The sequence below is a fragment of the Kaistella soli genome (assembly GCF_019038595.1).
Classification (GTDB): domain Bacteria; phylum Bacteroidota; class Bacteroidia; order Flavobacteriales; family Weeksellaceae; genus Kaistella; species Kaistella soli.
The window spans coordinates 288,357-346,027 of sequence record NZ_JAHOPF010000002.1 but is presented as its reverse complement, the minus strand read 5'-3'; the positions used below and the strand labels follow the sequence as shown (position 1 = coordinate 346,027).

53 protein-coding genes (1 of these 53 only partly in view) are annotated in these 57,671 nt (G+C 41.9%); 37 read left to right on the top strand and 16 right to left on the bottom strand.

Annotated elements, in window-relative coordinates; genetic code table 11:
- The 4 genes from KSK37_RS04680 to KSK37_RS04665 all read right to left on the bottom strand — a co-directional run.
- Window positions 1-308, bottom strand: partial view of a DUF1015 domain-containing protein gene (locus KSK37_RS04680; protein WP_217199724.1) — the start only. It extends 937 nt beyond the left edge of the window; only the first 308 of its 1,245 coding nucleotides appear in the window; its start codon is at window positions 306-308; the stop codon falls past the left edge of the window.
- 6 nt (window positions 309-314) lie between these two features.
- On the bottom strand, window positions 315-1,274 hold the full coding sequence (locus KSK37_RS04675) for a D-2-hydroxyacid dehydrogenase (RefSeq protein ID WP_088359992.1): 960 nt from the start codon (window positions 1,272-1,274) through the stop codon (window positions 315-317).
- A 39-nt stretch (window positions 1,275-1,313) separates the two neighbouring features.
- Window positions 1,314-2,378, bottom strand: a complete 1,065-nt coding sequence (gene serC / locus KSK37_RS04670; RefSeq protein ID WP_217199723.1) for a 3-phosphoserine/phosphohydroxythreonine transaminase — start codon at window positions 2,376-2,378, stop codon at window positions 1,314-1,316.
- Window positions 2,379-2,477: 99 nt separating this feature from the next.
- Window positions 2,478-2,828, bottom strand: a complete 351-nt coding sequence (locus KSK37_RS04665; RefSeq protein WP_088359990.1) for a 4Fe-4S dicluster domain-containing protein — start codon at window positions 2,826-2,828, stop codon at window positions 2,478-2,480.
- A 267-nt stretch (window positions 2,829-3,095) separates the two neighbouring features.
- On the opposite strand from KSK37_RS04665, the gene KSK37_RS04660 reads away from it, so the two are divergent.
- From KSK37_RS04660 to KSK37_RS04560, 21 genes are all read left to right on the top strand, one after another.
- A complete protein-coding gene (locus KSK37_RS04660; protein WP_088359989.1) occupies window positions 3,096-4,313 on the top strand; it encodes a site-specific integrase in 1,218 nt (405 codons plus the stop codon).
- A gap of 238 nt (window positions 4,314-4,551) precedes the next feature.
- Window positions 4,552-5,460 (top strand): hypothetical protein, encoded by a 909-nt coding sequence (locus KSK37_RS04655; RefSeq protein ID WP_088359988.1) that lies wholly within the window; start codon window positions 4,552-4,554, stop codon window positions 5,458-5,460.
- Between the two features lie 89 nt (window positions 5,461-5,549).
- Window positions 5,550-5,828 carry a helix-turn-helix domain-containing protein gene (locus KSK37_RS04650; RefSeq protein ID WP_088359987.1) on the top strand — a complete coding sequence of 93 codons (279 nt, stop codon included), beginning with the start codon at window positions 5,550-5,552 and terminating at the stop codon, window positions 5,826-5,828.
- A gap of 97 nt (window positions 5,829-5,925) precedes the next feature.
- Window positions 5,926-8,106, top strand: coding sequence for a VapE domain-containing protein (locus tag KSK37_RS04645; RefSeq protein ID WP_217199722.1), 2,181 nt, complete (start codon window positions 5,926-5,928; stop codon window positions 8,104-8,106).
- Between the two features lie 292 nt (window positions 8,107-8,398).
- A complete protein-coding gene (locus tag KSK37_RS04640; RefSeq protein ID WP_088359985.1) occupies window positions 8,399-8,629 on the top strand; it encodes a M48 metallopeptidase family protein in 231 nt (76 codons plus the stop codon).
- Window positions 8,630-8,895: 266 nt separating this feature from the next.
- Window positions 8,896-9,063 carry a hypothetical protein gene (locus tag KSK37_RS04635; RefSeq protein ID WP_179209397.1) on the top strand — a complete coding sequence of 56 codons (168 nt, stop codon included), beginning with the start codon at window positions 8,896-8,898 and terminating at the stop codon, window positions 9,061-9,063.
- 350 nt (window positions 9,064-9,413) lie between these two features.
- Window positions 9,414-9,797: a hypothetical protein gene (locus KSK37_RS04630; protein WP_088359984.1), complete on the top strand. Its 384-nt coding sequence runs from the start codon at window positions 9,414-9,416 to the stop codon at window positions 9,795-9,797.
- A 24-nt stretch (window positions 9,798-9,821) separates the two neighbouring features.
- Window positions 9,822-10,445, top strand: a complete 624-nt coding sequence (locus tag KSK37_RS04625) for a DUF3347 domain-containing protein (RefSeq protein WP_088359983.1) — start codon at window positions 9,822-9,824, stop codon at window positions 10,443-10,445.
- A gap of 14 nt (window positions 10,446-10,459) precedes the next feature.
- Complete coding sequence (locus KSK37_RS04620) at window positions 10,460-11,743, top strand: efflux RND transporter permease subunit (protein WP_031504500.1); 1,284 nt, start codon at window positions 10,460-10,462, stop codon at window positions 11,741-11,743.
- Between the two features lie 2 nt (window positions 11,744-11,745).
- Window positions 11,746-13,704, top strand: coding sequence for an efflux RND transporter permease subunit (locus tag KSK37_RS04615; RefSeq protein WP_088359982.1), 1,959 nt, complete (start codon window positions 11,746-11,748; stop codon window positions 13,702-13,704).
- Window positions 13,705-13,722: 18 nt separating this feature from the next.
- Entirely contained in the window at window positions 13,723-14,970 is a 1,248-nt protein-coding gene (locus KSK37_RS04610) for a TolC family protein (protein WP_088359981.1), read from the top strand.
- Window positions 14,967-16,217, top strand: a complete 1,251-nt coding sequence (locus KSK37_RS04605; protein WP_246566227.1) for a heavy metal-binding domain-containing protein — start codon at window positions 14,967-14,969, stop codon at window positions 16,215-16,217. The genes KSK37_RS04610 and KSK37_RS04605 overlap by 4 nt, the downstream gene beginning before the upstream one ends.
- Before the next feature lie 11 nt (window positions 16,218-16,228).
- Entirely contained in the window at window positions 16,229-17,434 is a 1,206-nt protein-coding gene (locus KSK37_RS04600) for an efflux RND transporter periplasmic adaptor subunit (protein WP_217199721.1), read from the top strand.
- Between the two features lies 1 nt (window position 17,435).
- Complete coding sequence (locus tag KSK37_RS04595; RefSeq protein ID WP_217199720.1) at window positions 17,436-17,894, top strand: heme-binding domain-containing protein; 459 nt, start codon at window positions 17,436-17,438, stop codon at window positions 17,892-17,894.
- 12 nt (window positions 17,895-17,906) lie between these two features.
- A complete protein-coding gene (locus tag KSK37_RS04590) occupies window positions 17,907-18,479 on the top strand; it encodes a DUF305 domain-containing protein (protein ID WP_246566226.1) in 573 nt (190 codons plus the stop codon).
- Window positions 18,480-18,516: 37 nt separating this feature from the next.
- Window positions 18,517-20,643 carry a heavy metal translocating P-type ATPase gene (locus KSK37_RS04585; protein ID WP_246566225.1) on the top strand — a complete coding sequence of 709 codons (2,127 nt, stop codon included), beginning with the start codon at window positions 18,517-18,519 and terminating at the stop codon, window positions 20,641-20,643.
- Between the two features lie 7 nt (window positions 20,644-20,650).
- Window positions 20,651-23,398: a multicopper oxidase domain-containing protein gene (locus KSK37_RS04580; protein WP_246566223.1), complete on the top strand. Its 2,748-nt coding sequence runs from the start codon at window positions 20,651-20,653 to the stop codon at window positions 23,396-23,398.
- Between the two features lie 200 nt (window positions 23,399-23,598).
- Complete coding sequence (locus tag KSK37_RS04575; RefSeq protein ID WP_144264872.1) at window positions 23,599-23,919, top strand: DUF6660 family protein; 321 nt, start codon at window positions 23,599-23,601, stop codon at window positions 23,917-23,919.
- 112 nt (window positions 23,920-24,031) lie between these two features.
- A complete protein-coding gene (locus tag KSK37_RS04570) occupies window positions 24,032-28,360 on the top strand; it encodes a CusA/CzcA family heavy metal efflux RND transporter (RefSeq protein WP_088359976.1) in 4,329 nt (1,442 codons plus the stop codon).
- Between the two features lie 21 nt (window positions 28,361-28,381).
- Complete coding sequence (locus KSK37_RS04565) at window positions 28,382-29,617, top strand: efflux RND transporter periplasmic adaptor subunit (protein WP_088359975.1); 1,236 nt, start codon at window positions 28,382-28,384, stop codon at window positions 29,615-29,617.
- A gap of 48 nt (window positions 29,618-29,665) precedes the next feature.
- Window positions 29,666-31,774: a heavy metal translocating P-type ATPase gene (locus tag KSK37_RS04560; RefSeq protein ID WP_088359974.1), complete on the top strand. Its 2,109-nt coding sequence runs from the start codon at window positions 29,666-29,668 to the stop codon at window positions 31,772-31,774.
- Between the two features lie 191 nt (window positions 31,775-31,965).
- On the opposite strand, the gene KSK37_RS04555 is transcribed toward KSK37_RS04560, so the two are convergent.
- Both KSK37_RS04555 and KSK37_RS04550 read right to left on the bottom strand, forming a co-directional pair.
- Window positions 31,966-32,118, bottom strand: coding sequence for a hypothetical protein (locus KSK37_RS04555; protein WP_179209396.1), 153 nt, complete (start codon window positions 32,116-32,118; stop codon window positions 31,966-31,968).
- A gap of 496 nt (window positions 32,119-32,614) precedes the next feature.
- Window positions 32,615-32,965 (bottom strand): hypothetical protein, encoded by a 351-nt coding sequence (locus KSK37_RS04550; RefSeq protein ID WP_088359973.1) that lies wholly within the window; start codon window positions 32,963-32,965, stop codon window positions 32,615-32,617.
- 94 nt (window positions 32,966-33,059) lie between these two features.
- On the opposite strand from KSK37_RS04550, the gene KSK37_RS04545 reads away from it, so the two are divergent.
- Window positions 33,060-33,485, top strand: a complete 426-nt coding sequence (locus tag KSK37_RS04545; protein WP_088359972.1) for a DUF6943 family protein — start codon at window positions 33,060-33,062, stop codon at window positions 33,483-33,485.
- Between the two features lie 704 nt (window positions 33,486-34,189).
- On the opposite strand, the gene KSK37_RS04540 is transcribed toward KSK37_RS04545, so the two are convergent.
- From KSK37_RS04540 to KSK37_RS04525, 4 genes are all read right to left on the bottom strand, one after another.
- The gene (locus KSK37_RS04540) at window positions 34,190-34,480 is read right to left on the bottom strand and encodes a hypothetical protein (RefSeq protein WP_088359970.1); all 291 of its coding nucleotides are present in this window, start codon (window positions 34,478-34,480) and stop codon (window positions 34,190-34,192) included.
- Window positions 34,470-34,733 (bottom strand): hypothetical protein, encoded by a 264-nt coding sequence (locus KSK37_RS04535; protein ID WP_088359969.1) that lies wholly within the window; start codon window positions 34,731-34,733, stop codon window positions 34,470-34,472. Before KSK37_RS04535 ends, KSK37_RS04540 begins: the two co-directional genes overlap by 11 nt.
- A gap of 12 nt (window positions 34,734-34,745) precedes the next feature.
- Complete coding sequence (locus KSK37_RS04530) at window positions 34,746-35,198, bottom strand: DUF5675 family protein (protein WP_217199719.1); 453 nt, start codon at window positions 35,196-35,198, stop codon at window positions 34,746-34,748.
- A gap of 79 nt (window positions 35,199-35,277) precedes the next feature.
- Window positions 35,278-36,081: a hypothetical protein gene (locus KSK37_RS04525; RefSeq protein WP_088359968.1), complete on the bottom strand. Its 804-nt coding sequence runs from the start codon at window positions 36,079-36,081 to the stop codon at window positions 35,278-35,280.
- Window positions 36,082-36,189: 108 nt separating this feature from the next.
- Here KSK37_RS04525 and KSK37_RS04520 point away from each other — a divergent pair, with 108 nt between their 5' ends.
- The 3 genes from KSK37_RS04520 to KSK37_RS04510 all read left to right on the top strand — a co-directional run bounded on the left by KSK37_RS04520 (window position 36,190) and on the right by KSK37_RS04510 (window position 38,766).
- A complete protein-coding gene (locus KSK37_RS04520) occupies window positions 36,190-36,747 on the top strand; it encodes a thermonuclease family protein (protein ID WP_088359967.1) in 558 nt (185 codons plus the stop codon).
- Window positions 36,748-36,870: 123 nt separating this feature from the next.
- On the top strand, window positions 36,871-37,905 hold the full coding sequence (locus KSK37_RS04515; RefSeq protein ID WP_217199718.1) for an acyl-CoA reductase: 1,035 nt from the start codon (window positions 36,871-36,873) through the stop codon (window positions 37,903-37,905).
- A gap of 12 nt (window positions 37,906-37,917) precedes the next feature.
- Window positions 37,918-38,766: an aldose 1-epimerase family protein gene (locus KSK37_RS04510; protein ID WP_217199716.1), complete on the top strand. Its 849-nt coding sequence runs from the start codon at window positions 37,918-37,920 to the stop codon at window positions 38,764-38,766.
- On the opposite strand, the gene KSK37_RS04505 is transcribed toward KSK37_RS04510, so the two are convergent.
- Window positions 38,763-39,080, bottom strand: a complete 318-nt coding sequence (locus KSK37_RS04505; protein ID WP_217199713.1) for a DUF4286 family protein — start codon at window positions 39,078-39,080, stop codon at window positions 38,763-38,765. The two genes, KSK37_RS04510 and KSK37_RS04505, sit on opposite strands and share 4 nt — an antisense overlap.
- 151 nt (window positions 39,081-39,231) lie before the next feature.
- Here KSK37_RS04505 and gyrA point away from each other — a divergent pair, with 151 nt between their 5' ends.
- The 3 genes from gyrA to KSK37_RS04490 all read left to right on the top strand — a co-directional run bounded on the left by gyrA (window position 39,232) and on the right by KSK37_RS04490 (window position 45,278).
- Window positions 39,232-41,913: a DNA gyrase subunit A gene (gyrA, locus tag KSK37_RS04500; protein ID WP_217199711.1), complete on the top strand. Its 2,682-nt coding sequence runs from the start codon at window positions 39,232-39,234 to the stop codon at window positions 41,911-41,913.
- Between the two features lie 33 nt (window positions 41,914-41,946).
- Window positions 41,947-43,335, top strand: coding sequence for a tetratricopeptide repeat protein (locus tag KSK37_RS04495; RefSeq protein WP_217199709.1), 1,389 nt, complete (start codon window positions 41,947-41,949; stop codon window positions 43,333-43,335).
- A 170-nt stretch (window positions 43,336-43,505) separates the two neighbouring features.
- Window positions 43,506-45,278 carry an aminopeptidase P family protein gene (locus KSK37_RS04490; RefSeq protein ID WP_217199707.1) on the top strand — a complete coding sequence of 591 codons (1,773 nt, stop codon included), beginning with the start codon at window positions 43,506-43,508 and terminating at the stop codon, window positions 45,276-45,278.
- Window positions 45,279-45,339: 61 nt separating this feature from the next.
- Here the strand turns inward: KSK37_RS04490 and KSK37_RS04485 are convergent, their stop codons facing one another.
- Complete coding sequence (locus KSK37_RS04485) at window positions 45,340-45,633, bottom strand: hypothetical protein (RefSeq protein ID WP_217199705.1); 294 nt, start codon at window positions 45,631-45,633, stop codon at window positions 45,340-45,342.
- Window positions 45,634-45,866: 233 nt separating this feature from the next.
- Here KSK37_RS04485 and mnmE point away from each other — a divergent pair, with 233 nt between their 5' ends.
- The 4 genes from mnmE to KSK37_RS04465 all read left to right on the top strand — a co-directional run bounded on the left by mnmE (window position 45,867) and on the right by KSK37_RS04465 (window position 49,759).
- Window positions 45,867-47,252, top strand: a complete 1,386-nt coding sequence (gene mnmE, locus KSK37_RS04480) for a tRNA uridine-5-carboxymethylaminomethyl(34) synthesis GTPase MnmE (RefSeq protein ID WP_217199703.1) — start codon at window positions 45,867-45,869, stop codon at window positions 47,250-47,252.
- A 285-nt stretch (window positions 47,253-47,537) separates the two neighbouring features.
- Window positions 47,538-47,804, top strand: coding sequence for a helix-turn-helix transcriptional regulator (locus KSK37_RS04475; protein WP_217199701.1), 267 nt, complete (start codon window positions 47,538-47,540; stop codon window positions 47,802-47,804).
- Window positions 47,805-47,806: 2 nt separating this feature from the next.
- Complete coding sequence (locus KSK37_RS04470) at window positions 47,807-49,069, top strand: type II toxin-antitoxin system HipA family toxin (RefSeq protein WP_217199699.1); 1,263 nt, start codon at window positions 47,807-47,809, stop codon at window positions 49,067-49,069.
- Window positions 49,070-49,477: 408 nt separating this feature from the next.
- Window positions 49,478-49,759 (top strand): DNA-3-methyladenine glycosylase, encoded by a 282-nt coding sequence (locus tag KSK37_RS04465; protein WP_343216974.1) that lies wholly within the window; start codon window positions 49,478-49,480, stop codon window positions 49,757-49,759.
- Here the strand turns inward: KSK37_RS04465 and KSK37_RS04460 are convergent, their stop codons facing one another.
- From KSK37_RS04460 to KSK37_RS04450, 3 genes are all read right to left on the bottom strand, one after another.
- Complete coding sequence (locus tag KSK37_RS04460) at window positions 49,760-50,614, bottom strand: helix-turn-helix domain-containing protein (RefSeq protein ID WP_217199697.1); 855 nt, start codon at window positions 50,612-50,614, stop codon at window positions 49,760-49,762. It abuts the gene before it with no gap.
- Window positions 50,615-50,683: 69 nt separating this feature from the next.
- Window positions 50,684-51,358 carry an ankyrin repeat domain-containing protein gene (locus KSK37_RS04455; protein WP_343216973.1) on the bottom strand — a complete coding sequence of 225 codons (675 nt, stop codon included), beginning with the start codon at window positions 51,356-51,358 and terminating at the stop codon, window positions 50,684-50,686.
- An 11-nt stretch (window positions 51,359-51,369) separates the two neighbouring features.
- Window positions 51,370-52,617 carry an amidohydrolase gene (locus tag KSK37_RS04450; RefSeq protein WP_425514005.1) on the bottom strand — a complete coding sequence of 416 codons (1,248 nt, stop codon included), beginning with the start codon at window positions 52,615-52,617 and terminating at the stop codon, window positions 51,370-51,372.
- 727 nt (window positions 52,618-53,344) lie between these two features.
- Here KSK37_RS04450 and KSK37_RS04445 point away from each other — a divergent pair.
- Genes KSK37_RS04445 through arsB form a run of 5 tightly spaced genes read left to right on the top strand, consistent with a single transcriptional unit; the run spans window position 53,345 to window position 56,356 of the window.
- Window positions 53,345-53,674, top strand: coding sequence for an ArsR/SmtB family transcription factor (locus KSK37_RS04445; RefSeq protein WP_217199692.1), 330 nt, complete (start codon window positions 53,345-53,347; stop codon window positions 53,672-53,674).
- Window positions 53,675-53,723: 49 nt separating this feature from the next.
- Window positions 53,724-54,188: a DUF6428 family protein gene (locus tag KSK37_RS04440; protein WP_217199690.1), complete on the top strand. Its 465-nt coding sequence runs from the start codon at window positions 53,724-53,726 to the stop codon at window positions 54,186-54,188.
- Window positions 54,189-54,199: 11 nt separating this feature from the next.
- The gene (locus tag KSK37_RS04435) at window positions 54,200-54,691 is read left to right on the top strand and encodes a GNAT family N-acetyltransferase (protein WP_217199689.1); all 492 of its coding nucleotides are present in this window, start codon (window positions 54,200-54,202) and stop codon (window positions 54,689-54,691) included.
- A 25-nt stretch (window positions 54,692-54,716) separates the two neighbouring features.
- Entirely contained in the window at window positions 54,717-55,340 is a 624-nt protein-coding gene (locus KSK37_RS04430; RefSeq protein WP_217199688.1) for a low molecular weight phosphatase family protein, read from the top strand.
- Window positions 55,325-56,356 carry an ACR3 family arsenite efflux transporter gene (arsB, locus tag KSK37_RS04425; protein WP_217199687.1) on the top strand — a complete coding sequence of 344 codons (1,032 nt, stop codon included), beginning with the start codon at window positions 55,325-55,327 and terminating at the stop codon, window positions 56,354-56,356. Before KSK37_RS04430 ends, arsB begins: the two co-directional genes overlap by 16 nt.
- A gap of 283 nt (window positions 56,357-56,639) precedes the next feature.
- Here arsB and KSK37_RS14035 read toward each other — a convergent pair whose 3' ends face one another.
- Window positions 56,640-57,089, bottom strand: a complete 450-nt coding sequence (locus KSK37_RS14035) for a hypothetical protein (protein ID WP_246566221.1) — start codon at window positions 57,087-57,089, stop codon at window positions 56,640-56,642.
- Window positions 57,090-57,671 lie beyond the last annotated feature (582 nt).

Here is a 57,671-nt window from a genome sequence, read left to right as displayed (position 1 = left end):
CCCAGTAATCCACGGAATACTGATTTATTGGGTAAAATCTGCTCGTACAGGTAATAGGAAGAACTGTCCTGAGTGAGTTTCTTATCATCAAGCAATTCTTCAAAATTAGTCCGTATTTTCCGCAGATTCCGGTCGATATCTTTAGATTTACTTACGACGTAAGGTTTTATCATCTGAATATATGATGACTCTAACTGAGCTTTCCTGTTGATTTCTTCCTGTGAGAAGTTATCTAAAGGATGCGTAGGGAATATATCAACATAATCTTCACTCGGTCTTATTCCCCGGAATGGTCTGAATATAGGCATAATATATTATAGTTTCTTTTTAATATCAATGATTTGCAATGCAAGTTCAGTTCCGATTTTTTCCTGTGCGTCAAGAGTATTTCCTCCGAGATGCGGTGAAAGGGAAAGGTTGGGATTCATCAGAAGCGGAAGTTCGGGATTGGGCTCGTTTTCGAAAACATCCAGCGCCGCGCCGGCAACTTTTCCGGATTCGATATAATGGAGCAGGGTGACTTCATTGATGACGCCGCCTCTTGCGGTATTTACGATGAAAACACCGTCTTTCATTTTTTCGAACTGTGGCGTATCGATAATATATTCGTTGGTTTTCGGAGTGTTGATGCTGATAAAATCAGTGTTTTTCAGGAATTCATCAAAATCGTTGCCAGAGCTGATTTCAAAATTCACGCTCTGTCCGTCGAAGAAATCTAAAAACAGGGTTTCTGTTCTTGGTTTTCGGGTAAGAACCTTGATCTTCATTCCTAAAGAAATTCCCATTTTTACCACTTCCTGACCAATTCCGCCAAAACCGATTACTCCCAGGGTTTTTCCTTCGAGTTCCACCGCTTTGGAGAATGATTTTTTCATGGCTTTAAAATGCGTGTCTCCTTCCAGAGGCATAAGCCTGTTTGATTCGTGTAGAAATCTCGCCAAGGAGAAAAAGTGGGCAAAAACCATTTCTGCAACCGATCTTGAGGATGCGTTAGGCGTATTGATGACGTAAATTCCCTTATCAATAGCGTATTCAACATCGATATTATCCATTCCAACGCCTCCTCTGCCTATGATCTTAATGCCGGGACATGCATCAATTACATCCTGTCCAACCTTTGTTGCACTTCTTACCAGCAGTACATCCACCTGATTTTCATTAATGAAATTCACCAAATGTTCCTGAGAAACTTTTGCTTCCAGAAATTCTATTCCTGCTTCCAATAAAGCATTTTTACCCGATTCTGAAATTCCGTCGTTTGCTAAAACCTTCATAATTTATTCAATCAATTCAATAATAATATCCTGAAAACTTTAGTTTAAATTTTTCATCACCTCCACTAATACCTGCACGCTTTCGATAGGCAGTGCGTTGTAGAGGCTTGCGCGGTAACCGCCCAAACTTCTGTGACCGTTCAAACCGCTTATTCCTGCTGCTTTCCATGCATTGTCGAATTCTTCTTTCTTGGATTCGTCGAGTAATCTGAAAGAGACATTCATCAGTGAACGGTCTTCGTCCACACAATAAGTTTCAAACAGCGGATTGCGGTCGATTTCTCCGTAAAGTAACCGAGCTTTGGCTTCGTTGCGTAGTTCAGCACCGGCAATTCCACCGTTGTTTTCCAGATGCTGCAAGGTTAAAAGCGAGGCATATACGGGGAAAACAGGAGGGGTGTTGTACATGGATTCTTTGTCGATATGGCTCTGATAATTCAGGATGGAAGGGATATCTCTTCCTGTTTTGCCTAAAATATCTTTTTTTACCACTACCAGAGTTACTCCGGCAGGACCCATATTTTTCTGTGCCCCTGCATAAATCAAATCAAACTGGGAAAAATCCAGCTGTCTTGAAAAAATATCTGAACTCATGTCACACACCATCAGCGTGTCCACTTTCGGGAAAGATTTCATCTGAGTTCCGTAAATCGTGTTATTGGAAGTGCAGTGGAAATAATCGTATTGATTTCCGACGGTATAATCTTTTGGAACAAAAGAGTAGTTTTCCTCTTTCGACGAGCCTACAACATCTACAGTTCCGAACTTTTTTGCTTCTTTAATCGCTCCTGCTGCCCAAACTCCGGTGTCAAGATACGCTGCTTTTCCGGTCTCAGCTTTCATCAGATTAAAGGGAACCATCACAAACTGCAGACTTGCGCCGCCGCCCAAATACAGCACTTCGTAATCGTCACCCAAATTCATCAGACGTTTTACGATTGCCCTTGCTTCGTCCATTACGGCAACAAAATCTTTACTGCGGTGCGAAATTTCGAGGAGTGAAAGACCTATACCGTTGAAATCTAAAATGGCTTCAGCCGATTTCTGGAAAACTTCCTGAGGTAAGATGCACGGTCCTGCGCTGAAATTGTGTTTTTTGCTCATCTTTTTTCATTTTTACGGTGGCCGCAAGCCGCGGATTCACCGTATTTGACATTGGATTAATAATATATAAAAAACGCCCACAAAGAGTGAGCGGAATTCTTATTCTCCGTGTAAAAAAGCTTTTTTCTGAAGTAAGCTCTCCTCCGATTCTACATGATCGTCATCCGGAATACAGCAGTCTACCGGGCAAACGGCAGCACATTGCGGTTCCTCATGGAAGCCTTTACATTCAGTACATTTGTCGGCGACAATGAAATAAACATCATCACTTACAGGTTCCTGCGGATCATCTGCATCAACGGATAATCCCGACTTCATGACAACCCGTCCTTTGAGGGCAGTTCCATCCGATGCTTTCCAGTCTACAGCGCCTTCATATATGGCAGTATTAGGACATTCGGGTTCACAAGCACCACAATTTATACATTCATCTGTTATTCTGATAGCCATTGCTACTTTATTTTTTAAATTTGCACAAAGATAAAGAATTTTCTCTGTATTGTCCAGCTTTTCGCTCAATTAGTGATGGATAGGACATTTATTTTTTTCAATCATTCAATTAAAAGTAATTGAAAGCATCCAAATTAAGAGTTTGTTGTACCACTTGTTGTACTTTTGAAGGGTACAGAGTATGACAAAAATCATCCCATTTTTCCTAAATGTGGCGAAAAATTAAAACCAATTTTTCCGGAACACTAACTTTTAATTTTTAATACGATGGCAACTTTAAAATTCATCTTAAAAACGCAGCGCGAAGACAAAGCAGGACATTCACCACTTTACATCAGAGTAATCCAGAATAGAAAAACAAAATTTATTTCAACGGGAATCAAACTGAAAGCAAGTCAATGGGATCAGGACGCTCAGAAAGTAAGGAAGAATTATCCAAACTCTACCAGAATGAACGTTATTCTTGCTCAGAAAATAGCAGATGCTGGGATGATGGTGCTGGAGGAGGAGAAAAAGACTAAGAATCTTACTGCAAATGAAATAAAAAAAGCTTTAAAGGGAGAGGACGGCTTAAAATTCTTTCCATATAAGGACAAAGTCTTTGGCAGGTTGGAGAATACACTTTCTGTAAATACGATGTATAATTATAAGCAGTTGCTGAAGAAGTTTTCAGAATTTGCAGATAACCAGGAACTGCTCATGAAAGAAGTTGACGTGGCATTAATCAAAGATTACATGAATTATCTGGTATCAGAACGGAAGAACTCAGGAATTTCAGTCAAAACCTGTATGATACCATTGGCGATGATCTATAATTCTGCGATAGCAGATGGCCTTGTAGACAAAAATCTATATCCCTTTGACAAAATAAAAATTAAGATAAAAGAACACAAACGAAAGTTTTTAAACGTAGAACAGTTTGAAAAATTCAAAAATTACGATGGGCAGCACGGAAGGAGAGGACGGGTATTTAAGGATATGTTTGTGTTTGCTGTTTCGGCGGGAGGATTACGCTTTTCTGATATAGCCTGTCTTCGATGGGAAGAAATCAACTTAACAGAAGGTATCATTGAACGGAAAATCAATAAAACAGGGAGAACGCACAGGTTGAAAATTGGCACCACTGCTATTGAGATTCTTAAAAAATATTGGAACGAAAGCAATAATAAATTATCATTTGTTTTTCCGGCGGTTTCCGTTGCGAAATTTGATAGAGCTTCACCTGAAGACAGGAGGAAGTTAATCGCCAACGCTAATGTTCTGTGTAATATTCATCTGCGTACAATCGGGAAGAATTTAGAGTTTCCTTTCAATCTTCATTTCCATCTGAGCCGACATACATTCGCAACTTTCGCTTTAAATAATGGGATGCGGATAGAATATGTAAGTAAGCTAATGGATCACACAAAAATTTCTACGACACAGATTTACGCAAAAGTAATGAATGATGAACTGGATAAGGCTGTAGATGAATTCGTCATTTAAAAATTTCCTTCTGAAATTTATTTTATATGATTATCAGGGGTTTAGGTAAAGAGATCGCTTCGTAATTTGAAGTGATTTTTTTTATATGCAACCAATTTATTATTTTAGCTAATTGATGAAATTCTGGTTTAAATGTAGTGTGTTAGCAATTATATAACGTAAAGCGTGTATAATATTTACTTAATCAATTCTTTTGTTGCATATATTATATTTTAAACACCATAAAAACACAGTTAAAATGACAGAAAAGAATCTCATTAAAGAAACAGCACCATTCCTGCAGTTTTCTTCCGTAAAAATTACTGATGATTTCAATCCGGTATTTGACATCCTGAAAATACCAAACGAAAGCCTACAGGAGTATTGCCAAAAATTAATAAATATTGCATTCTCTATTACCCATTCACAGATTCCAGCGTTCATTTCTCATCATTGCCGCTTGGTAAAAGATCCGGTTCAGTGGCTTAATAAATTTGAAAAACTAATTTCTGTAAATGAAGAACTGTTTTCAGGGTACCGGAACCCTAGTAGGCTTATGAAGCTGTATACCAGTATAGAAACAAAAAGAAATAAAATATTTGATGAAAATTCAGCAAAGAGCAAATCAAAACCTCCCAAAAAATATATCAATGCTGAAAGTGAAGAGCGTTATTTTTCATTCTATGAAATCAAAAATAAACTTCAGAATGTCACATCAGATTCTGAAAAGATTCTGCTGTTAACTAAAGAGAAGTTTGAATATCAGCAGGCCAATATCGAATTTGTAAATATTCATACGCTTGCTTTTGATAAACAGTGCGATAAAGAAATAAAGCAGATCTATGCTCTGAAAAAATTAAAGGATGACCTGGTAAAAGAGGGGACTTTTGATAAGTCCCCGGGGACCGTTTTTAACAAGATCAAAATCAATGTCAATATTAACCAGATCACCGATGTATTCTACCAATTGAGTAGAGAAAAGTCATCAGATGGTAAACCTTATATTGAAGCAAATACTAATGAAATGGCTGCTTTAATTGTAAATAATTTCCTGGATAAGGATGGGAATCCAATAAGTCCCCAAACAGTGAAGACCATTCTGAAACCTTCCAAAGAAGAAAAACGTCCTAATACAGGCAAAAGAATTGATTTGGATAAACTTATATAAAAAACGTGGTCCCCGGGGGACCAACTGGGGACCTGGGGACTTCATTCTTTTTTTCAACTTCGCTCCATAATCTTAAAACATTTTTAATTATGGAAGCAATCGTATTATCTGCAGATCAGTTCAGTGAGTTAGTTACTAAGATCAACGAACTCATAGAAAAATTCGAAAGGGGTACTGCTGCACACAGGGAAACTTTCGTGGACAACAAAAAATTTCTGGAAATTATGGGCGTTTCTCAGCGCACTGGGCAGGCCTGGCGTGACGAAGGTAAAATAGCTTTTTCACAAGTAGGAAAGAAAATTTACTATAAGATGTCAGACGTTGAAAAATTCCTGAATGAACACCACAACCAATCTTTCGCAAAGTAGTATTGTACGCCGCTAAAGCCTCATACTGTAAAAAGCCCATGCTTCCGCTTTGGGCTTTTTTCTAACCTTTTATTTTGTAATTCAAAAATCTAAAAAAATGAAATCCACCATATTCAAAAACTTCAATGAAGTCATCGAACAGAAAGACATCGTTAAAATTCTGGATGATATCAAAACCGGGACTTACCGAAACGCAATCATCTACCTTCGCAAATCTTTAGCTGAGGATAAAAAAGAAGCTGCAGAAAGAGCAAAGAAATCACTTCCTGCATTCACACCCTCCGCAACCTTCAAAGGAGGTAGGAAAATGGAACTCCTTACCAACTATAACAGTTTAATGGTATTGGATATTGATAAGCTGACAATAGAAAAAGTAAACATTTGCAAGTCAATAATAAAAAATAACGAATTTGCATTTGCAGCATTTCTAAGCCCCTCAGGCAATGGTCTTAAAATTTTAGTCCGTGTAGATTCAAAAAAGGAAGAACATAAAGAAACTTTTCTCAAGCTGCAGAAATATTTCGAAGATATCCTGTCTGTAGAAATTGATAAATCAGGTAAAGACATTACCAGGCTTTGCTTTGTTTCGTTTGATCCGGAATTATATTTTAATGAAAATGCTGCAGTTTTTTCAAGTGGAGATCAACAGTCTGTCATAGCGCAAAAAGTTCAGCAGGAACAGCTCCAGTTTGCCAAACCTTCTACGCTTAATTATGATGTTCTTTACCACCACTGCGTCCAGTTCACCGAAAAAAAAGATTCATTCGTGGAGGGCAACCGCAATAATTTCGTATTCCAGCTGGCAAACAACCTAAACAGGAAAGGTGTTCCTGAAACGCTGGCTTTGGGATATATTTTGGCTGATTACGATTACAACGGTCAGGAAGTAATGAATGCAGTAAAAAGCGCTTATGCAAATACCTCTGAACATGGCACCGATCAATACCAACCCCAAAAAAAATCCGCAAAATCCGTGCAATCTTCGAGCGTAAAGAAAAATTCAGGTGAATCATCCGCGACAATAAACCCGGATGGAACTATTATTATTGACGAGGAAGACGAACCTGCCCAAATCGACAAACTGGAAAACTTTCTGAATAATCGCTATAAATTCCGCTACAACGAAGTCCTGGGAAAATTAGAATACAGAAGAGTAAACGGTAAAGTTTGGAAATACATCACCGACTTTAAAGAAAATTCCATCCTTCGCGAAATCCAGAAAGCAAAAGTCCGCTGCAGCATCAATTCCCTCCGGAATTTACTTCGCTCAGACTTCTGCGAAATGTACGATCCTTTCAAAGATTACTTCGAAAATTTGGCGGAATATACGGGCGATAAAGATTACATCGAAGAATTGGCCTTAACGATTACCACTACAAAGCCTGACCTCTGGAAAGAATGTTTCAAAAAGTGGTTTGTCGCCATGGTCGCCTGTGTTCTGGATGAAAAGCAAATCAATCAAACTGTAATTGTCTTTTCCGGCAAACAGGGACTCGGAAAAACAACCTGGATAGAAAAACTAATGCCTAGGGAACTCAAACAGTACATCTTTTCAGGAACCGTAAACCCAAACAACAAGGACACCTTAATTCACCTGGCAGAATGCATGCTCATCAACCTGGACGAGCTCGAAAATTTGAACCGTACAGAAATCGGTTCCCTGAAAGAACTCATCACAAAAACGCACATCAGAATGCGAAAAGCCTATGGCCACAACAACGAAAATATGCCACGCCGTGCCAGCTTCGCCGGCAGCGTAAACACCGCCCAATTTCTAAACGACACAACAGGCTCGCGTCGCTTCCTTTGTTTTGAATTGGAGAACATCGAATACCAACACCAAGTAGATATTAACCTGTGCTACGCCCAGGCATTAAAACTTTACAAAGATGGCTTCCGCCATTGGTTCAACCAGGAAGAAATTAAGGATATCAACGCGAACAACGAACAGTACCAGTTAATGAGCCCTGAAGAAGAGCTGTTGCTGACATGGTTTGAACCAGCGACTAGAGAAACAGCAAATGCTTTTCTTAATGCTTCTCAAATCGCAGTCCGACTGGCTACAGTGGCGAATATAAATGTAACAGACGGCACAGTCAATAAATTAGGTAAAGCCTTAAAGAAACATGGCTTCATCCGCATCGTAAGAAATAAAAGCTACGTCTATGTTGTGAATGTTCTCGATGTTGATGAAGTAGACAGAAGAGCACGCAAGAAAGAACATAATGAAACCGATAATTCCGAGGTCGGAAAGTTACCGTACAGGTTTCCAAATTAGTAATCATTTTCTTTGAAATCAGCCATAAAATTTACCTTTCAAAAAAGCGGTGTCAAAAGCATCGCTTTTCCTTATTTTGTGGCAGTAAGGGCAGTAACCACTTTTGGGCAAAAAACTTTTTTTTATTTTTTCTTGAAAAAAAACATATTACTTTGACCACTTCCGACGCAAACTAAAATAGCCGTTTCTTTATTCTGCATTCTACTTTATAAAATTAATAGGTAAATTTTTCATTTAAAAAATAAAATTTTTCTTTTGCTAAAGTTTGCTTACGTCCTTACTCCTACCAGACATGGTAATAAAATGGATGGAAAAAAGATGGGGCAGCTGTACATGCAATGGAAAAATCACACTCAACACCGAATTGGTAAAAGCACCAAAAGCCTGTATTGAATATGTAATGGTTCATGAACTTTGTCATTTGGTCATACGCAACCACACGAAAGATTTTTATGACCTTCAGGCAAAATTGTTACCCGACTGGCAAAAATGGAAAGAAAAACTGGAAAAAACACTGGCGTGAATGCGGCCTAAGACAAATCTGGATGATACGCCCTTGCCAATTTCTAAGCTGTTAATCTCTGTTAGTTGTCGAGTCACTTACTATGTTAATTATCCCTAAACAAATTTAACTTCTAAAATAATTTCCTACATTTGTACTGTTTTACTTCATAATGCACGGAAATTTTAAAATACTGTTTCTATCCCTCACACTCGCGTTATTTCTGGCGCCGGGGATTTCCTTAGCTTGCAGCAAAAAGGAAAAGCAGGTTTTTAAAGCAGAGGCGCATGCTGAGATTTTCATCAAACAGTCATTCGCGAAATTTCACCCGTCTTGCGACAGCGGCGATTGCAAAGATGAGTGCTGTCACCCCAAATCACACAATTGCCAAACGGAAGGATGCTCAGGAAACTGTAGCGGAAACCTTTGCAGTTCTGCTCAATACACTGTTTTAGCGGATAGTAAATTTTTAGAGGATTCTAAAAATGAAGACTCAGGTTATTATAGCAACAATTCCAATTTCTATTATCAGAATCCCCATTACTCTGGTGGATTCCATACCATTTGGCAACCGCCAAAAATAGGTTAATACCTTCTTTTACAGCCCGAATTGTGTCTGGTCGTGAAGTGTTTATGACACTTTCCGCAGATTATTTAGCGGTGCTGAATGTCCCTTCGAACTTCCACTTCTCGTTTAAGTAATCTTTTAGAAAAGAATGTTCTTTAAAGAACAACTTGAAGATCAGGATTTTCGTACACAGTCTCTCAAGACGGAGGCTCAAAATTAACCTTTAACGATATTTTAATGAAGAATATTCTTTTAGGAATACTGGCTTTTGTAGCAGTGTTCCTCGTTTCCTGCACCAATTCAAAAGCAGAAACTACCCAAATTACCAATGCACAGTTCAAGACCGGCGACATTGTTCCCCACGACCAGGTCTGTATGGTAAACAACGCCTACATGGGCAAAAAGCAGCTCGAAGTAAAGCATGACGGCAAAACCTACTACGGTTGCTGCGAAAACTGCAAACTCAGAATCCCGCAGGAAGAAAATGCTCGCATGGCGTATGATCCGATATCTCATCAACTCATCGATAAAGCAACCGCAATTATTGCAATCTCTGATAAAAATGATAATGTCGTGTACTTCGAAAATAAAGCAAACTACGAAACCTTTTTTAATAAATAAAATAATCTTTAAACTTATAAAATAATGAAAACAGTACTATTCAGCCTTTTGGCAATCGGCACATTTGCACTTACTTCCTGCAAAGAAAACAAAGAACATAAAAACACCACTGATACAACCATGCAACACGATATGAGCACAATGTCTGACAGTCCAGCGATGGACAATATGGAAATGAATAAAGAGGTAACCGTAAGCGAAGCAAAAAAAACTTCCGCTGACCTCACGGAGCTTTATTCTCATTACACCCACCTTACATTCGCGTTGTCCGGTGATGATGATAAGGAAGCGGTAAGTGCAGCAAAAGGAATCTTGGCGTCCTTTCCCAAAATAGACAAAATCGGTTTTTCCGCTGAACAGAAGAAAGAATTTGCGGATTTGGAATCAAGCATCAGTGAACATGCGGAGCACATTGCAGATAACGCTGGGAATATTGATCATCAGCGGGAACATCTGGATTTAATGAGTGTCGATTTTTACGATCTGCTGAAAGATTTCGGAACTCCAAAACCGGTGTACAAAGTATTCTGCCCGATGTATAATGATAACAAAGGCGCTTTTTGGCTTAGCGATTCACGTGAGGTGAAGAATCCTTATTACGGCAAAGAAATGCTTTCATGTGGCGAGGTTCAGGAAGAAATTAAGTAAAACCGTACACAACCATGATTCAAAATTTAATCAAACTGTCCCTCCGCAACAGGTATTTCGTTTTGCTGATAGCAATCGGCCTTTTTATCTGGGGTATTTTTGCGGTAAGGGACAATCCCATCGATGCAATTCCGGATCTGAGTGAGAACCAGGTCATCGTTTTTACGGAGTGGATGGGCAGAAGTCCCCAGATTATTGAAGATCAGGTGACTTTCCCGCTGGTCAGCAACCTTCAGGGCATTCCGAAAATCAAAAATATCCGGGCTTCCTCTATGTTTGGGATGAGTTTCGTGTATGTCATTTTCGAAGATAATGTGGACATATATTGGGCCAGAACCAGGGTAATGGAACGGCTCAATTATGCGCAGCGCTTACTCCCGCAGGATGTTACCCCTACTCTCGGACCGGATGGCACCGGTGTAGGTCACGTCTTCTGGTATCATTTCGATGCACCCAAAATGGATTTGGGAGACCAGCGTGCCCTTCAGGACTGGTATGTAAAGTTTGCGCTTCAGACGGTTCCCGGTGTGGCGGAAGTAGCCTCCTTTGGCGGCTTCGAAAAACAGTACCAACTCATTGTAGATCCTGTAAAACTCCAGTACTATAACGTATCCCTCATGGATGTTATGAACAAAGTGAAAGCCAACAATAATGATGTGGGCGGACGTAAATTTGAGATGGCTGATATGGCATACATCATTCGCGGACTGGGGTACATAAAGAACGTAGCCGATATCGAGGAAATTGCTTTGGGAAATTACAACGGAATTCCTGTGCGGGTTAAAGACATTGGCTCTGTACAGATGGGTGGTGATCTCCGCCTGGGTATTTTTGATGCGGACGGTGAAGGTGAAGTCGTGGGCGGTATCGTGGTGGCACGGTATGGCGAAAATGCGGATAAGGTCATCAACGATGTGAAAGAGAAAATGAAGGACGTTGAAAAAGGACTCCCTGAAGGCGTCACCTTCAAGACATCGTACGACCGCAGTACCCTTATTGAAGGGGCAATAGACAATATCAAAACCAAGCTGATCGAAGAGATCATCGTGGTCGCTATCATTGTTATTCTGTTCCTGTTCCACTGGCGAAGTGCATTAAGTATCATTATTCAGATTCCGGTCACCATTGCCATCAGTTTTATTCTGCTCAATGCGTTTGGACTTTCCTCCAATATTATGTCGCTTACCGGAATTGCACTGGCAATTGGGGTGATCGTGGATAACGGAATTATCATGTCCGAAAATGCCTATAAAAATCTCTCCGATTGGCAGAACCATCAACAAAATAAAAACCCATAACAATGAAAACCAACTGGTTTAAAAATATATTCAGAAAAAAAGAGAAGGAGAAAGACAGTTACGTTAAAATTCCCGAAGACATTCGGTTGAAGATTATCGAAAAATCATCCTTACAGGTATCCAGAGGCGTATTTTTTTCTACGGTAATCATCGTGGTTTCTTTTCTCCCGGTATTTATGTTGACCGGTCAGGAAGGTAAACTTTTTCATCCGCTGGCGTACACCAAAACCTTCATCCTGATTGTTGATGCAATCTTGGTGCTTACCCTTGCCCCGGTGCTCATCTCCTTTTTCATGAAGGGAAAATTTAAGGACGATAATAAAAACCCAATAAACAGAGGCTTGGAACGGATTTACGAACCGCTGATAAGATGGTGCATAAAATGGAAAAAAACCACGCTGGGAATTAATATTTTGGCACTGCTCATCAGTATTCCAATGATAATGAACCTTGGACGTGAGTTTATGCCGCCTTTGGATGAAGGATCCTTGCTCTTTATGCCGGTTACCCTTCCCGATATTTCAAACTCTGAAGCCAAAAGATTACTGCAGGTACAGGATAAAATCATTAAGGGAATTCCGGAAGTGGATCATGTCCTCGGAAAAGCCGGAAGAGCCAACACGGCGACAGATAATTCACCCATCTCCATGATTGAAACCATTATTTTGTTGAAACCGCAAAGCGAATGGCGCGAGGGCAAAACAAAAGATGATCTCATCAATGAGCTGAATGCCAAACTGCAGATTCCAGGCGTTACCAATGGCTGGACCATGCCGATTTCCAACCGAATCAATATGCTTTCAACCGGGATCAGAACGGATGTGGGCGTAAAAGTATACGGACAGAACCTGGACAGTATTGCCGTCCTTTCAGAAAAGATTAAAAAGGAACTCACAGGAATTGAAGGGATCAAGGACATGTATGTCGAACCGATTACCGGCGGAAAATATGTGGACATTCAAGTGAAACGCGAAGAAGTAGGAAGATACGGGCTAAGCGTGGATGATGTAAATGCAGTCGTAGAAAGTGCCCTTGGCGGAATGAAACTAACCACCACCGTCGAAGGCCGACAGCGATTCTCGGTAAACGCCAGGTACGGCCAGGATTTCAGAAATAATCTGGAGTCACTGAGAAGACTGCCTATGCAGACCATGGAATTTGGATCCATCCCACTGAGTGCAGTGGCGGACATCCGCCTTACAGAAGGTCCACCAATGATTAATTCTGAAAATGCCATGTTACGCGGAACTGTTCTGTTCAACGTCCGTGATCGGGATTTAGGCAGTACCGTAGCAGAAGCACAGAAAAAACTCAACAGCATGGTCACCAAAATGCCTAAAGGCTATTTCGTGGAATGGAGCGGCCAGTATGAAAACCTGATTCGGGGTGAGCAGACCTTAAAAATGATTATGCCACTGGTATTGGTCGTGATTTTCCTCTCCATGTATTTTGCATTCAATTCTTACCGCGAAGCTTTTTTTAATCTCATCAGTATTCCTTTTGCATTAATCGGGGGCGTTTTTATGATTTCGATTTGGGGGGTGAACCTTTCCGTAGCAGTAGCAGTGGGATTTATTGCCCTATTCGGACTTGCGGTGGAAACCGGAATCGTGATGGTCATCTACCTGAACGACGCCATGGTTCAGCTTATTGCAAAAAATGGCAACTCAAGGGAGACCATCACCAATGAAGAACTTCGTGAATATGTCATTCATGGTGCAGCCAAAAGATTAAGACCAAAGATTATGACGGTTTGCGTGACCCTCTTCGGGCTTGTACCCATCCTGTGGAGCCACGGCGTGGGAAGTGATATGATGAAACCAATCGTATTGCCGATGGTTGGTGGTGTTTTCACTTCGGCCATTCACATCCTTTTGGTAACACCAATTATCTTTTATATGCAGAAGGAATGGGAACTGAACAAACTAGGGAAAATTGACGTCCTCGACGCTGCCCATTAATCCTTAAATGATTACAAAATGAAAAAATTAATAATAACAGCAGTACTGGCCTTCCTTTACACTACCATTGATGCTCAGCAAATGTCCCTGCCCGCAGTAATGGACAGTATCGCAGCCAACCATCCGGTGGTAAAAATGTACAATGCCGAAATCCGGTCAATGGATGCTGCCGCAAAAGGAGCAAGAAGCTGGATGCCTCCAACCGTAGGAGCAGGTTTCTTCATGACGCCCTATAATGCAAAACTCTGGCAGCGCGACGGCGATATGCTCGGCATGGGCTCAGTAGCAGTTTCGGTGGAACAGATGTTGCCCAACAGAAAGAAACTCAACGCCAACGAAAATCTGATGAAGGCAATGTCTGCTGTAGAAAAGGAAAAACTTTATGCCGCCCTCAATGAAAACTTTCAGGATGCAAAAAAACTGTATTACAGTTCCATTGTCCTGGATAAAAAGCTGAAGGTCGTTAAGGAAAACGAAAAGATGCTGGATTTCATGATCAGAAACGCCGAGATCCGGTACAAAAACGGACTTTCCAAAATATCCGCCTATTACAAAGCCAAAGCGGCCCTCGGAAGTTCAAAAAACATGCAGCTCATGTATGAGAATGACCTGCGCGTCAACCGCATCCGGTTGAATGCCCTCATGGGAAGAGACGCCCTGTCACCGCTGGAAATCCTGCCTGAGTACAACTTGAACGATTATTCCCTGGAGACCTTTGGTCAGGATCTTTTTGAGCAGAACAGAAGTGACTTGCGTGGCATCGACCGGGAAATTAATATTGCCAAACTCAAACAGGATCTGGAAAAGCAGAATCTAAAGCCGGAATTTGGCGTAAAGTTCGAAAACATGTTTGGTTTTGGTGGCCAGCCCATGCAGTTTTCTCTGATGCTGATGGCAAAACTGCCTTTCGTATCCTGGGCTTCAGGCATGAATAAAGCCAATATTGAAAGCCTGAAACTGAAAGAAGAAGCCTTGCAGGCACAGAAAGAAATGATGGTGAACGAATACAGCGGAATGGCCTACGGAATGCGCAATGAACTGGACCTGAATAAAAATCAGCTGAAACTCTACGAAGACACCATTATTCCGGCCTTAAAAAACAACTACAAATCCATGCAGTTGGGCTATGAGCAGAATACGGAAGAACTCTTCATGTTATATGACGCATGGGAACAGCTGAATATGGCCCAACTGGAATATTTCGAGATCCTTACCAAAGCACTGCAGACGCAAACTGAAATTGACCGCTTAATAGAAAGAAGATGAGAAAAATTATAATATTCACTATGCTTTTATTTGGTTTGACGGCGTGTGACAAAGTTAAGTTCTGGGAAGATAAGCACTCGGCAGAAGCTGCAATGCATACTTATACCTGTCCGATGCACCCGGAAGTGATTTCAGACAAACCCGGCAAATGTCCCAAATGTGGGATGGATTTGGTCCTGAAAGATGCACCTGAAAAAAAGGAAGAGGGGATTAAACTCGACGATCTGCTGAAACCAACCAATGAATTTGTAGTGTCGGAACAGCCCGTAATAAAAGTAAAAAGAGAAAACATACCCACCACGGTTGATGCTTTAGGGACGGTAGAATACGATACTCGACAGATTGGCAGTATTTCCTCACGCGTTGCGGGCCGTATCGAGAAACTCTATGTGCGGTATAAATACCAGAAAGTGTCGAAAGGGCAGCGTATTTTAGATATATACAGCCCGGAACTTTTAACCGCACAGCAAAACCTGCTCTTCGTTATTAAAAATGACCGCTCAAACAAAACAATGATCGATGCTTCACGCCAGAAACTCCTTCTTTTGGGAATGCCGGCTTCACAGATACAGAAAGTCATCCAGCGAGGGAAACCTGATCTCACAGTTCCGGTTTTCAGCAATTACAGCGGACACATTCAGCAGGCAGGATCGGCCGGAAGCATGGGTTCATCACCACAATCTGCACCCGCAATGGCTTCAAATAACGAGGTCACCGCAGAACTACCGCTGAAGGAAGGAATGTATCTTCAAAAAGGACAGAATATTTTCAGTGTCTACAATCCCAACAGAACCTGGGCTCTGATCAATATTTTCTCTGAAGACATCGCACTGGTCAGCAAAGGACAGTCAGTCATGATCATCCCAGAAGCTAATCCGGAGAGCCGCTTCAAAGGAACCATCGGTTTTATTGAACCGTTCTTCAGGCAGGGCAGCAAAACCGTAACGGCGCGGGTCTATTTTGATAATTCCACCGCAAAAATTCCTGTCGGAAGTCAGGTTAAAACGGAGATTATGAGCCACAACAGAATGGCAGACTGGCTGCCGAAATCAGCGGTGGTTTCTTTGGGGATTGATAAAATTGCGTTCAAAAAAGTTGAAGGCGGTTTTATTGCCCACAAGGTTGTTACCGGCGCGGTGGTAGGCGATAAAATTCAGATCGTCAGTGGTTTGCTTCCTGAAGATGGAGTTGCCGAAAATGCACAGTACCTGATGGACAGCGAAAGTTTCATAAAAATTAACAGATAAAAATTGATAAGATGAAATTTAATATTTTAATGCTGGCCTTGCTGGTTTTTCTTTACTCCTGTAAAAAGGAGGAAGATCCTCATGCCGGCCACGATATATACTACACCTGTTCCATGCACCCACAGGTAGTCTCCGATAAACCCGGAAAATGCCCCATTTGTCACATGGATTTGGTGCCTGTCGAGAAGAAAAAGAATGCTGATCCTAACGAAATTATTTTGAATGACGAGCAGGTTAAACTTGGGAATATCAAAACAGTCGCGCTATCAGATGGGTCTATGGCTGATAAACTTACGCTGACCGGAACACTCAATTTTAATCAGTACCAAATGCAGGCAGTAAGTTCAAGAGTAATGGGTAGAGTTGAACGGTTGTATTATAAAAACATTGGCGATTTTGTTCCGAAGGGGGCGCCGTTGGTCGATATTTACAGTGAAGAACTCAATAATGCAAAGCAGGAATATTTGCTGGCATTAGAAAGACGCAAGCTGTTCGTCGGTAATACTTCCATTGATTTTGACCAGCTGCTCCAAAGTTCCCGAAACAAGCTTTATTTATGGGGAATGTCGGAAAGCCAGATCAAACAGCTGGAAAGATCAGGAAAAGCCACACCTACCACCACTGTGTTCAGCAATGCAGCCGGTTACATCACCGATCTGAGCATTGCCGAAGGCGATTATCTTGCAGAAGGTGGCACCATCGTGAATCTGGCAGATCTTTCATCGCTGTGGGCGGAAGCGCAGGTCTATTCCTCTCAAATGGCTCTCCTTCAGAAAGACAGCAAAGTTACCGTGTATATTCCCGATCTGGATAATTTGAAGATTAATGGGAAGATTGATTTTACAAACCCTGAAATAAGCGCCTCCAGCAGGATAAATCTGGTTCGCATTTCCGTGCCCAACAAAGGAAATCTGCTGAAACCCGGCATGCCGGTATATGTTCTGGTGGAAAACAAATCCCGTGATGGTCTTTCAATGCCTGTGGATGCGGTAATCAGGGATGGCAAATCTTCCACGGTGTGGATGAAAACCGCGAAGAACACCTTCGTCAACAGAATGGTGGAAACGGGTCTCGAATATGAAGACAGAATAGAAATCACATCAGGAATTAAGGCGGGAGACGAAGTAGTGGTGTCCGGAGCATACTTACTGAACAGTGAATACATTTTCAAGAAAGGGGTTGATCCCATGGCGGGTCACGATATGAGCACCATGTAATATGAGAAAATTGAATATCATAGGTTGGCTGTCGGTGATAGTAGTGGCGGTTGTTTTAGCCATTCAATTCATACCGGTGGAGCGTAATGTCTCCACCGTTCCGGCAGGTCAAAGTTTTGAAAGAACCGAAAAGGTGCCCGCCAACGTGGCTGCAATCCTTAAAGTTTCCTGCTATGACTGTCATTCAAATAATACCCGTTATCCCTGGTATTCGGTATTACAGCCGGGCGCGTGGTTCATGGCCCGGCATATTAAAAAAGGCAAAGAAGAACTCAATTTTGATGAGTTCAATAACTATTCAAAAAGACGTAAAAAAGCAAAAATAAAAAGCATCATCAGCCAGATTGAGAAAGACGAAATGCCTTTAAAATCATACCGCATGATGCACGGAAACGCCAGATTATCGGCGGATGAAAAAAAAGAACTGTTAGATTTTTTTAATACCATTAACCCTCACTAAAAAATTACTAGGATGAAAAATTTAGAACATGATCACAACATGCTTAAGGATACTGATTCAACAACAGGCAATCATTCCAAACATGAAATGGAATCGGGCAAGGAGTCTGTCCAGCACGCGCAAGAAAGCCATGCCTCTGCATACAAAAAGTTATTTTGGATGCTTCTGATTTCCTTTATTTCAATGTTTATACTAATGTATGCGATGGTGGACAAGCTGGCTAACGTAATTCCAAACATAAACCAGTTATACATGGCAGGCCTGATGGCTTCTCCTATGTTAATCATCGAACTGCTGTTAATGGGGAAGATGTATCCCAACAAAAAACTCAATAAAATTCTTATGGGCCTCGGAGTGGTGATGATGGTGCTGTTTTGGTCCGGGATTCGGCAGCAGACAGCCGTGGGAGATGTCCAGTTTCTAAAGTCCATGATTCCACACCATGCAGGGGCTATTCTTATGGTCGAAGAAAGTAATCTGGTCGATCCGGAAGTGAGAAAGTTGGGCGAGGAAATTATCAAAGCACAGGAGGAAGAAATTGCCGTCATGAGGGCGAAAATTAAGGAACTTCAAACCCGGAAGTAATCTCAAATAGCAGAATTTAACGCAAAAAATTTGAATTATGAAAAAATACACCTGTCCCATGCATCCCCAGATATTGAAGGACGAACCGGGGAAATGTCCACTTTGCGGAATGAACTTAATTCCCTTGGGAGGAACCGCCCGACCTGAAAAAGACGAACACAGCCATCATCATCAGAATCATGATCATCACTCAGAATCTGATAGTTCAACGGCGGGATTTGACAAACATGCAGGTCATCATACTCCGGATTTTCTAAAAAGATTCTGGATTACACTGGTACTTTCTGTCCCGGTGCTGCTGCTTTCCCACATGATTCAGCAGTGGCTCGGTTTCACCATAGCTTTTCAAGGCGATAAATACGTGCTGTTGGTTTTGGGAAGTATTATTTATTTCTACGGTGGAATGCCTTTTTTCAAAGGGTTTTTGGGCGAAGTGAAAGCCGGAGCTATTGGGATGATGACGCTCGTTGCTTTGGCGATTACCGTAGCTTATGTCTATTCCGTTGCCGTCGTATTCGGGCTGCCGGGCATGGATTTCTTTTGGGAGCTCGCCACCCTAATTGTCATCATGCTTCTGGGTCATTGGCTCGAAATGCGTTCACAGATGGCAGCTTCAAAAGCGTTGCAATCTCTAGTTGCCTTACTACCAAATGACGTAACCGTCGAGCATAACGGAAGTCCGGTTAAAATAAAACTGGAACAGCTGAAAAACGGAGATACCGTAATCATAAGACCGGGCGAAAAAGTCGCCGCTGACGGTCTGATTGTCGAGGGCAGTTCCTATTTAAATGAAAGCATGCTGACCGGAGAAAGTGTTCCTGTAAGAAAAGAGTCCGGTGGAAAGGTTATCGCAGGGTCTATCAATGGAGACGGTGCTTTAAAGATAAAAGCAACAGGGGTTGGAAAGGATTCGTACCTCAATAAGGTCATTAATTTGGTTCAGGATGCGCAGGCAGCAAAGTCGAACACTCAGAATCTGGCGGATAAAGTAGCCAAATGGCTTACTATAGTAGCAATTGTGGTGGGAGTAGGAACTTTCGCTTACTGGTACATCACCATGGGAGATTTGGCTTTTGCTCTGGAACGGATGGTAACGGTAATGGTAACGGCCTGCCCTCATGCTTTAGGAGTGGCAATCCCTCTGGTGGTGGCCATTTCCACTACACTTTCAGCGACAAATGGTTTACTCATCAGAAACCGCACGGCTTTTGAAACCACCAGAAAATTATCGACCATTATTTTCGATAAAACCGGCACCCTTACGAAAGGTTCCCACACTGTGCAGAAAATCATTCCTCTAACGGAACACTATTCGGAAAACGATTTACTCCAGTATGCAGCAGCAGTGCAGCAGAACTCCGAACATCACATTGCAAAAGGAATCATGCAGACCCTTTCCGAGAAAAAACTGGAGCTATGGAAGTCAGACAATTTCCGCTACATGCAGGGAATTGGAGTGACAGGAATCGTAAACGGTAAATCGGTTGTCGCGGCTGGTCCTAATTATTTTGTTCAAAACAATAAACAGGTACCTGCCATTCCGGAAGAAATCAACCAGGATGCAGAAACAGTGAACTTTATTTTGATTGATGACGTGCCCGTGGGTATTGTTTCTTTAGCAGATACCATTCGCGAAGGCGCAAAAGAAGCTATTGACCAACTTCGAAGCATGAACATTAAATCATTCCTGCTTACAGGTGATAACGAAAAGGTAGCGGCGGCGGTGTCAAAGCAGTTAGGAATGGACGGATATTTGGCAAATGTACTTCCGCACCACAAACAGGAAAAAGTAAAAGAATTTCAGGATAAAGGGGAAATCGTTGCGATGACAGGTGACGGCGTAAATGATGCACCGGCTTTGGCAGCAGCAGATGTAGGCATTGCAGTTGGCAGCGGAACTGATGTTGCTGCCGAAACCGCAGATATTATTCTGGTCAACAGTGACCCTCGAGACGTGGTGAAAATGATAGATTTTGGAAAGAAAACCTACAACAAGATGATCCAGAATCTCGTATGGGCAGTGGGCTACAACGTCGTGGCTATTCCACTTGCTGCAGGTGTTCTGTATCCCACATTTGTCCTGAGTCCCGCCATGGGCGCAGTGCTGATGAGTGTAAGCACCATCGTGGTCGCACTTAATGCAAGTTTGTTAAAAATTAAATAATCACAAGATGAAATATATATTTTCGCTCTTTCTATTTATGGCAATGTCCATAAACAGTTATTCACAAAGCACCAAAACCGTGTACACCTGCCCGATGCATCCGCAGGTCGTGAAATCAGCACCCGGTAACTGCCCCATTTGCGGTATGACCTTGGTGAAGAAAACCGTTACTGAGAAAAAAACGGCGGCCAAATCCGCGCCCGCTCCTAAAAAGGCCACCGTAGTTAAAAAAACTACGGGTAAGAAACCTGAAATTACCGCTGCAAAAACAAAGACGGTAACGGAAGTTAAAAAACCGGTGATGCCAAAGACTAAAGCAGTACCGAAAGACCCAGCGAGCATCAAAACGCCGGAACATTCAACACCTGCTCCGCATCAGAATGAAGCAGCGCAAAAGATGTACACTTGTCCGATGCACCCCGAGGTGGTTTCGGACAAACCCGGAAAGTGTCCCAAGTGCGGTATGAATCTGGTGCCTCAAAAAGGAAAGAAGGAAGATCATTCTGCACACGGAAACATGCAGATACATGGTGAACACAAAATGGTCATGCCCATGCCCGAAAAGCACCTAAAAGGCGGACGCAAAGTGACCTACCATCTTTATGTGAAAGACACCCTGGTAAATTTCGCGGGCAAACAGAAACGCGCCATTGCCGTAAACGGGCAGATTCCGATGCCAAAGCTGGAGTTTTATGAGGGCGATACGGCGGAAGTGATTGTCCATAATTTAATGGACGAAGAAACTTCTCTGCACTGGCACGGTCTTCATCTTCCAAATAAAGAAGATGGGGTTCCCTGGCTTACCCAGAAACCCATTCCACCACATTCAACCTACACGTATTCGTTTCCGATCATCCAAAACGGAACCCACTGGTATCACTCACATACTGGCCTGCAGGAGCAGATTGGAATGTATGGGATGATGATTCTGAAAAAACGTCCCGAAGATCCTACTTTCCGGCCGGGGATTGATGATTTGCCCACAGAGCACCTTATCCTGAGCGAGTGGACAAACCTGAACCCCAATAATGTTCAGCGGATGCTTCACAACGCCAATGACTGGTTCGCAATAAAAAAAGGCAGTACTCAAAGTTATGCAGAAGCCATTAAAGAAGGCCACTTTAAAACAAAACTCACCAACGAGTGGAAGCGGATGCTGGCCATGGACGTGAGCGATGTATATTATGATGCATTCCTGATTAACGGTAAAATCGAAAGTCAACTCTCCCGATATAAAGCCGGGGATAAAGTTCGGCTTCAAATCGCCAACGGCGGTGCTTCCTCCTATTTCTGGCTCAATTATGCCGGAGGAAAAATAAAAGTAGTGGCCAGTGATGGATTGGATATTGAACCGGTCGAAGTGGATCGCCTGATCCTGGCGGTTTCCGAAACAGTGGATATCGTAGTGGAAATTCCTGAAAAAAACACTTCATACGAACTCCTTGTTACACCCGAAGACCGCACAAAATCTGCGTCAGTGTTTATTGGAGAAGGAGCTACGAAATCCCATGATCCATTACCCAAACTCAAATACTTTGAAGGGATGAAGATGATGAACGACATGATGAAGATGAACGGTGACATGAAAGATATGGGCATGAAGATGAGTTATCAGACGATGGATATGAATCAGGTGATGTATCCTGAAATTAGTGCTGAAAATAATGCAGCAATGCCGATGGACAAGATGGACAACAACGATGCGCAAATGGATCACTCACAGCATCAGATGCCTGCTTCCGGGATTACCACATTGAATTACGGAATGATGAAGTCGCCTTATGACACTTCGCTTCCGAAAGACAGTCCCGTGCGCGAGCTCAAGTTTACCCTTACGGGAAACATGAACCGCTACGTTTGGAGCATGGACGATAGAGTCCTGGCAGAATCGGACAAAATATTGGTAAAAAAAGGCGAAATTCTCCGCATTACCCTTTTCAATAACTCAATGATGCGTCACCCGATGCACCTGCACGGTTTTGATTTTCGGGTACTCAACAAAAATGGCCTTCAGGCACCCCTCAAAAATGTGTTGGATATTATGCCGATGGAAACTAATGTCATCGAATTTGAAGCTAAAACGGATGGGGACTGGTTTTTCCACTGTCACATCCTCTATCACATGATGGCGGGGATGAACCGTGTTTTTGCTGTTGGTGATTATCAGAATCCTTTGCTGCCCGATAAAGCTTCAGCTTACAAAAAGCTCCAGCGCGAAAGTAACATGTGGCACCTTATGGCCGAAAACGATTTCGCCACCAATGGTAACGACGGGATGGCGAGGATCTCAAATGCCCGCTGGGAATTGGGAACAGAATGGCGTTTAGGTTACAATCCCCATCACGGCTACGAGGTGGAAACCCAACTCGGCAGGTATGTGGACCGTATGCAGTGGCTGAAACCATTTATCGGATTTAACTATCATTATAGAAAGATTGACAGGAATAATATTGAAAAAAACCTTTTTGGACAGGCATCTACTAAAGATGAAAGAAAAACTTTCAGCGCTGGTATCATGTATAAACTCCCGATGTTGGTGGACCTGCAGGCAGAAATATTTACAGACGGAATTGTAAGGTTCCAGCTGAAACGTGAAGACATTCCGTTGACTGCGCGTTTGCGCGGGGCATTCATGGTCAATACCGACAAAGAATATATGGCAGGTCTTAAATATATCGTCACAAAAAATATCGGAATCTCAACCCACTACGACAGCGATATGAGCTGGGGTGCAGGGATTACACTGAACTATTAAAGGAGTTTTTAGTGTGTCAATTTTAAAGAGTGCAGCTGCCAAATAAAGACCGGTTGCACTCTTTTTTACAGCGTATAACGACCGCCGGAACCACAGATTCTCATGAGGCAAACAATACCAGCCTACAACCTGAGGAATCATTGCAGTAATATAAGCTAAGACATACGTTCAAGTAAATATATTTTTATTAAATTAGCACCGTGAAATTTTTGGCCTTCTCTTTATCCTTATTCTTTATGGTGCTTACTATGGTACCATGCAGCGATGCTGCGAAAGGTTTGGGCGAAAAAGTTTGTTTGGCGGAAAACGTTCATTTAGAACAAGGTCAGGATCAAAGTGCTGATCTTTGTTCTCCCTTCTGTGTTTGCCACTGTGCGGGGATGTCAATGACTATAGCACAGATCAAAGAATTACTCCCTGAAAAGATTACTCTTTTAATTAAAGACACTCTTCCTGAAAAGAATTACAACTACGCAGTCCTCCATACTGTCGGTATCTGGCAACCTCCCAAAATAGGTTAATTCTCTTTCCTTCGGATTCCTTCCGTAGGACATTACGACTATCTGATAGTCGCTCATTTTCGTAGACAATACGGAACATGCTTTTCTTGTCAATTAACCTTAATTTTTACAAATGCTATATAAAATTATACAGTTTAGTGTAAAGAACAAGTTCATTATTGGGCTCATGACTTTTGCACTAATCCTTTGGGGGGTGTATAGTGCTACTAAACTCCCGCTGGATGCCGTACCCGATATTACAAATAATCAGGTACAGATCATTACCAGCACACCAACATTGGCCGCACAGGAAACAGAACAGTTGGTTACCTTTCCAATTGAGCGGAGCCTCGCAAACATTCCCGGAATTACCGAAATGAGATCGATCTCAAGATTTGGTCTCTCAGTGATTACTGTGGTTTTTGATGAAAGCGTCGATGTGTATTTTGCACGTCAGTTGATAACTGAAAAACTGAAAGAAGCTGAAGAAAACATCCCTAAAGGTATTGGTACGCCAGAAATGTCTCCGGTATCCACCGGCTTAGGTGAAATTTACCAATATGTGATTCACCCTAAAAAAGGGTCAGAAAACAAATACTCTCCTACAGACCTTCGAACGATGCAGGATTGGGTGATTGCCCGGCAGCTTTACGGTACACCGGGTGTTGCTGAAATTAATAGTTTCGGCGGAAAGCTTAAGCAGTATGAAGTAATTATCAATCCATACAGACTTAAGGCAATGAATGTCTCCATTGCTGATATTTTCACTACCCTTGAGAAAAATAATCAAAATACCGGCGGTGCTTATATTGATAAAAAACCAAATGCATATTTTATCCGGGGGATTGGCCTGATTTCCTCTTTAGATGATATTTCTAATACCGTAATAAAAACGGTTAATGGCATTCCGGTGCTTATAAAAGATGTCGCAGAAGCCCGCATCGGCAGTGCTGTCAGATATGGTGCCTTAACTTATAACGGCGATAAAGAAGCAGTCGGTGGCATTGTAATGATGCTGAAAGGCGAAAATTCAGCGGAAGTAGTGAGCCGGGTGAAAGAAAAAATGCTCACTATTCAAAAGTCACTTCCTGCCGATATTATCGTGGAACCATTCGTGGACCGTTCTAATTTGGTCGACCGTGCTATACGCACCATAGAAACAAATTTAGTCGAAGGGGCACTCATCGTTGTTCTTGTTTTGGTTCTGTTTCTGGGGAATCTTCGGGCCGGGCTTATCGTAGCTTCTGCAATACCTTTGTCGCTGCTTTTTGCCCTCGGGATGATGAACGTCTTTGGAGTGAGTGCAAATTTGATGAGTCTTGGGGCAATTGACTTTGGACTTATTGTAGATGGCGCCGTAATTATTGTTGAAGCTACCCTGCATTTTCTGGCAGTCCACCACCGATCTCAGAAACTGTCTCAACATACGATGGATCAAGCCGTACAGTCAAGTGCAAAAAAAATGATGAGTTCGGCAGCGTTTGGGCAGATTATCATCCTCATCGTTTATCTCCCGATTCTTTCACTTCAGGGGATTGAGGGTAAGATGTTCGTCCCTATGGCAGAAACGGTGTCTTTTGCAATTATAGGGTCATTAATTCTCTCCCTTACATATATACCAATGATGTCTGCCCTGTTTCTGTCTAAGAATATTAGCACAAAGAAAACCTTCGCAGACAGAATGATGGCCAGTGTCCACAATTTCTATATTCCGCTGTTGCAGAAGGCCATTGCGTTTAAATATGCGGTTGTCGGTGCCGCAGTTGCTTTGCTGGCTGTTTCGCTATTCTTATTTTCGAGGATGGGAGGTGAATTTATACCACAACTTCAGGAAGGCGATTTTGCGGTACATTGCATACTTCCACAAGGCACCTCTCTTTCCCAGAGTATTGAAACTTCAATGCAGGCAAGCCGCATTTTAAAATCTTTTCCTGAAGTGAACACGGTGGTGGGTAAAACCGGGAGTGCAGAAGTCCCCACAGATCCGATGCCTCCTGAAGCAACTGACCTTATCGTTACATTAAAACCCAAAAAAGAATGGAAGGACAGTGGTAAATCTTATCAGGATTTGAGCGCTGAGATGATGGAAAAACTCAAAATGATTCCGGGAGTATTCTTTGAAGTCTCACAGCCGATACAAATGAAATTCAACGAGTTAATGACTGGGGTACGGCAGGATGTGGCGGTGAAAATATTTGGTGAAAATATTGACACGCTTGCTAAACTCGCACCCGAAGTTGCAAAAGTGGTTCAGACAGTGCAGGGAGCTACGGAACCACAGATCGAGCAGACTGTTGGTTTACCGCAAATAACAATAACGTATGATAGAGCAAGGCTCGCCTCTTACGGTCTCAATATCGAGGACATAAACCATACCGTAAGTACTGCGTTTGCTGGCGAAACTGCTGGCGTAGTGTTTGAGGATGAAAAGAAATTTAATTTGGTTGCACGTCTGGACAGTGTAAACCGTAGTTCAATTGAAGACGTCAGCAATCTGTTTATCCCAACCGCCAATGGTTTGCAAATTCCGCTCTCTCAGGTAGCAAAAGTTCAATTTAAAGAAGGACCGGCGCAAATCAGCCGTGAAGATGGAAAGCGCAGGATCGTCGTAGGCTTTAATGTGAAGGATAGAGATGTTGAAAGTGCAGTAACCGAAATCCAGCAAAAACTGAATGACGCAAACATTCTGCCTGCAGGCTATTACTATACGTATGGAGGAACATTCGAAAATTTGAAGCAGGCCTCTTCACGACTGCAAATAGCGGTTCCTGTAGCCTTAGCCCTTATCTTTCTTTTGCTTTACTTCACCTTCCGCAACTTCAAAGACAGCATTCTTATTTTCACCGCAATACCAATGAGTGCTATTGGTGGGGTCTTTGCCCTGCTGATTAGGGATATGCCATTCAGTATTTCAGCAGGAGTCGGCTTTATTGCGCTATTTGGGGTAGCAGTTCTTAATGGCATTGTTCTGGTAAGCACCTTCAAGGATCTTCAGAAATCTGGAGTTAATAATATTATTCGAAGGGTAATTCAGGGAACCAGTATACGGTTACGTCCAGTGCTAATGACCGCAGCAGTAGCTTCATTCGGATTTTTTCCCATGGCTTTTTCTAATGGTAGCGGTGCAGAAGTACAGAGGCCATTGGCAACAGTAGTAATTGGCGGTTTGGTAACAGCAACCTTCCTTACCTTATTTGTCTTACCCCTACTGTATATCATATTTAATTCTAAGAATCAAATCAAAAACAAATTGAGAAATAGTAAAAACACGTCGTTTGTAGCGCTGGTAATTTTACTGTGCTCTTCCGCAGGTGCACTTACTGCGCAGGAAAGAATTTCACCAAATGACGCGGTGAAAATAGCGCTGGAAAATAATCTGCAGTACTCGGTAAACAGTGCCCAGGTAAATAAAGCTTTACTGGAAACTAAAACTGCACGTGAAATTCCCAAAACCGGCATCTTTGTAGAAAATGAGGATATGAGGCCTAGTGATCCCGACGGCGATTTTAAAATTGGAATCCAGCAATCCGTCCAGTGGCCGGGCTTATATAAGGCGAAAAGAAAGTATTTTGAGGAGCAGTTGAAATTTCACCAGCTGAATAAAAGCATGTTGGACGCAGTGATAAAAAGGGAAGTAAATACTGCTTTTTATCAGTTGTGGTACCTTCAGGATGTTGGTAAGCTCTACCAAAAACTTGATGAGTATTATACGTCCATGTACAAAGCAGCAAATCTTCGTTTCAAAACCGGCGAAGCTGCTGGTCTCGAAAACATTGCTGCGGAGGCACGGATGAAAGAGCTCCAGGCTCAGAGACAGCAAAACGAACAGAATATTTCGGCACAGCAGCAACAACTCAGTCTGTTTCTTAATAGTCAGGTGCTATACTTGCCGGAAGACACAAACTTGCAGAAATTGGATTTGGAAGATTTACCATCAGACAGTTTTCATCCCTCATTGGCTCTGCAGCAGCAGAATATAGAAATAGCAAGGGCGAATATAGAGGTTCAGAAAATGCAGAACAAACCTGACTTTTCGGGAAGAATATTTTCCCAGAGATTATACGGAATGAAGGATCCCATAACAGGCTTTTCAGTAGCTGTAGAATTTCCCATTTTTGGAAAGACTGCTTACAAAGCCAAATTGCAGTCTGCAGAAGCCGAGGTCGAAATTCAACAATCTCAGCTGCGCTATCAGGAAAATCAGTTCGCGGCACAAACCCGCTCCAGCTATACTGAAATTCTGAAAGCTGCTGAAATGCTTAAATATTATGAAAGTATAGGTTTGAAACAGGCAGAGCAAATTTTCAATGCGGCAATGCTGAGTTACAAAGCTGGGGAAATAGGGTTTTCTGAAATGCACCAGTTTTTCACCCAAGCTATAGACATTAGAAAAAACTATTTGATTGCACTGAACGAATACAACATGGCAGTAATACAATATAACTACTATATTAAAAATTAAGGATCCAAAAGAGAATATAACATGAAAAAATATATCACCCTAATTTTTGCGGTCTCTGTCTTGTTGACAGGATGCAAAAAAGAATCAGAAGTCACTGAAACCAAAGAAGCAACTGCAGTAGAGAAGCCCGATGAGCACGAAGATCCTAATGTGGCACATTTCACCGAAGAACAGATAAAAACTGTAGGCATCCAGATGGGCAGTATCGAAAGTAAGGAGCTTTCCAATACCATCAAGGTGAGCGGTATGCTAACCGTGCCGAATCAGAATAAGGCATTTGTCACGCCCTCATACAGCGGTATAGTGCGCTCATTGTATGTCCAGCCTGGAAGTTATGTGTCGCGGGGAAAAGTTATAGCAACGATATCAAATCCCGATTTAATCGTGATGCAGCAGCAGCTGCAGCAGGTGAATGGCCAAATCAAGATGGCAGAGCTGGAGGTAACGCGTGCCCAGCAGCTTTATAAAGGAAATGCCGCACCGTTAAAGAAATTTCAGCAGGCACAGACAGATCTTGCAACATTACGAAGCCAGCGCTCCGGACTGCAGAAACAGCTAGGCAGCATCGGTGCAGCTCAGGGTTACAGTTCGTCCCTTGCGGTGCGCGCGCCCATCAGCGGAACGGTAAGTAAAGTGATTGCGCAAATCGGGAGTAATGTAGACATGGCTTCGCCAATTGCCGAAATTGTAAGCAACTCAGCCCTGCATTTAGATATCTATGTATATGAAAAAGACTTGGGTAAAGTACAGCCAGGACAAACCATTCATTTTACACTTACCAACAGTCCAGGTAAAGAGTATGATGCAAAAATAACTTCAATAGGTACAGCCTTTGAAGGAGAAAGCAAAACTGTTCCTGTTCACGCACAAGTCGTCGGTGACCGATCAGGTCTTATTGATGGCATGAATGTTACCGCAGTCATAAGTCTTGATAAGCAAACTACTGCATCCGTTCCTACTGAAGCTATAGTTAATGATAAGGGACAGGATTTTATCTTTATAATGCAGTCCGATCATGATAAAGAAGAAAATAACGAAAAAGTATCAACTTCAACAAACGGAAATAACAAAAAAACAATTGTGGAAAAGGAAGTAGGTTTTGAAAAAATTCCTGTTGCTAAAGGGGTTACTGATTTAGGCTACACACAAATTACACCTTTAAAACCAATTCCTGCCGATGCTAAAATCGTAATTAAGAACGCCTTCTTTATCTTGGCTAAGTTAAATAATAAGGGAGAGGAAGGTGATGGTCATTAAGAAATAGCACTTCAAAATAAGAATTAATACATTATTAAAATAAAACTTATGGCAAATAATAAATTACATACACATACTTTCGACGAAAATGGTCGTCAGTTGTGTTGTACAGAAGAAGAAAAAATCAATTTGGTTGCAGACCAAAGATTGAAAAAAGAGTTAGGCGATAAAGCATGTTGTGCTGTAGATGAGAAAATAAACCGTTCAAAAAGCGAGCATTCAGAAAAGGATGGCCATAAACCTGGCGATGAACACGATGATGATGATGATGGTCACGATCATTCTAATCAGGGAAAATCAACTTTCCAGCTATTTCTTCCGGCTATTATTTCATTCGTGATTCTAATGGCAGGATTGGGAATCGATTATTTGATCCCTCAATCTTGGTTCAATGATTGGTTGCGGGTTGGTTGGTATGCAGCGGCATATCTTCCGGTAGGTTTACCGGTTCTTAAAGAAGCGTTTGAAAGTATCAGGAAGGGAGATGTGTTTTCGGAGTTTTTTCTAATGTCTATTGCCACAATAGGTGCCTTTGCAATTGGTGAATATCCTGAAGGGGTAGCTGTAATGCTCTTCTATTCAGTAGGCGAAGTTTTCCAGACTTTAGCCGTTCAGCGCGCAAAAGGAAACATAGCAAAACTTCTCGATCAGCGTCCCGATGAAGTGACCATCTTGGTGGATAACCGCCCACAAACGGTAAAAGCGGCGGAAGTTGCACTGGATTCGGTTATTCAGCTGAAACCGGGAGAAAAACTGGCCCTGGATGGAATTTTGATTTCAGACAGTGCTTCGTTCAATACTTCGGCACTTACCGGTGAAAGCAAACCGGATACAAAACAGAAAAACGATACCGTCCTTGCAGGAATGATTAACCTGAATACGGTAGCAAAAGTGCAGGTCAATACCCTCTACAATGATTCGAAACTTTCAAAGATTCTGGAATTGGTACAGAATGCGACTGCACAGAAAGCACCCACCGAATTGTTCATCAGGAAATTTGCCCGCATCTATACCCCAATCGTGGTATTTCTCGCTGTGGCAATCTGTCTGTTACCCTATTTGTTTGTCGATGAATATATTTTCCGGGACTGGTTATATCGCGCCCTTATATTCCTGGTAATATCCTGTCCATGTGCATTAGTAATTAGTATTCCACTAGGATACTTTGGTGGCATTGGTGCCGCAAGCAGAAATGGAATTTTATTTAAGGGCAGTAACTTTCTGGATGCGTTGGCAGAGGTCAAAAATGTGGTTATGGATAAGACCGGAACCATGACTGAGGGCGTCTTTAAAGTACAGACCGTCAATCTAAAGCAGGAATTTGACCGGGATTTAATTCTAAAATTAGTGAATGTAATCGAAAATTCATCAACCCATCCGGTGGCAACTGCCATTCACGATCATCTCGGTGAACCCGACCATACTATAATTCTCGACAATGTAGAAGAAATAGCGGGACATGGCCTGAAGGGATCGTATCAGGGAAAAGAGTTGCTCGTAGGAAACTTTAAACTGATGGATAAATTCAATATCCAATATGATGTAAATCCAAACGATATTGTAGAAACATTGATTGCCATTGCTTATGAAGGAAAATTTGCGGGATACCTTACCATTGCGGATAGCATCAAAGAAGACGCTGCCGAAACTGTACAGAAACTTCAAAGTTTAGGAGTAAAAGTTACCATGTTGAGCGGTGATAAAGCAACGGTAGTCAAAGCTGTAGCAGGAAAACTGGGCATACCTAATGCTTTTGGCGATTTATTGCCGGAAGATAAAGTGAATAAAGTCAAAGAAATAAAAGCACGGAATGAAACGGTTGCATTTGTTGGCGACGGAGTCAACGATGCGCCGGTTGTAGCTTTAAGTGATGTTGGCATAGCGATGGGTGGCCTTGGGAGTGATGCCACCATTGAAACCGCTGATGTGGTAATTCAGGACGACAAACCTTCAAAAATCCCAATGGCCATTAATATTGGCAAGCAAACCAAAAAAATTGTTTGGCAGAACATCGCGTTGGCCTTTGGAGTAAAAGCAGTGGTCTTGGTATTAGGAGCAGGGGGGTTAGCCACGATGTGGGAAGCAGTCTTTGCAGATGTGGGCGTAGCATTGCTTGCCATACTAAATGCGGTAAGGATTCAGAAAATGAAATTTTAAACAAGGCGGGCTTCGGTCCGTTTTTTTATGGGAGATATTGTGCAAAAATAATGAGCCTCCAAAATATCCCCGCTGCCACAGCAAGTAACATAATGGAAATTATACGCACCTGCCATCTGCAAATCCGTTGCCCTCCTCTCCACTTCGTTGCGTTACTGGCAAACCAGCACCATAGTGCCTATAATTTGAAATTATGCTAAATGCTTTCCTTTTGTCTGGGCGAAGCCCACACAAGCCACCGCCTTCCAGCCGCCAGGCCAGTTATAATTTAGAAGACTATTTTCCCAATCCACTTCCCTACCCGAAAAGTTCAGTTCCAACATTGCCATGTGCCTACAGTCCATAGCCTGTTCTTAATTCAGGTTCTGTAAAGATAGGTACGGCTACAGGCTATGCACTTCAGCACCGCGCACAGCAGTATTCCGGGCAACAAAAAAATGCGCATGCCATCGCTTTCCCTTTGCCCCCTTGCAGCACCATCACGCATTTTTTTCATTGCCCTCCATACAGCTGTCTTTCCAGCCCCTTTAGTATTAGTTTATCGAAAGGGAGTTGCCGCACCTTTCCCATGTTCCTCCAGCACAAAGCCGGCTTCCACTTCACGGACGTGCCCGGCCGTTCCGTTGCAGCCGTCTATACGCTTCCGTCACCGCGCACAGCAGTATGCCGGTATACCGGGATTTGTCTATTGAATTTTAGCTCCGGCACACCGTCATACAGCTGTCTTTTCCATCGCTTTTCCTTTCCTTGAAAGTCAGTTATAAAAGCAATCTATTCCTTGCCCGAAGACCCGTAAAACTCCCACATCGAAGACTCGCTACAACTATTTGTCCCGTACCGTTAGTCAATAAACTGCTTTGTTTCAGCGGAAAAATGTAGTGGCAGTTTATTCACTATCGGTACCGCGCACAGCAGTATGCCGCTGCTGCGAGCCCTCGCTTCGGCATACCGCTGTCTTTCCCTCCGCTGAAGGGATTTAGTAAAATACCGCTTAGATTCCCTGAGTTTTATAATAAGCAAAACTCCTACTGCACCAATCGATAAACCCGGATAAGAAAAAATAAAAAAAAAGAAAGTAAAGGTATACCGTCGGAAAAATGCCCTGACAATATCTTGCCCTGCCGGGTTTTTTGCAAAAAAGAAGGCCGCGAAAAATGATACGGCAATCTTTTTTGCAAAAAAATATTGCATAGCATTTTTCCTCCCGAGGGGTAGAGCACTTTCTTTTTTTTCTTTTTTTCTTTTGAATAGTATTCAGAAGAGCAAATTTTTTAAAACAAAAGTTATGCTTACCAACAAAGTACGGACGTACTCAGTCCACCGCCCAGCCCCGGAAACGGCTGTTTTTATTCTGAATCGTGGCCACAATGCCGGAAAACCTTTGCGTGAACCTTGCCCGAACTGCTTCATCATCTACTGTGGCAACCAGGAAGAACTCGAAACCGTTTACTGGACCTTTTACGCACTCTGGAAAAACGGGTTCTTTCATCCTTATCTCTGCGGCAGCGTCATCGAAATGCTCAGACTCTTCGATCTGAAGAAGCTGCTGCAGAACTTCATTCAGCCTGGCATCCAAAAAGCCATCCGAAACCCGGAAATGATCCACAAAATCAAATCGATTTACGACCTGGAACAGAAGCAAGTGCAGCAATCCCGGCTCATCAGTCAGCTCCGAGCAGCACTCATTCAGAAATACTATTACAGCATCTAAAATTTAAAGATTCCCTTCGGGGAATTTTTTTCGTATATTAGAGATAATCAGTAATAAATAAAACAAATGAGCTACTTGGATAACTTTAAAGATGTCGTTATTTTTACAAGTGTTGTAATGAAAATTTATGATACTTTTAAAAAAGGGTCAACAGAAAAATGGTTTAAAAATGAAGGGTTTTGGAATTATTCTACGGACGAAAATTCACTTAGCACTACGCGGAAGTATTATGAAATTGTATTTTATAGAAAACAACCGTCGGGTCTGCAAACTGGGTTTATTTCAGATGACTCTAACGTAAATATTTTACATAAAAATATGTATCAGTTCGAAGTTCAGAAAATTATACTTGGACTCTCTATCCTTAGGAAGGAAAAAAACTCAATGATTAACCGAAAATTGCACTCGCAAGGCTTAACTTTGTCATTTCGTAAATATTTACTTTGTTTTGGATTTCCCCAAAATGATATTGGCCTCCCCAAATTCCTTATGCTATATTTTGATAGAAAATCTAAGAATTTTTTCTTCTAACTTATCTGTGGTCTTATACTTTTCCCACCCATATCCCGTACTAGAGTCATACTTATTTCACCCCTTTTAACAAAAGAGGGAAAACAGACGCAGAAAAAATCTAAGCCATAAAAAAAGCCTGTCATGACAACAGGCCGGTTAACCAAAAAAATTCTAATTATGTGACTTAAGTGCTATTTCACAGCTTCATCAGCTGGATCTTCCAGGGATTTTCCGGGGATTTTACCGGATTTTTCGCCATACTCTTCCGAGCTGATAGCCGTCTGGCTCACCGCACCAAGAATGGTTCCGCCCAAAAGCAAATAACCTCCAATGGAAACCACTGCTGCAGGCAAGGCAACCGGTGCGGCCACCAGGGCACCACCAACAGCCGTAAGGGTAATGCCTACATTTCTAACAATCCTGAACCATTTTGGAGTGGGAGCCGACATTCTGCTTACCAAATTGAGATTTCTATTTTTCATGATCCTGATTTTTTATTTGGTTAATTTCTAATTTATTGATCCTTTGTTCCAGATATTCAACTTTCTTCGTGAGGATATCATAAGAAGTCCTGAATTCTGTTTTGATAATCAGAGCCATGGTCTTGACTTCCGACATATCTCTTTCCATACTCTTGAAATCGGTGTGCAGTTGCTTTATAAAATACGCCACAATTCCCAACAGAACACTGCTGATAAAACCGAACAGTACACTTAATGTTACTTCATTTGCCATGGCTCTTCGGTTTTAAAATTGAAAATTGTTCTGGATTTCAATCTGGTTATCCTTGCTTTTGGCTGCCGCCAAAAGTTTTGGATAAACCTGCTTGTAGGCATCCCGGCTCTGCAGAAACTGATAATCACCGTCTTTCTTGATATAACTGAGTCCGACCAGCGGACAGCCTGAAGTATGTTCGATAGTGTTTCCGATATGGATATACACCGCATCGAAAGTCGGAAGATCATCGATTTCAATCATGCCTACGTGCATCGGTCCATACTGCTGAACATAATTCCTGTTCATGCCTCCGCAGGTATTAATTCTGAGGTGAAATTTTCCCTCTGGAATTGCAGTTTTATTTTTGATTTTTACCTGGCGGATTTTATCTTCCAGCAAAAAACATTGAAATATTCCGTCAATATAAAGATGAGAAAGCGTGCTTTCTTTGCCCTGTGCTACTCTTACTATTTTTGTTCTCATAATGTGCTGATGTTTTAAAATTGAATATTGAGATAAAAAAAAGGCTTCCCAAAATGGGAAGCCCTTTAATGATTTCATTCTAGAAAACTTCCTCGATTTTGAGACAGTTTCCGGATGCAAAAGGATAATACTGTCCGTTTACTTCCTGGAAGAATTCAATACCGATACACTGAAGAACCGAAACATTATTTCCTAAAACCGGGGATCCTGGGAGTTCTGCCGGAATCGTGGATCCAGCATAACTTGCATTCAACGGAAGATAAGGGGAGTAATTCACCACGCTTAGCTCGTTGTTTACATTGTCGTCCGGTTCGTAAGTTCCGGTTACCGGATTATAAGAAAAGTCAGCAATTACCGCCAATGCATGCAGCAAACGGAAATGCGTTGCTCCTGCCGGAGAAGAAATCAAATCAGAAGGATTAAACTCATCTATGATGAAATCTCCTGCATTTCTTTCCACGTCATGATTCACATCATAAGGAGCGTTGAAAATTCCGTTGATTGACTGGTTTTTGTTGAACTCGAAGCCGTTCAGATAATTTCTCTGAGTGGAGATTTCCACCTTTCGGTAACCTCTGGCTTCGGTTCCGTCCTCCAGGTTGATTCTCTTCATAATCGAAGTTAATCTGCCTGTTACCTGAGTATCGGTAAATTTGCCCATCAATGCAGAGAGGGCGGTTCGCACCGCTTTACCGGCGATGGCACAGCCACCGAATTCGTTCATATTTTCGCGAGTACGCTCAAACTCCGGGGCTGTTTTTACCTGTTGAGCGGTCGGTCCGCCAACCATTCCTGCAAAAAATCCTCTTTGCCCTTTAATTTTGAAATGTCTAACGTCGCCTATTGTTCCGACGTATTTCATGAGACCTTTTTGTCTTGCCATGATATTAAATTTTGTAATTGATAATTTGAAGAAAAACACTGTTGTCTAGACAGTTATAAATTTCTTGAATTATCTTTACATAAACAACATATAAAATAATGTAAACCAATGCATTACAACGAAATCAACCCAAAAAACACTCTTCCCGAGAGCAGCAAACCTGAAATTCCTGCAGCAAAGTATTTTAGAATTCCGGGAATTATGACCGAAACATTCTGGATCGTCGAAAGAGTTCTGGATGGTGACAGTTTAATTGTCAAAGAAGAATTCGGTCAGGAACGTAAGGAAATTCGCCTTTACGGCCTCGATGCACCGGAAGTGCATCTCAGCCGGAAAATGCGCGAGGATGAAGCGAAAAGCCACATACCTGCAGCTTTATTGCTTGAACTCGGACTTCAGAGTTTAGATTACGTGCTCCAGGTGTGTCCCACTGGAACACGCATCACACTCCTTACCGAAAAGAAGAATCAACTAGACTTCTGGCTGCGCCAGTTGGCCTATGTTATTCTGCCTTCTGGAGAATGTTTAAATGAGCTAATAGTAGGGAATGGGTGGGCAAAAAGTTCTAACAATTACTTTTGCAGTTATTTGCACTACTTTCAACAATTGAGTAACTTTGCAAAAGCAAACAATACAGGAATATATAAGTTTTCTGGGAGTTTCTAAAATGTTGTACCTATGTTGTACCACAGAAAGTAAGGGAGTAAGATAAACCCCTATTTTAGGACGCTAACCAAGAAGTTTATTACTTTGCACAAAATTACTAAAAATCCCTCAATTTTCCTCATAATGAATACAGAAAAACAAATTTCAGGACTTTGTAAGCTTGGTTTATATATTAAGAAGTTTTTAGAAACAAAACCTGAGAATTATAACGAAAATGATGAAGCCTTTTCTGCTTTGTTGAGAAAATCGGAAATTGAAAATTCTTGGTTTACTCCCGAAAATCAAAAATTTGCTTTGAAGCAATGGGCTGATCTGCTGACTGAAGAGCATCTGAAACAGTGGCTTTCCAATTATCAGACTTCAAAAACCTCTAAGAAAGTCGGGCTTATTCTGGCGGGAAATATTCCTATGGTTGGATTTCATGATGTGATTTCAGTGGTTTTGAGCAATCATATTCCGTTAATTAAACTTTCCTCCAAAGACCGGCAGCTGCTGCCTTTTCTTTTAGAAAAATGGAATGAATTTGCGGAAGGAAATGTACGATATGAATTGGTGGAAAGGTTGGTTAATTTTGATGCGGTAATTGCCACGGGAAGCAATAATACGGCGAGATATCTGGAATATTATTTTAAAGATCATTTGAGCATCATCCGCAAAAACAGAACTTCTGTTGCTGTTTTGAAAGGTGATGAAACTGAAGCTGAGCTGCAGCTTCTTGCCGAAGATATTTTCAGGTATTTTGGTTTGGGATGCCGAAATGTCACCAGAATCTTCATTCCTGAAAACTTTAAAATTGATGCGCTTTTTGAAAATTTCCTGAATTTTAAAGACATCATCAATCATCATAAATACGCGAACAATTACGAGTACAACCGAGCTGTTTATCTGCTGAATCAGGTGAAATTCTGGGATAACAATTTCGTGATGCTGAAAGAGGACGAGGATCTTTTTTCTCCGCTATCGGTGATTAATTTTTCCAGATATACAGAGATCGGTGAAGTGCAGAAATTCATTGAAGAAAATAAAGAGGACATCCAGGCGGTTGCCGCAAAAGCTGAATTGGGACTGGATTCAATTCCTTTGGGAACGGCTCAGCATCCAGGTTTGGATACTTATGCAGATAATGTGGATACCATGAGGTTTCTGGAGGTCATTTAATATAAATAGGGCATGAAAATCACTATTCAGAATCAGTTTTTAAAAGCAGAAATTAACAGGAGAGGAGCTGAATTGGTTTCGGTGGAGAAGGATGGTAAGAATTTCATCTGGGAGATCGATGAGAATTTCTGGGATAAAACCTCGCCGGTTTTGTTTCCTGTTATCGGAGGTTTAAAAGGTAATACTTACGAATATCAAAATAAAAAATACCAACTTCCAAGACATGGTTTTGCGCGGGAATGTGATTTTGAACTGGTGAGTAAAACAGAAGATTCCGCTGTCTTTACTTTAAAATATTCTGAAGAAGCCTTAAAAGTATTTCCATTCAAATTTACTTTAAGTATAAAATATTATATTATTCAAAATGAGTTATTTATAAAATATACCGTAAGCAATACTTCATCTGAACGAATGTATTATTCAATTGGTGCTCATCCGGCTTTTGCAGTTCGCGGAAACTTCCAGGATTACGCTCTGGAGTTTGATCTTACAGAAAATTTAACCAGTCATCAACTGGAAGATCATCTGTTTTCCGGCAAGACGCGGGAAGTGAATTTAGAAGGGAGAATTTTGCCCTTAAATTATTCGCTGTTTGAAAATGACGCTGTTGTTTTAAAGAATTCCGCGACCTCTTCTCTCAGTTTGCTGAAAAATAATATTCCATTGCTAAAGGTAAATTTTTCTCAATTTCCTTTTCTGGGAATATGGACTAAAAAAGATGCTCCGTTTATATGTATTGAGCCCTGGCTGGGAATTGCCGACAGTCATCATTCCACCGGAAAAATCGAGGAGAAGGAGGGTATTCAGGTTTTGGAGCCTTACGCGGAGCAGTCGTTCGAATGGAGTGTTGAGTTTTTTTAACCTAACTTCGATCTCAGCGGGTTGAGATAGGTGACAAATACCATGACTTCCTGAGCAAACTGCTGTTCAATTCTTTCCACAATGTTTTTCATCTCGATTTCAATAAAATCGTGACGCTTTTCGGAGCTGTCAAAAACCAGCAGAAGGTTGGTGTTTTTTCCTTCATTAATCATCTCGCTCTCCACTTCCGAAAGGATGTATTTTTCAACATCCATAAGGTTTTCAACCATTGGATAGAGGTTGCTGTCAATATAGTTTTCCCAGCTTTCTTTAATATTTTCAGTAGAGTGAAATGTCAGACTTAAAACGCTCATAGTTTTTAACTTTTTTTATGATTTATTGTTGAAAAATTCTAGCGCAAAAATCGGTAAAATTTTCGTAAATTAGCACGTTCTTAAAATCAGAAACGAAAGAACAGTCATGCGGTTTTCTAACTGTTTGATTTTCATTTTATTAAAAAAAAATATGCATAAAGAAGGAGAAAGGTTAATTCCTATCAACATTGTTGATGAAATGAAATCCTCTTACATCGATTATTCGATGTCGGTAATTGTTTCCAGAGCATTACCAGATGTAAGAGATGGCTTGAAGCCGGTACACAGAAGAGTTTTATACGGAATGTATGGTTTGAACGTTTTTTCAAACAGAAAACATTTGAAATCTGCGAGAATTGTCGGTGATGTTCTTGGTAAATACCACCCGCACGGTGACAGTTCAGTTTATGACGCGATGGTCCGTATGGCACAGCCCTGGAGTCTGCGTTATCCGCAGGTTGACGGGCAGGGTAACTTCGGTTCCATGGACGGTGATCCGCCTGCAGCAATGCGTTATACGGAAGCAAGATTAAAAAAGATTGCTGACGATATTTTAGCAGATTTAGATAAAGACACTGTAGATTTTCAGAATAACTTTGACGACTCAATGACGGAGCCTTCCGTTATGCCTACAAAAATCCCGAATCTTCTGGTTAACGGAGCCTCCGGTATTGCGGTAGGGATGGCGACCAATATGGCCCCTCACAATCTTTCTGAGAGTATTGACGCCATTGTTGCCTATGTAGAAAATAAAGATATTACCATTGATGAGCTGATGAAACACATCATCGCTCCCGATTTCCCTACAGGCGGAATTATTTATGGCTATGACGGTGTCCGCGATGCCTTCCATACGGGAAGAGGAAGAATCGTTCTCCGTGCAAAAGTGAATTTCGAGGAAGTAGGCAACAGAAACGCGATCATCGTTACGGAAATTCCGTATCAGGTGAATAAAGCGGAAATGATTGCGAGAACTGCAGAACTTGTAAAAGATGATAAAATTCCGGGGATCTATGAAATCCGTGATGAATCTGACAGACAGGGTTTAAGAATTGTTTATGAACTTAAGAATGATGCGATTCCGAATGTGGTACTCAACATGCTCTATAAGTATACTTCGCTGCAGACTTCTTTCAGTGTCAATAATATTGCGCTGGTAAAAGGAAGACCCGAGCAGCTGAATCTGAAAGACATCATTCATCATTTTGTGGATCACCGCCACGAAATCGTTATCAGAAGAACCGAATACGAACTGAAGAAAGCCAGAGAGAGAGCGCATATCCTTGAAGGTTTCATGAAAGTGATCGGTACTCAGGATGATCTGGATAAGGCTATTGCGATCATCCGTCACAGTTCGAACCCGGCAGAAGCCAAGGAAGGTTTGATGAAAGAGTTTGATCTTTCTGATCTTCAGTCTCAGGCCATTCTTGATTTAAGATTAGCGAGACTTACCGGAATGGAGCTCGACAAGATCCGTGCGGAGTATGACGAGATCATGAACTTAATCAAGAACTTTGAAGATATCCTTGCAAACGAATCCAGAAGATTCGAGATCATTAAGGAGGAGCTTCTTGATATGAAAGAAAAATACGGTGACGAAAGACGTTCAGAAATTGATTATTCAGGAGGCGAAATGTCTATTGAAGATTTAATTCCGGATGAAAAAGTAGTGCTTACGATTTCCCATGCGGGTTACATCAAGAGAACTTCTCTTTCCGAGTATAAAGTACAGAGCAGAGGAGGTGTAGGAAACCGTGCCGCGACCACAAGGGATGAAGATTTCCTTGAGTATATTGTGGCGGCAACCAATCACCAGTATATGCTCTTCTTCACAGAAAAAGGAAAATGTTTCTGGCTGAGGGTATTCGAAATTCCTGAAGGTTCCAAAACCTCAAAAGGTAGGGCCGTTCAGAACCTTATTAATATTGAGCCGGACGATAAAATTAAAGCATACATCCGAACCAACGATCTGAAGGATACCGAATATATCAACCAGATGAATGTAGTGATGATTACTAAAAACGGTACCATCAAGAAAACTTCTCTGGAAGCTTACTCAAGACCGAGAACAAACGGGGTGAATGCAATTGAAATCCGTGATAATGACCAGTTATTAGGAGCAAGACTTACGAACGGAGATTCAGAAATTATGATCGCCACCAAGAACGGAAAATGTATCCGTTTCCCTGAAGAAAAAGCAAGAGCAGTGGGACGTGGATCCATCGGAGTACGCGGTATTTCTCTCGACGAAAATGACGAGGTTATTGGCATGATTGTAGTAAATGATGTGGAGAATGAAACCGTGTTAGTTGTTTCTGAAAGAGGCTACGGGAAACGTACGGCAGTAGAAGACTACCGGGTAACCAACCGTGGCGGAAAAGGTGTTATTACCTTAAACATTACCGAAAAAACAGGTCATCTGATCGCAATTCAGAACGTAACCGATGAAGACGGATTAATGATTATCAACAAGTCCGGAGTTGCCATCAGAATGGGAATGGACGAAATGCGGGTGATGGGAAGAAATACTCAGGGGGTGAAAGTGATCAACCTGAAAAAGAATGATGAGATTGCTGCCATCGCTAAAGTAGAGATGGATAAAGATGTGGCAGAAGCAGAAGAAATGGAGGACGAAAATGCTGAAGGAGCACTTCCAGGTGCGGTAGATTCTGTACTTCCGGAATTCAAGGATGCTCCGCAAACCGGTGATAATGCGATAAGCAACATGGGTGATGCAGAATATCTAAAAAATCTTGAAAAAGAAGAAGCAGAGGAAAACAGCAGGATAGAGAAAGAAAAAGAAAACGAAGGTGAATCTGAAGACGGAGAATAATAATTAAAACCAATTTTTTTTAAATTAAATATAATGAAAAAGATATTTTTAAGCATTGCTTTAGTTTCCATGACTTTTGCATTGGCACAAAAGAAAGAAATCGCAGCAGCTGTGAAAGCAATTGATGCGGGAGACGTAGCGGCCACCAATACGCAGATTGCAGCAGCAGAGGCGGCTATGGGAGGCAAGACTTATTTGCTGGAACCTTCTCTTCAGGAGCAGTATTACTACGCAAAAGGTCTGGCACTGTTAAAGTCAGGGAAAAACGCTGAAGGTGCAACTTATCTTGCAAAAATGAGTGACCTGGGAAAATCTAAAATCTATGCCGGTAAAGACGCTTCTAAAAACAAAGTGTATTTTGTCGGGAAAGCAGATGCGGATCAGTCAGGAATTCAGGGACTGAAGGAAGAAACCTATACTACAACCTTAACCGGGAAGATAGGAAACACCATCAATCCTTTAATTGAAGCTGCAAACAAGACTGCAATGGAAGCGTATAATGCTAAAAATTATACTGCCGCTGCACCGAAGTTCAAAGAAGTTTACGATCTTTTGAAAGCGGGCGGTCAGGATAACAAACAGTATCTGTACTATTCCGGACTCAACTATGCTTTGGCGGACAAAAGAGCGGAAGCGATCAACGTATATAACGAATTGATCAATTCAGGATATACCGGCGTTAATACCACTTATGTGGCAAAAAACAAAAAAACAGGAGCGGTAGATTCACTGGATAAAACCTCATGGGATCTTTATAAAAAAATGGGCGAGTCTTCTGACTATACCGATTTTAAAACCGAAACTTCTCCAAGTATCGAGCGCGAACTTTTCGAAACCAACGCTGCCTTGCTTATTGAAGACGGAAGAAATGACGAAGCCTTAGCATTTATTGATAAAGGTCTTAAAAAATTCCCTTCAAGTGCAAAACTTTCAGAACTGCAGGGAACCGCTTATTTCAAATCAGGGAAAATGGATGAGTTCATCACCAATCTTAAAACCCAGATTACCAAAAACCCAAGTGATGCCAATAACTGGTATAACTTAGGAGTACTGCAGAGTAAAGATCCTGCAACCGTAAACGATGCGGTAGCGTCTTACAAAAAAGCCACCGAACTTAAACCTGGTTTTGCGCAGGCTTGGCAGAATTTGACCTATTTAACCATGGGAGACGATGCCAAAGCGATTGACGATTACAACGCGGCCAAAAAAGCCGGTAAAACAGAAGCTGCCAACAAAATTATCGAAGCAAGAAGATTGAGACTGGCTGCTGCTTTACCTTATGCAGAAAAATGGTATGAAAATGACCAGAACAGCGTGGATGCAGTTTCTTTATTAAAAGGACTTTACCTGTCCAACAAAAAAGAAGCGAAATTCCAGGAATTTAAAACAAAAGAAGCGGCAATGAAAGCTGCGGGAAAATAATCCCTTATAACAGGTTTTAGAACCAATATTTTTAAAAGTATACTGAATTCAGTTTCAGTATACTTTTTTTTTGGACTATCCAGAGGTATTATACTTTTACTTTTGGATTATTACGAATGTATTACATTCCGAATTCTCAATTTTTCGTAAATTCACACAAAATTTAGATTATGACCTCAGCAGAAAAAATATCGGCACTGCGCCAGAAAATGACAGAAAACCAGATTGATGCTTTCATTGTTTATTCCGCAGATCCACACATGAGCGAATATTTACCCAAGGAATGGCAGGAGAGAAGCTGGCTTTCCGGTTTTACCGGTTCGGCCGGGTTTGTGGTGGTGACCCAGAATAACGCCGGTTTATGGACGGACGGACGGTATTTCGTTCAGGCACCTCTGGAGCTTAAAGATTCAGGGATTGCATTAATGAAAGACGGACAGGAAGGAACCCCCAATTATATCGACTGGATCATTTCTGAAATTCCAAAACACGGAACCGTTGCCGTGAACGCTTTGGCCACTTCCAATACAAACTGGGAAATGCTGCAGGAAAAACTTTCCGCTAAAGACATTAAACTGGTCGATCATCCTTTGCTGAAAGAGATCTGGACGGAAAGAAATCCGGGAGCAAAGAAAAACCCTGTTTTTGTGCACCCTGTAGAAAGAGCCGGAAAATCAGTAGCCCAGAAACTTTCAGACATCCGTCAGAAAATGGAAGACCTGAACGCATCAGTTCATATTATTTCCAGTCTGGATGATGTCGCATGGACCTTAAACTTAAGAGGGAGCGACGTACAGTCCAACCCGGTATTTTTAGGATATATCATTCTGAGTAAAAATGAAACAAAACTGTTTGTTGACCTGGAAAAACTGGATGTTGACGCGAGAAAGCAGATGGACGAATCATTGGTTAAAATGATGCCTTATGAAGATTTCTTTGCCGAGCTTAACCATATTAAGAATGAAAGGATCTTAATTTCCCCGAACAGCAACCAATCTATTTTTGAATTCCTGAAAGAAAACAATACTTTCATCAAAGCAGCGGTTCCGGGAAATCTGATGAAGGCGGTGAAAAACGAAACCGAACTTGAAGGTTTCAGAACAGTGATGCAGCGCGACGGCGTGGCGATGGTGAAATTCCTTTACTGGCTGACGCATCAGGCCGGAAAAGAACCGATGACGGAATATTCGATCGGGGAAAAACTGTACGGTTTCAGAAAAGAGGGCAAAAACTTCGTGGGCGAAAGTTTCGGAAGCATCGTTGGTTATATTGAAAACGGCGCGATCATGCATTATTCAGCACCCAAAGAGGGGAGTAAATCCGTTACCAATGAATCCACTATTCTTGTAGATTCAGGAGGGCAGTATCTGGAAGGAACCACTGATATTACCAGAACGCTGGCTTTAGGAAGTGTTTCTGATGAATTCAGACGCAACTGTACGCTTGCACTGAAAGGGATGATTCAGCTTTCCATGGTGAAATTCCCGAAAGGAACCCGAGGTGTTCAGCTGGATGCTTTTGCAAGACTGGCGTTATGGAATGAAGGCAAGGACTATAATCACGGGACAGGACACGGCGTAGGAAGTTTCATGAACGTTCACGAAGGTCCGCAGAACATCCGTAAAGACATGAATTTCCAGGAACTTATTCCGGGAATGGTGATCTCCAACGAACCTGGGTTTTATCTGGAAAACCACTACGGAATCCGTCACGAAAACCTGATTGCCGTGAAAGAAGCAGAGCAGACCGAATTCGGAACTTTCTACGAGTTTGAAACTTTAACCATCTGTCCTTTCGACAGAAATGTTATCGAAACCTCACTGCTCACGGAGCCTGAAAGAAAGTGGCTGAATGCTTATCACCAATGGTGTGAAGAGAAACTGTCAGCCGATCTGGAAGGGGAAGTAAAAGAATGGTTCTCAGACCTTGTAAAACCTATTTAAAACAGGGAACAACCAATAAAAAAAGTGCAGAGATTTCTGCACTTTTTTTATGTTCTCAAGTTTATTTAATAGGGACGGTTTTTACTTCCTTATCCATTTCGCCGGCGTTTTTGGTTTTGATCGTCGCTTTGTTCTGAATCGTATTCACCCTTTTAACGTATTTTTTTCCTTTTTTGGTTTTTTTCTTTACCTTGTATCCGTTGTGCTGTTTGTGATTCGGGTCTACCACATTGTGAATGGTCTGAGGGATGTTCGCGGTTTTTTTAACCTCTTCTTTTTCTTTTGGTTTTGTTTCCTGTGCAGATGCTAACGCGATTCCCGCGAAAAACATACCTGCGATAAGTAATCTGTTCATTTTTTTAATTTTTGGATTGTTATACCGAAAACCTACTCAATCTAAATGCCAATTATTAAAAATTGAAATTAATTAAAGAAATTTAACGTTTTTAACAATTGATCGCGGAAAGTTTTTAAGATTCGTTAATGTAGTGGCTGCGGAAGTACAATTAACCTGTCTCTCACTTAATCGATTTATTCAAAACAAAAGAGGATAAAAAATAAGTATTTAAGTTTTGCTAAATTTGCAGCATGAATAACGACACCATCTGCGCATTAGCCACCGCCAACGGAATAGGAGCCCTGGGCATCATCCGGCTTTCCGGTGAAGATGCAGTACGCATTGCCCAGAAAACTTTCAAAGGCAAGAATCTCGAAAAACAGAAAAGCCATACCGTACATTACGGTTATATCGTGGATGGAGACGAAATTATTGATGAAATCATGGTCTCTGTCTTTCTCGCGCCCAAAACCTTTACTACAGAGAATGTAGTAGAAATCTCTTTTCACGGTTCTCCTTACATCGGGAAGAAGATTCTTGAAGTGCTGATTAAAAATGGGGCAAGAATGGCCAAAGCAGGGGAATTTACCATGCGCGCCTTTATGAACGGCAGAATTGACCTTTCCCAGGCAGAAGCTATTGCCGATATGATTGCGAGTGAAAACGAAGCTTCCAGAAAAGTTGCAGTCAACCAGCTGAAGGGAGGAATTACCAATGAGATCTCGATCCTGAGAACTGATCTGCTGAACTTTGTTTCTCTGATCGAACTGGAACTCGATTTTGCGGAGGAAGATGTGGAATTTGCAGACCGCAGCGCTCTGATGGCGCTTATTCATAAAATTGAGGACAAACTTAAATCACTGATCGACAGTTTCCAGTACGGAAATGCAGTGAAAAACGGGGTTGCCGTAGCCATCCTCGGGAAGCCCAATGCGGGGAAATCCACGCTTCTGAATGCTTTGCTGAAAGAAGAGCGCGCTATTGTAAGCAACATCGCCGGAACCACTAGAGATACCATTGAAGAGATCCTCCATATCAAGGGAAATGCTTTCCGTCTGATCGATACTGCCGGTCTGAGAGAAACCACGGATGAAATTGAAAAGATCGGCGTTAAAAAAGCCATTGAAAAAGTGGAACAGGCGGATGTCCTGATTTATCTTGCTGATGCGGCTACCACAGATTTTACCGAGGATTTTCTGATGCTGAAACCTCTGATCCGTACTGACCTGAAAATCATTATCTGTGCGACAAAAATAGATGAAGTGATTCCTGAACAGCACGAAAAGATGGAAGCGGTTTTCAGAAAAGAGATTCCCCAGGCTTTTGATTTTATTAAAATTTCCGCGCTGGAGAACCAGAATCTTCAGGATCTGAAGAACGAGCTTTCTTCCTATGTAGAACAGCTGAAAACCGCTGAAAACAATGTCGTGATTACTAATCAGCGGCATTATGAAGCCTTACAGAAATCGCTGGAATCTGTGAAAAGGGTAGAAGATGCGGTAACTTCAAAGATTTCCACCGAACTGCTTGCTTACGAACTCAGAAATGCCCTGGAATACCTCGGTGAGATCTCCGGTGAGTTTACCAACGACGAAGTATTGGGGAATATTTTCTCAAAGTTCTGTATCGGAAAGTAAATCCGTTTACTTTAAACCAGTTTCTCCGGAAATTAGAATCCGGGGAATTGGTATAAATCTGAGAAAAGGATGTTCGACTTACTTGCCCAGTCATTCTTAAACGATGATAATAAAGCTAAATATTCAGAATTACTTCGACAAAGATTTATGCAGCTTTCATAATTTTCGTATTCAGGGTCTGCAAGGTACACAGGCCGTAGACAATATATTAAACCAATATTTTGATACTTATAATCATCATATCGCAGGTTTTTGCTATATTTGTTTATTATAATAAACAGTGGTATGCTTGATTTTATTACGATAAAGGAGGTAAAAGGCAGTATCGGAAGCTGGTGCAGGGCCATGCGCAAAGCAGAAAATCTGACCAAACAGGAACTTGCCGAAGAGCTTGAGCTTTCCAGATTTACTATCGCAAAACTTGAAAACGGAGAAAATCCTACGCTGGAAACCCTGCTGAAAGTGCTGCAGTATTTTGACGAAATAAAATCACTCAATCAATTCGTTGTCGGCAAAACCGAAAACCTTAACGATCACCAATCCCTGTATTAGGTATGGCTAAAAATCAAATTATATCGGTACATTTTCAGGGTCTGGAAATCGGGAAGATCGGTTATGATGAAGACCAGCGCAAATCTTCTTTCCAGTACAATCCGGCTTTTCTCGAACTCGACAGGTATAAAAGGCTGTTCCCCTATATCATCAGGAGAAGTCCCCATGTTCAGATTTTTTCAGAATATGAAGGCGAAACGTTCCGCGGCCTGCCACCGGTAATTGCTGATTCCCTGCCGGATTATTTCGGAAACATCGTCTTTAAAGAATGGCTGGAAGCTACGCAGAAAAATCCTGCCGCTATTTCTCCGTTAGAACAGCTGACCTACGTGGGAGAGCGGGGGATGGGTGCGCTGGAATTTATGCCTGCAAAAGCGCTGATCTCCGACAGTTCCATTGACGTGCAAGCTATTACCGAGGTGGTTAAAAAGGTTCTGGATATCAAAGCTTCCGCAGCTCAGAAAGGACTCAGCGATATCGCCCTGCTGAATATTTTCAAAATCGGAACCTCTGCCGGAGGTGCGAGGCCGAAGATTCTTGTATCCGAACATAAAGAAACAGGACAGCTGATACCGGGTGACCTTGCGGTTTCCGCTGATTATCACCATTACCTCATCAAACTTTCCCTGGACGAAGATGCGGGGTATTCCAAAGAACAGGTAGAATTTGTTTATTACCGGATTGCGACAGGCTTGGGAATCAGAATGATGGATTCCAGGATGATCGATAACAGGCATTTTGCCACTTTGCGTTTTGACAGACAGTTTGGAGAAAAACAGCATATCCTCACCGCGTCGGGGATGACTGGCTGGGATTTTCAGAAACCTGACCACTCGTCCTATGAAAATCTTTTCAGGCTATCCGTAGACCTTAAGCTTCCTCATAAAGATATTGAGCAACTGTTCAGAAGGATGGTTTTCAACCTGGTTTTTGGCAATATTGACGATCATTTAAAGAACTTTTCATTTATCTACAACAGAGAAAAAGACCGGTGGAATCTTGCCCCTGCCTATGACCTGACTTATCCTTTAGATGCTTTGAAAAATTATACAAGAGTATCCAGAGCCCTGTCGGTCAACGGAAAAAGAAACGGCATTACCAGAGAAGACCTGCTCATCATCGCAGATCAGTTTACAGTGAAAAATCCCAATGCGGTCATTGATGAAACCGTGTCGGCGACCGGGATGTTCAGTGTTATCGCTCAGGAACAGCATATTCCGGTAAAAGTTATTGAGAACATAGAGGCCAGATTTGCTGTGATGTAGTTTGCGAATGCCTAAGCAGTCGGAAGGTTCCAACTTAAAATATCATTATATCACTCCCGTTATACGTCAATCACTAATCGGTCGCATTGTCCGTCGAATGAGCCTTGTCAAGGTTTGGAACCTTGACAAGGCTGATCGAGAGGATTCTAGCAGCACCGGGGTTTTAGAATCGCTTTTTTGATCTTTTTAGTTGTGTTAATTTCGGACGGAACCTTGCCAAGGTTGACGTGAGGATCCGGGCGGCACCGGCTTTTTAGAATCGCGTGCTGATCTTTTAGGAACCTTGTCAAGGTTTTAAACCTTGACAAGGTTGACCGTGGAAGTTTACATTGGCAGTCATCGTTTTGCTGCAGATTAACAGGTTATTAAAATGTATCAGCATCAGGAAGACTCTTCGGATTAATTGTTGTGGACTTTTTATACTTTAGCGTTGTGAAGTTACCGCTGTCATACTATTTAAATCCTGATGCCGAATTTCTGGCCAGAGACCTGCTGGGAAAAATACTTTTTACCCGGACGGAGGACGGCATCACGGCGGGTATTATTGTGGAAACAGAAGCATACTTCGGCACGGACGACAAGGCGTCTCATGCGTACGGCGGACCCCGCACTGCCCGCACTGAAACGATGTACAGTGAAGGGGGCATCGCTTTGTCGGTACAATCAAGACCTGATGTGCAGATCTTTTAATCAAAAAGCCTTATCCCTGAACTGCGTCGGTGTCATTCCCATATTTGATCTGAAAAATTTCGTAAAACTGGCATGGTCATAAAACCCTAGATCATACACAATATCTTTCACTGACATTTCAGAAACTTTGAGCAGACGCTTTGCTTCAAGTAAAATTCTGTTCTTAATTAATGAGGAAGCCGGGGTGTTGAGGTTTTTTTTAGCAATAATATTTAAATAGTTCGCCGAAATATGAAGTCGTTCGGCATAGTAGGACACCGAGCGCTCTTCTTTGAAATGGAGATCTATTAAATTTAAAAATTTAGAAATGACAGGAGTGGCGTGAATGGCCTCATAGTCCCGAAAATTTTGCCCGGCAGATCTGCTGATCATTAAACCGATGATTTCACATCGCTTCTGTATCATCTGCCAAAAGATATCCGGTGCACTGATTTCTCTCTGAATGTGCTGAAATTCCTGAAAAACATACTGAAAAACGTCCTCAGCCAGGTCAATAGCCGGATGACGCTGATAAAACAGTACCGAAAATCTAAGCGATGAAAGAAGATTTTCAAACCAGGATCTGCTGACCATCAACTGATAACCGACCGTTCCCTTTTCAATGTTCCATTGGTGTACCTGATCAGGAAAAACCACATGGATCTGATGATTGTGAATAGGGTAAGCAACGAAATCGATGAGATGTGTTCCCTTTGCTTTTTTAAAAATATTGATGATAAAAAAATCGTGCCGGTGCGGCAGATCAATCGAACGCTCACCATGAAGCTCATTGAATAAAAGCTGATCTCCGGAATTCAGGTGATCCCTGAAATCCTCAATTCCCAAAACAGGAAAATGATCCGACTTTCGCTTCATCCTCAGTTAATTTTGCCTAAAATTAGTGAAAATTTAAAACAAAAAGTTTTTAAAACAGATGTTCATATTTTAAGACTCAAGCATTTTCACGATTTCTCTGAATCCTGATGATTCTGCATGCTGCAGCGCCGTTATTCCATCTCTGTCAGGAATATCAGGATCTGCACCTCCCTGTTTTAAAATTTTAATGATCTGCTGATATTTTTCACTTCCATCCCCCAAAACGACGGCTTCCATGAGCGCGGTCCAACCCAACCGGTTAACATGATCGAGAGGGAAACCTTTGGTATTGGTGAGCACTTTCACCGTTTCCACATGACCTCTTTCGCATGCTGGAATCAAAGCCGTTCCGTTGTATCTGTTAAAAATATCGAACCGGGCGCCGCTTTTCAGAAACAGCTTTACCAGCCCGGTCTGTCCGCTTGCTCCGGCGTATAAAAACGCAGTGTCTTTCTGCGCATCCTGAAGATTCACATCTGCTTTGTAACCGATGAGGAGTTTTACCATTTCCGTGTGTTTTCCGGTGACGGCAATCAGCAGGAGGGATCTGCCTTTCTGATCGGTCGTATTAACGTCCGCACCTTTTTCCAAAGCATCTTTTACGGTAACTGTGTCATTTTTCATGACGGCCGTTACCAGGTTTTCATGTTGCATGATGTTTTCTTTTGAGTTCTGAACTGTATTTTTTCCGTGCCCATTACTATTGACACTGAAATAAGCGAAAAGAAGAAATAAGATCTTCACTGATTATTCAATTAAAATACGATATTTCCCTTGTGGATTAATGATTTTACATCTGATATTCTCGAAACTGCTTCGGCCGAACAGCTTGCATCCAGAAAAACCACACTTGCATCATCTCCCGCTTTGGGCCATTGCTGATTTCCCCTGTCATCCAGCGGAAGCACATTCGCAGTCGCCAGTTTTAAACATCGGGATAACAGAAATTCAGTAGACTGACCATACAGCTGTGCATAGAGATTGGCTTTTTCCAGAACACTTCCGCTTCCGAAGGTATTCCAGTGATCAACGATGCTGTCGTTTCCTGTAAAAACCGTAACGCCATGTTTCTGTAATGCAGGCAGAGGCATGATGAGGTTCCCGAAAGGAATGGTGGACACAATTCCGACCTTGGCATCTGCTAGTTTTTCTGCAGTTTTCTGCAGTGTATTCTGATCTAATTTTCCCAATACAAAGCAGTGACTCAGAAAAGTTTTTCCTTTCAAAGCCGGGTTTTCATTGACTTTATCAATTAAATAATGAACAGTTTTCAACCCCGATTCTCCTGTTTCATGAAGATGAATATCGATTCCTTTCTGATGATCCAAAGCCAGCTGCACCGTAAAATCAAGCGTCTTTTCAACCGATCCGTCCAGGCTGTATGGATCTACGCCGCCGATAAAGTCGATATTCATGGTTGCGGCCTCTTTAAGATAGGGGACTGAATTTCTGTAAAAAACACCATGCTGCGGAAACGCGACCAACTCGGCGCCGAAAGTTTTTTTTCTGTTTTCCAACGCGGTCTGTAGATTTTTCAGTGAATCTAATTTTGAGGTGGGCTCGATATTCACATGGCTTCTGGCAAAAGAGCTTCCTTTGGAATGGAGCAGTTGAATCATTTTTTCTGCTTTCTCAGTGGAAGTTTTCAGCAGTTCGGGCATCAGCTGTTCTTCCAGTTCAATCATACCTTTTACACCGCCTTTCCTTTTTCTCACTGCCTGCCATCGGTCGCCGTAGAACGTTTTATCCAAATGAATATGCATGTCCTTAAACGCCGGAAGCATCAGAAACCCTTTGGCGTCAATTGCTTTTGCACCGGTATTATTTGGAGCGATCTTTACAATCTTACCCTTTTCAAGTTCGATGAGAAACAGATCTGTTTTGGTGGAGGTCACTTCACCTTCTTCATATTGAAAACCGGTTTCGAGCCGGACATTTTTTAAGATTAATTTTTGGTCTGTGGAAATATTTTCATCATCAAAAATCGTGGTTGCCTTCATCATACCCGAAGTTAATGTTAAACCTGCCATTGCCAATGCAGAATTGAGGAGAAAATCTTTGCGGGAAGTATTTTTTGAAATATTCATATTCAGTTCTTTGATGCAAAATTATAAAGCGCAGCGCTAACACCTGGGTATTATTTATCCCAATATCTGTACAGTTTATTAAAAGTAAAAAGTTTTATCTGTGATCAGTTTTGAAGTTGACCTTATCCCGGATATCTTTCGAGAGGAGGGCGGTAACGTGATTTTCATTTGGTTAAGAGGGGAAATGCTTGAGGGCACACGGTACAATCGTGCGGCATCGGGGCCTAAGACACTTATTTTAATGAAAAAGAGGTTTTTAAATGAGTGTAGAGAAGGAACCTTGTCAAGGTTTCAAACCTTGACAAGGTTGAAGAGAGGACTCTGGCGGCACCGGCGTTTTTAGAATCGCCTGTTAATCTTTAGGGTTTAATTCTAGACGGAACCTTGTCAAGGTTACAAACCTTGACAAGTTGACCGGAGTTTTAGGCCTTCAACGGTTAGACGGTATCCGTAAAAGGCTCCTCAACGAAGAAAGGCTAAAAAACGGGTTGAAAAATAACCACGCGAAGGATTCTCTGAAACATCCTGTGGAACTAAAGTACAGAGCAAAGGGAAAAATTTTGAGTTTAAAAAGTGAAAAAAACCAGATCGTGTAAGGCTGTTTAATTTAATTATCGTAATATTGCGATGTAATTAAAATAAAATGGGCGTCACAAAAACTGAAATCTTCACAGCGCAACAAAACGGCTTAGCCACTGCATTAAAGGCACTGGCTCATCCGGCCCGCATAGCGATTCTGCAATACATCATTAAGCAGAATGCCTGCATCTGTAATGATCTGGTAGAAGAACTGGGACTTGCACAGGCGACGGTTTCACAACATCTGAAAGAACTGAAAAATATCGGCATCATCAAAGGCAATATAGAGGGAACTAGTGTGTGTTACTGCATTGATGAAAATGTCTGGCAGCAGCTTAAAAAGGAACTCAATACTTTCTTTGTAGATCACGCAGGCATTGATAAATGCTGCTAAGCATTTTTTTAAACAGATCTATCGCAATATAACAATTAAATAAAGAGCAATGAAACTTTCAGAAATCAAAGAAATCTTACCGGCACTGAATCATGTCGAGTTTCAGTTAGAGAACGGAACATCTGTACCGGAACACTTCCACGTTACAGAAATAGGAGTGATTACCAAACACTTTATTGACTGTGGCGGAACGATCCGACATGAAAAATCCGTCAGCTTTCAATTATGGAATGCAGACGATTTTGACCATCGGTTAAAACCTGCCAAACTGTTAAATATTATCAGACTGTCTGAAGAAAAATTAGGTATTGAAGAAGGCGAAATCGAAGTAGAATACCAAAGCGAAACAATCGGTAAATATGATTTAGACTTTAACGGAAAGTATTTTATACTGAAGAACAAACAGACTGCCTGTCTGGCGAGTGACGCCTGCGGTATTCCCGGAGAAAAGCAAAAGCTGAAATTATCGGAGCTGAATAAGGCTTGCTGTACCCCTGACTCGGGATGTTGCTGAACACCATAACCATGGAAATACAATTAATTACCAAAGATAATTTTTCCGAAGTTGAAGAAATCTATCAACAGGGACTGGCAACCCACACAGCGACTTTTCAGAACGGTTTGCCAACATGGGAAGAATGGGACAAAGGGCATCATGGCTTTTGCAGGATCAGCATTTACGAAAATAATAAAATGCTCGGCTGGACTGCGTTAACACCGGTTTCCGGCAGATGTGTTTATGCAGGAGTAGCAGAAGTAAGTGTTTATACAGCACAGGAAGAAAGAGGAAAAGGGATCGGTACAATGCTGCTGAATGAACTGATTAAACAGAGCGAAGCAAACGGAATCTGGACGCTGCAGTCCGGTATATTTTCAGAAAACCAAAGCAGTATCAGACTGCACGAAAATTGCGGTTTCAGGTTGGTAGGATACAGGGAGAAAATAGGAAAGAAAAACGGCATCTGGAAAGACAATGTACTCATAGAACGCAGAAGTAAAAATACCGGAACAGATTAACGGGAACCCAACAAAAAACAAATTTATGTATTCAGCATTATCAAAAACAATAGCGCAATTACAGCTGCAGAACTTCAGCGAAGAGCGCCAAGCCGTCCTCCAGCCGCTGATCGATGGTATACAGCAGAGAACAGACCGTCAGCAGGAAATAAATATTATTTTCATCTGCACTCATAATTCACGAAGAAGCCATTTAGCGCAGGTTTGGGCGCAGTTGGCAGGAGTATATTTCAACATACCAAATGTACATTGTTATTCAGGCGGTACAGAAGAAACGGCACTGTTTCCGAAAGTGGCAGAAACATTGACTGATCAGGGGTTCAGTATCTTCAAAATTGCTGACACCAATAATCCGGTATATGCTGTAAAATACAGCGATAATGCTTTACCTGTCATTGGTTTTTCTAAAAAATACGACAGCCTTTTCAATCCGGTATCGGCGTTTACAGCAGTGATGACCTGCTCTCAGGCAGACGGTGACTGTCCTTTTATTGCAGGAGCAGAAGAGAGAATACCTGTCACCTATGACGATCCTAAAATTTCAGACCACACACCGGAGCAATCCAGGGTATATGCAGAAAGAAGCATGGAGATCGCAAGTGAAATGTTTTATGTCTTTTCAAAAATCAGAAGATGCAGCCCCAATTAAAATTTCCTGACCGCTACCTTACCTTATGGATATTCCTCGCAATGGCATCAGGTGTGGGTTTGGGTTATTGCTTTCCCAATATTTCTCAGATGACAGACCGCCTGTCCATAGGCACTACCAACATCCCTTTAGCGATAGGGCTCATTCTGATGATGTACCCGCCATTGGCAAAAGTGGATTATACCTTATTGCCCAAAGCGTTCACGGATAAAAAAGTAATCGGCATATCCTTACTGCTGAATTGGGTCATCGGTACTGTCCTGATGTTTGGGTTAGCCGTTTTATTTTTACACAGCGAACCCGGCTATATGACAGGCTTGATCCTGATAGGTTTGGCAAGATGTATCGCCATGGTTATCGTATGGAGTGATTTGGCAAAAGCCAACAGAGAATATACGGCATTACTGGTCGCGTTAAACAGCATCTTTCAGATATTGAGTTACAGTTTTCTGGTATGGCTTTTTATCAACGTATTACCCCATAAATTGGGGTTAGCCGATTTCAATGTCAGTGTATCAATGAAAGAAATTACGAAAAGCGTGATGATTTACTTAGGTATTCCTTTTGCGGCAGGCTTTATAAGCCGTTACACCTTGGTACAATCAAAGGGTCTGGAATGGTATAACAGAACATTCATACCGAAAATATCGCCCATTACCTTATATGCTTTACTGTTTACCATCGTATTAATGTTCAGCCTTAAAGGCGATAAAATAATAGAATTGCCAATGGATGTGATAAAAGTAGCAATACCGTTAATCATCTATTTTGTACTGATGTTTTTCGTGAGCTTCTTTATCAGCAAATCTATGAATCTGCCTTATGATAAAAACGCATCCATCGCATTTACCGCCACAGGCAACAACTTCGAATTGGCAATTGCCGTTGCAATCGCTGTTTTCGGTATTCATTCTCCACAGGCATTTGTGGGGGTCATCGGTCCGTTGGTAGAAGTTCCGGTCCTGATCCTGCTCGTGAAAGCAAGCTTGTGGCTTAAGAAAAAATATTACAGATAAAGCGGTTCTCCAGTTGTTTTTTAGAATGGTTGTCCATCTTTTTGTGTATTAATTCCGGACGGAACCTTGCGGAACCTTGACAAGGTTGAAGAGAGAGGACCGGGGCGGCACCAAGGTTTTTAGGATCGCGTGCTGATCTTTTAGCAACCTTGACAAGGTTGACCGAGGGGACTTTAGCAGCACCGGGGTTTTAGAATCGCGCGCTGGTCTTTAGGAACCTTGTCAAGGTTCAAAACCTTGACAAGGTTGATTTGACCCGATCAAAAAACTGCTTACCTCAGCATTAAGAGGTGTGACACTCGGTTGAGCAAGTTTTGCACCCGTTGGATTTTGTATATGTTTTTTTTGCTTCCTTGAACGCCTCTCTGCAGGTGCTGAAGGTACCCAGATATTTTCTGTTGACGGTTGACGGCAGATGGGTGCAGGTTTCATGATGTACCTCATGGTCGCCGTTGCTCTGTGCGTTCTTATTTACATAGAAATTTTTCATTTGTTTATCATTGGTTAGTAGAACCAAATGTATCAAGATATTGAGGTAGAACATTACGGAAAACCGTAATTCGGGGGTTTTTATTCTGATGTCCCTAAGGGTTTGGGGAATTTCATGGTTGGAGCGTGTTAGTTGATTGGTGGCTTCGAGAGCCTCAGCCACCGCGAGTGCGAGACCTTTGGGAGCCTCAGGATCGTTCGCAAATGCCTCACTCGGTTCGGTGGCTTCGAGAGCCTCAGCCACCAGAATTGCGGACCCTTCGAGAGCGTCAGTGACCGGGGAATCGCTAGGGATGGAGTGTGTTAGTTGATTGGTGGCTTCGAGAGCCTCAGCCACCGCGAGTGCGAGCCCTTTGGTAGCCTCAGGGACCGGGGAATCGCTAGGGTTGGAGCGTGTAAGTTGATTGGTGGCTTCGACAGGCTCAGCCACCGGAAGTGGGGACCTTTCGAGAGCGTCAGGGACCGGTTGGGGAATGCCGGACAAAGTTAGAAGAATGGCAGTTACCGCATCGTGACGGGTAAAGCTTAATGAACTTGCCAAAGTATTTCATGACCCTCATAACCTGCAGGTCATTGATTCATCAGGTTTTTAACAGCGGTAGGCAGGCAAGCAATGTCGGCATAAACTACAGGAGACTATTCTTAGGGGTGGGGGGAGCATGCCTTCAGACCCTAAGGTATTGAACATCTCTCTTACCGTTTAGATTTACTGATCCTGAGGTCTTATTCACCGATGCTTCCGTGTTTTTAAAAGCATTAAAATATTTGCGCAGCGGTAGCGATTTCTGATTTGGAGATTATTATTTTATATCTGTCCTGGGGCTGT

Coding starts and splice junctions, on each gene's coding strand:
- KSK37_RS04565 (WP_088359975.1), top strand. CDS start 28,382: ATGAAAAAATATATCACCCTAATTTTTGCGGTCTCTGTCTTGTTGACA.
- KSK37_RS04600 (WP_217199721.1), top strand. CDS start 16,229: ATGAAATTTAATATTTTAATGCTGGCCTTGCTGGTTTTTCTTTACTCC.
- KSK37_RS04595 (WP_217199720.1), top strand. CDS start 17,436: ATGAGAAAATTGAATATCATAGGTTGGCTGTCGGTGATAGTAGTGGCG.
- KSK37_RS04650 (WP_088359987.1), top strand. CDS start 5,550: ATGGAAGCAATCGTATTATCTGCAGATCAGTTCAGTGAGTTAGTTACT.
- KSK37_RS04665 (WP_088359990.1), bottom strand. CDS start 2,828: ATGGCTATCAGAATAACAGATGAATGTATAAATTGTGGTGCTTGTGAA.
- KSK37_RS04620 (WP_031504500.1), top strand. CDS start 10,460: ATGATTCAAAATTTAATCAAACTGTCCCTCCGCAACAGGTATTTCGTT.
- KSK37_RS04610 (WP_088359981.1), top strand. CDS start 13,723: ATGAAAAAATTAATAATAACAGCAGTACTGGCCTTCCTTTACACTACC.
- KSK37_RS04560 (WP_088359974.1), top strand. CDS start 29,666: ATGGCAAATAATAAATTACATACACATACTTTCGACGAAAATGGTCGT.
- KSK37_RS04485 (WP_217199705.1), bottom strand. CDS start 45,633: ATGAACAGATTACTTATCGCAGGTATGTTTTTCGCGGGAATCGCGTTA.
- KSK37_RS04475 (WP_217199701.1), top strand. CDS start 47,538: ATGCTTGATTTTATTACGATAAAGGAGGTAAAAGGCAGTATCGGAAGC.
- serC (WP_217199723.1), bottom strand. CDS start 2,378: ATGAGCAAAAAACACAATTTCAGCGCAGGACCGTGCATCTTACCTCAG.
- KSK37_RS04495 (WP_217199709.1), top strand. CDS start 41,947: ATGAAAAAGATATTTTTAAGCATTGCTTTAGTTTCCATGACTTTTGCA.
- KSK37_RS04570 (WP_088359976.1), top strand. CDS start 24,032: ATGCTATATAAAATTATACAGTTTAGTGTAAAGAACAAGTTCATTATT.
- KSK37_RS04545 (WP_088359972.1), top strand. CDS start 33,060: ATGCTTACCAACAAAGTACGGACGTACTCAGTCCACCGCCCAGCCCCG.
- KSK37_RS04635 (WP_179209397.1), top strand. CDS start 8,896: ATGCTGAGATTTTCATCAAACAGTCATTCGCGAAATTTCACCCGTCTT.
- KSK37_RS04615 (WP_088359982.1), top strand. CDS start 11,746: ATGAAAACCAACTGGTTTAAAAATATATTCAGAAAAAAAGAGAAGGAG.
- mnmE (WP_217199703.1), top strand. CDS start 45,867: ATGAATAACGACACCATCTGCGCATTAGCCACCGCCAACGGAATAGGA.
- KSK37_RS04625 (WP_088359983.1), top strand. CDS start 9,822: ATGAAAACAGTACTATTCAGCCTTTTGGCAATCGGCACATTTGCACTT.
- KSK37_RS04490 (WP_217199707.1), top strand. CDS start 43,506: ATGACCTCAGCAGAAAAAATATCGGCACTGCGCCAGAAAATGACAGAA.
- KSK37_RS04440 (WP_217199690.1), top strand. CDS start 53,724: ATGAAACTTTCAGAAATCAAAGAAATCTTACCGGCACTGAATCATGTC.
- gyrA (WP_217199711.1), top strand. CDS start 39,232: ATGCATAAAGAAGGAGAAAGGTTAATTCCTATCAACATTGTTGATGAA.
- KSK37_RS04460 (WP_217199697.1), bottom strand. CDS start 50,614: ATGAAGCGAAAGTCGGATCATTTTCCTGTTTTGGGAATTGAGGATTTC.
- KSK37_RS04655 (WP_088359988.1), top strand. CDS start 4,552: ATGACAGAAAAGAATCTCATTAAAGAAACAGCACCATTCCTGCAGTTT.
- KSK37_RS04520 (WP_088359967.1), top strand. CDS start 36,190: ATGCATTACAACGAAATCAACCCAAAAAACACTCTTCCCGAGAGCAGC.
- KSK37_RS04445 (WP_217199692.1), top strand. CDS start 53,345: ATGGGCGTCACAAAAACTGAAATCTTCACAGCGCAACAAAACGGCTTA.
- KSK37_RS04470 (WP_217199699.1), top strand. CDS start 47,807: ATGGCTAAAAATCAAATTATATCGGTACATTTTCAGGGTCTGGAAATC.
- KSK37_RS04435 (WP_217199689.1), top strand. CDS start 54,200: ATGGAAATACAATTAATTACCAAAGATAATTTTTCCGAAGTTGAAGAA.
- KSK37_RS04540 (WP_088359970.1), bottom strand. CDS start 34,480: ATGAAAAATAGAAATCTCAATTTGGTAAGCAGAATGTCGGCTCCCACT.
- KSK37_RS04525 (WP_088359968.1), bottom strand. CDS start 36,081: ATGGCAAGACAAAAAGGTCTCATGAAATACGTCGGAACAATAGGCGAC.
- KSK37_RS04590 (WP_246566226.1), top strand. CDS start 17,907: ATGAAAAATTTAGAACATGATCACAACATGCTTAAGGATACTGATTCA.
- KSK37_RS04660 (WP_088359989.1), top strand. CDS start 3,096: ATGGCAACTTTAAAATTCATCTTAAAAACGCAGCGCGAAGACAAAGCA.
- arsB (WP_217199687.1), top strand. CDS start 55,325: ATGCAGCCCCAATTAAAATTTCCTGACCGCTACCTTACCTTATGGATA.
- KSK37_RS04535 (WP_088359969.1), bottom strand. CDS start 34,733: ATGGCAAATGAAGTAACATTAAGTGTACTGTTCGGTTTTATCAGCAGT.
- KSK37_RS04640 (WP_088359985.1), top strand. CDS start 8,399: ATGGTAATAAAATGGATGGAAAAAAGATGGGGCAGCTGTACATGCAAT.
- KSK37_RS04645 (WP_217199722.1), top strand. CDS start 5,926: ATGAAATCCACCATATTCAAAAACTTCAATGAAGTCATCGAACAGAAA.
- KSK37_RS04430 (WP_217199688.1), top strand. CDS start 54,717: ATGTATTCAGCATTATCAAAAACAATAGCGCAATTACAGCTGCAGAAC.
- KSK37_RS04515 (WP_217199718.1), top strand. CDS start 36,871: ATGAATACAGAAAAACAAATTTCAGGACTTTGTAAGCTTGGTTTATAT.
- KSK37_RS04675 (WP_088359992.1), bottom strand. CDS start 1,274: ATGAAGGTTTTAGCAAACGACGGAATTTCAGAATCGGGTAAAAATGCT.
- KSK37_RS04555 (WP_179209396.1), bottom strand. CDS start 32,118: ATGGACTGTAGGCACATGGCAATGTTGGAACTGAACTTTTCGGGTAGG.
- KSK37_RS04605 (WP_246566227.1), top strand. CDS start 14,967: ATGAGAAAAATTATAATATTCACTATGCTTTTATTTGGTTTGACGGCG.
- KSK37_RS04550 (WP_088359973.1), bottom strand. CDS start 32,965: ATGCAATATTTTTTTGCAAAAAAGATTGCCGTATCATTTTTCGCGGCC.
- KSK37_RS04510 (WP_217199716.1), top strand. CDS start 37,918: ATGAAAATCACTATTCAGAATCAGTTTTTAAAAGCAGAAATTAACAGG.
- KSK37_RS04505 (WP_217199713.1), bottom strand. CDS start 39,080: ATGAGCGTTTTAAGTCTGACATTTCACTCTACTGAAAATATTAAAGAA.
- KSK37_RS04450 (WP_425514005.1), bottom strand. CDS start 52,617: ATGATGAAGGCAACCACGATTTTTGATGATGAAAATATTTCCACAGAC.
- KSK37_RS04630 (WP_088359984.1), top strand. CDS start 9,414: ATGAAGAATATTCTTTTAGGAATACTGGCTTTTGTAGCAGTGTTCCTC.
- KSK37_RS04585 (WP_246566225.1), top strand. CDS start 18,517: ATGAAAAAATACACCTGTCCCATGCATCCCCAGATATTGAAGGACGAA.
- KSK37_RS04580 (WP_246566223.1), top strand. CDS start 20,651: ATGAAATATATATTTTCGCTCTTTCTATTTATGGCAATGTCCATAAAC.
- KSK37_RS04530 (WP_217199719.1), bottom strand. CDS start 35,198: ATGAGAACAAAAATAGTAAGAGTAGCACAGGGCAAAGAAAGCACGCTT.